This is a genomic window from Dactylosporangium sp. NPDC051484, assembly GCF_040689395.1.
In the GTDB taxonomy this organism is placed as follows: Bacteria; Actinomycetota; Actinomycetes; order Mycobacteriales; family Micromonosporaceae; genus Dactylosporangium.
In genome coordinates, this window is record NZ_JBFAZX010000013.1 from 115344 (window position 1) to 167749 (window position 52406).

Sequence of the window (52406 nt, forward strand, 5' to 3'; positions counted from 1 at the left end):
AGGCGCCGGTGTGCTCGGGGATCTGGCAGTACACCGTGCTCACCGTGACCGGCAGCGAGCCCCTGCGGGTCATCACGAAGGGTGACCCGGCCGCGCTCACGGTCGTCACGATGGGCAGCGATCCGTGCACCGTCGAGGTGCGCGACACGGCACCCCCCGCCCTGTTGGCCACCGTCGACTGCTGACTACGCTGGGTGGCATGCCTGGTGTGCCGCCGATGCGATTCGTGTACCTGGGTCCGGAAGGAACATTCTCCGAACAGGCACTCAAGACGATTCCGGACGCCGAGCACGGGGTGCTGATTCCAGCACGCAGCGTGCCGGAGGCTCTCGACGCGCTGCGCGGCGGAGATGCCGACGCCGCGCTGGTCCCGCTGGAGAACTCGATCGGCGGCCAGGTCGGCGTGACCCTCGACGAGCTGGCGACCGGCGAGCCGCTGGTGATCACCCGCGAGGTGGTCCTCCCGGTGCAGTTCGTGCTCGCCGCCCGGGAGGACCGGCCATTGGATTCGGTACGGTCCGTCGCCGCACACCCGCAGGCCGGAGCGCAGTGCCGCAAGTGGCTGCGCACGCATGTGCCGGGCGGGACTGTGACCGACGTGCTGTCGAACGCGACGGCCGCGGTCGGCGCCGCGGAGGGCGAGTTCGACGCGGCCGTGTGCGCGGAGATCAGCGCCGCACGCTACCGCCTCAGCGTCCTGGCGAAGGACATCGCCGACAACCCGGGCGCGATGACACGCTTCGCGCTGGTGTCGCGCCTGGGCCCGCCGCCGGCGCCGACCGGCGCCGACCTCACCACGCTCGCCGTCTACATCGCCCACGACCGGGTCGGGGCGCTGCTGTCGGTGCTCACCGAGCTGTCGGTCCGGGGCGTCAACCTGACCCGGATCGAGTCCCGCCCGACCGGCGAGCGCCTGGGCCGGTATGTCTTCTTCCTGGACTGCGGCGGTCACGTCGCCGACCGGCAGATGGGCGAGGCACTGCAGGGCCTGCGCCGGATCTGCGCGGACGTGCGGTTCCTGGGTTCGTACCCGCGCGCCACCAACGGCGACGCGTCGCCCCGCCCCGCCCCGGGCCTGTCCGACGTGGACTTCGCCGACGCCGCCTCCTGGCTGGAACGACTCCGCGCCGGCGAAACGAACTGACACCCCGTCCCTCACCGTCCCCCATCACCCCCCATCAGCGCCCGCGCGAAGCGCGCGCCAATGGGGGGGGTCGCAGGGGCGAAGCCCCCGATAGGGCGAGCGAAGCAATGCAGTGCCCGCGAAGCGGGCATGGGGGGTGTGGGGTGGGAACCCCCCACTGATGCTCGAGCGAAGCAAGAGCCAGGCTAGAAACAGTCAGCCGCCCAGCCCCAGGAGGCCGGAGCCGCTGCTCTGCTGTGCCGGCGAGGGCCTGCCCTCACTCGGCTGCACGATCACGAAGCCCTGACCGCTCAGCGCCAGCTGGAACAGTTCGCCCGAGCCGCCGCGCAGCATCGACTTGAGGCTCTGGTTCTTCTGGATGGTGGTCTGCAGGCTGCTCGACCAACCCACGACCGCGTCCGTGTCCACGCACACCGGGGCCTGCGGGCTCACCGGGATCACGATCGGCGAGCCCTCGGAGACGATGGCGAGCCGGCCCTGACCCGTGAAGACGCAGTTGAAGAGGCCGCCGCCGAACATGCCGGCGCCGCGGACCATCTGGATGTCGTACTGCAGCGAAGGATCGAAGCAGAGCACGTTGCGCCCGTTAATGGACAGCGCGTCGTTCGGCTCCATCTCCAGGATGAAGCAGTTGGCCGCGCCGGAGGCGAACCACACCTCGCCCTGGCCCCGGACGGTCATGAGCGACACACCCTCGCCGGTGACCGCGCGCTTGAGGAAGTTGCCGATGCCCTGGCTCTTCACCTCGAAGCCGAGGTTGCCGCGGAACGCGACCATGGCACCCTGGCGGGCTAGGACCTCGCCGTTGACGGTGTACTTGACGCACCTGGAGTGTTGCAGGCTCATGCCTGCCTGGGTCGGGGGCTGGGCCATATTCTCGGCCTTGAAGATGTCACCTCGCACGACCCGCAGCGTAGCGAACGGCAAAGGGCCCGCCACCAGCGCGTGGAGGGCCCGTTACCAAGCTGGCATCGCACCGCCCGGAAGATCAGCCCCAGCCAAGTTCGTGCAGGCGCTCATCGGAGATGCCGAAGTGGTGCGCGATCTCATGCACCACGGTGATCGCCACCTCCTCGACGACGTCATCCTCATTGTCACAGATGGTGAGGATTGGCTTACGGTAAATCGAGATCCGATCGGGCAGGACGCCCGAGTAGTCCCAGCCGCGCTCGGTCAGCGCGTGCCCCTCGTACAGGCCCAGAAGTTCCGGGTCCTCCGGCGGGGCGTCGTCCACGACCAGGATGACCACGTTGTCCATGAGGTCGAGCAGCTCCTCGGGCACCTCGTCGAGGGCCTCGCCCACCAGTTCCTCGAACCGCTCCTTGCTCATGCGTACCGGCATGCGAAAGAGGGTCCCCGAAAACGGGGACCCTCTCAACAACGATTGGCCGAACGTCAGACGAGCTGGGCGTCGAGCGTGATCTCGACGGCGGCAAGCGCCTTGGAGATCGGGCAGCCCGCCTTGGCGTCCTGCGCCTGCTTCTCGAACTCGGCGGCGTCGATGCTCGGAACGGCGCCGCGAGTGGTCAGGTCGATACGGGTGATGGCGAAGCCGCCGTCCACCGGGCCGAAGTGGACGGTCGCGGAGGTCTCGACCGAGGTCGGCGTGAAGCCGGCCTTGGCCAGGCCGTTGGAGAGCGCCATCGAGTAGCAGGCGGCGTGCGCAGCGGCCACCAGCTCCTCGGGGTTGGTGCCCTCGCCGCTCTCGAAGCGGGACGGGAACGAGTAGTTGCCCTGGAAAGTGCCCGAGCCGGTGGAGACCGTGCCGGAACCGGACTTGAGGTCGCCCTCCCAGCGGGCGGATGAAACGCGAGTTGGCATGAACCAGACGCTAGCCCATCGGCAGGCAGAGTGGCATCGCTGCCACTGCTCACCTTCGCCTGATCGCCGTCGGGCGGGCGCGCCGCACGGCACCCGGCTGACGCGTCCGGCCTTTACCATGCGGCCTATGTCTGAGCAGCCCGCGCACATGCCGGAACTTCTCGCCCCCGCCCCGTTGGAAGAGCCAAGGGCGAAAGCACCGGATTCGGTACCGCAGGAGCCGCGCCGCCCGAACGTGTTCGCGCTCGGGCTCGCGGCCGTCGGGCTCGGCCTGAGCCTCGCCACGCAGTACCTGCCATGGGGCGTCTACCACGTGCCGGGCTCGGCGAGCCGGGTGTTCCGGGAGGGGCCGGTGGTGGGCATGACCGAGCCCGTAGGTGACATCCAGACCCTGGAGCTGCCGCTGGCCTCGCTCAGCGTCGCGCACGTGGCGATCTACCTGGTCACGCTCAGCTTCGCGCTCGTGGGGCTCGCCGTCGTGCTGTCCGCGACCGGCCCGGTGCGCCGCGTCGCCGCGGGCGCCACCGCCGGCCTGCTCGCCGCCAACGTGATGGTGCTGGTCGGGCTGCAGAGCGCGCTGAACATCCTGTCCGACTCCGAGCGCCGGCTCATGTTGTACGCCATGAACAGCGGCCGCAGCGAGGTGACCACCGGCTCGGGGTACCTGCTGGCCTATGCCGCCGTGCTGGTGCTCGCCGCCGCTCTGGTCGTGGCGGTGCGGCTCCCGATGTCGGCGGGCTCGCCGTTGCGGGCGAGGCGCAAGGCCGACGAGCCCGACGGCGGCGAGCCGCTGGAGCTCACCGTGACTCCCGTACCGCCGGCGTTCCAGTAAACGTTCGGTCGAGTTTTACTCGCAGCCTGTCACCAGTATGGATCCGAGAGGTACGGTTGCTGCCCCGCATTCGCGGAAGGAGCAGCATATGCGCGGTTCAGGGCTACCGAAGTTGATCGCCACGGACCTCGACGGCACCCTCGTGCGCAGCGACGAGTCCGTGAGCGAGCGCACGCGTGAGGTGCTCGATCGGGTCAGGGCGGCCGGCATCCACGTGGTCGGCGCGACCGGCCGGGGCCCCCGCCTGACCGAGCTCGTCCGCCGGGACATCCCGGCCGCGGACTTCCTCGTCATGGGCGGCGGCAGCCGGGTCCTCGACGTGCGCGACCCGGAGCACCCGCTCGTCCTGCGCGACGAGCGGCTCGACGGTGGCGTGCTCGCCGACGTGCTGGCCCGGCTGGAGCGCGAGCTGGGCACCCTGTCGGTGCTCATCGAGGCCGGCGACCACCACGACGCCCCGCTGTGGGGCGACGCCGACCCGCACTGGCGCTACGACGCCGTCGAGGCCCGCGTGCGCGCCGAATGCCTGACCGGCCCGGTGATCAAGGGCTTCGCCCGGCACCCCGAGTGCGAGGTGGACGACCTGCTCGCCACCGCGCAGCGGCTGATCCCGCCGGACCTGGCCGCCGTCACCCAGGCCGGCCTCGGCTACATCGAGATCTGCCCGCCCGGCGTGGACAAGGCGACCGGCCTGATGGTCGTCGCGACGGCACTGGGCGTCGACCCCGGCGACGTGCTGGTCTTCGGCGACATGCCCAACGACATCCCGATGTTCCGCTGGGCCGGGTTCTCCCGCGTCGCCGTGGCCAACGCCCACCCCTGGCTGCGCGCCCTGGCCGACGAGACGACTCTCACCAACGACGAGGACGGCGTCGCCGCATACTTGGAAGCTATGTTGAAGCTGTGAAACTGGTCGCTACGGATCTGGACGGCACGCTGGTTCGCACCGATCGGACGGTCAGCCCCCGCACCGTCGCGGTGTTGCGCCGCCTGAGCCGTGCCGGCGTGGTGATCGTGCTGGTCACGGGCCGCCCGATCCGCTGGATCTCCCCCGTGTATGACCAGCTCGGCATCAGCGCTCTGACGATCTGCGTCAACGGCGCCGCGACGTATGACCCGGGCACCGACACCATCGTGCACAGCGCCCCGCTGGAGGCCGACGTCCTGGCCGAGGCGTGCGCCCGCCTGCGCGCCACGGTTCCGGGCGTGGTGTTCGCCGTGGAGCGCGACGGCGGCCGTCAGATGCGCCACGAGCCAGGCTTCCCGGTGGGCCCGTGGGAGGCCAACCACGGCTCGGTCGGTCCGGCGCCGCTGGACGAGCTGCTCAGCCGCCCGGCCGCCAAGCTGCTCGTCCGCGCCGGCGTCCAGCCGGCCGACGAGTTCACCGCGCGGGTGGGCGCGTGTTTGCACGGCCTGGCGGAGGCGACCAACTCCTCGCCGAACGGCATGGTCGAGGTCTCGGCCGCGGGCGTGACCAAGGCGTCGGCGCTGGCCCGGGTGGCCCGGACGCACTCCCTGGAGGCCGCGGACGTGATCGCCTTCGGCGACATGCCCAACGACCTGCCGATGCTGGCGTGGGCCGGCCGCGGCGTGGCGATGGCGAACGCCCACCCGGCCGTGCGCGCCGCCGCCCACGATGTCACGGAAACGACCAACGAGGACGACGGCGTCGCCGCCTATCTGGAACGCGTCTACGCCCACTGATGGTGCCGGGGCGCTCGCAACGCGTCGGTTGGGGCCTGTTTCATGACTGGGGTGGGAGCGAGGCGGAGTCCAGATTTCGTCTGGTGGTGGCCCGCGGAAGCCAGGCTACCGGTGTTGTAACCGGGCTTCCGCGGGACGCCGCCAGGCGGAATCTGGGCCCGCCGCAGCCCCGCCTCAGTCATGAAACAGGCCCTCTAGAGGTATTGACCCGTCCCTGAAGGGGAGTGGCCCGGCTGGCCGGGCACGCCACCCGGGCCGCCGGTCAGGGCCGGGCGGCCGCGCATCTGCTCGAGCTGCACCCGCGCCGCCATCTGCTGCGCGACCAGCGCCGCCTGGATGCCGTGGAACAGGCCCTCCAGCCAGCCGACCAGCTGAGCCTGCGCGATGCGCAGCTCGGCCTCGCTCGGGGTCGTGTCGTCGGCGAACGGCAGGGACAGCCGCTCCAGCTCCTCCCGCAGCTCGGTGGCGAGGCCGTCCTCCAGCTCGGTGATCGAGCGGCGGTGGATCTCCCTGAGCCGCTGCCGGCCGGCCTCGTCGAGCGGGGCGGCGCGGACCTCCTCGAGGAGCTGCTTGATCATGCTGCCGATCCGCATGACCTTGGCCGGCTGCTCGATCAGCTTGCTCGGGTCTTCCGCGTTGTCGTCCTCGCCCGTGGACATCGTGCCCAGCGGCCGCCCGTCCGGCCCGACGACCAGCACGGTGCGCGACTCGTCCTGCGCCTCTTCTGCCATGGTTCCTAGTCTGGCGTACCGCGCTCGAGCCCGGCCACCAAGGGTACCGGAGCGACCCCTGTTGCTACGCTTCGTAACGCGATAACGTCTCCCGGTGACGAGCGATCCGCGAGATGTGCTGAGCCGTCCGGCGCCGCCGCCGGACTTCACGCTGCGCTACGGCGAGCACCCGGATCACGTCGCCGACGTGCGACTGGCCGACGCGCCGAATGCGCCGCTCGTCCTGTTCGCGCACGGCGGGTTCTGGCGCCAGGAGTGGGACCGGGCGCACGTCGGCCCGCTCGCCGCCGACCTCGCGGCCCGCGGCTACACCGTCGCGACGATCGAGTTCCGCCGCACCGGGCAGTCCGGCGGCGGCTGGCCCGGCACGTTCTCCGACGTGGCCGCAGCGGCCGTGGCCGTGCCGGATCTGCTGGCGAAGGAGATCGCGCACCGCGGGCTCCTGCCGGTTTCGGTGGACCGGCCCATCCTGGCCGGTCATTCGGCGGGCGGGCATCTCGCGCTCTGGTATGCCACGGTCGCACCCGACGCCATCGGCGGGGTCGTCGCGCTCGCACCCGTCGCCGACCTGGCCCGGGCATACGGGCTCAACCTCGACGACGGCGCGGTGGCGGACCTGCTCGGCGGGGCGCCCGGTGCGGTGCCCGAGGCGTACGCCTCGGCCGACCCGATGGTCAACCTGCCGTCGGGCGTGCGCACCGTCGTGGTGCACGGCGCCGAGGACGACATCGTGCCCGTTGAGTTGTCGCGCGGCTACTGTCTGTCGGCCCGTCGGGCCGGTGACGACACCACGCTCGTCGAGCTGGCCGGCGTGGAGCATTTCGCCGTGATCGATCCGCAGTCGGCCGCCTGGCCCGCCGTGCTGGCTGCATTCGGCACGGTGACCAGGGGCGAGACCACCGGTGGCAATTGACTGCCTGCCGCGATGGCGGTAGAACGCAGCGCGGGCTGTAGGCTCGTGGCTCGCGAGAGCCAAGCAACGACGTCGAGCCGAGAACTGCGCTGTGTGTCGACTCCCGCGCTGTTCGGGGTCCCGGGGAGGAAAGCACGTGTCCCACCTCAACCGCCGCCAGGCGCTCCGGCTGTTCGCGGCCGCGGGTGCGGCGGGCCTGACCGCGCCGATCCTGTCCGCCTGCGGTAGCAGTTCCGACAACGACTCCGGCTCGAGCGCCGTGCCCAGCGGTCCGCCGATCAAGATCGGCATGATCGTGCCGCAGGCCGGCGTGTACAAGGACCTGGGCAGCGAGCTCGACAACGGCTTCGGCCTCTACCTGCGCCTGCACGACAACAAGCTCGGCGGACGCCAGGTCAACCTGGTCAAGGTCGACGAGGGTGAGAGCGCGGACAGCGGCAAGGCCGCGGCGGAGAAGCTCCTCAAGGAGGAGAAGGTCCTCGCGCTGACCGGCGTGGTCAACCCGCAGTCCATGCTCGCGATGAAGGACGCCGTCGAGGCCGCGCAGATCCCGCTCGTCGGCTCCAACGCCTCGCCGGCCTCGCTCCAGGGCGCCAAGTACATCTGGCGCACGTCGTTCGTCGCGACCGAGCCGGGCCAGGCGATCGCGCGCTGGGCCGCGGACAACGCGGGCGGCACCATCGCCGTCGTCGGGCAGGCCGGCCCGGGCGGCGAGGACGAGGAGGTCCGCTCGTTCGTCGAGTTCCTCAAGGGAGCCGGCGGCGACATCGCCGGGCAGCCGAAGACGACCCCGTTCGGCAGCAAGGACTTCAACGCGGTGCTCACCCAGGTCAAGCAGTCGGGCGCGACGGCGATGTATGCCAGCTACGGCGGCGCGGCGGCGGTCGAGTTCGTCAAGCAGTTCCACAACGCGCGGTTCCCCGGCGGCTTCAAGCTTCTCGCGCCGGGCAGCCTCACCGAGGGGTATGTGCTCAAGCAGCAGGGCGACGCCGCCAAGGACGTCTACACCGCGCTGAACTACTCCCCCGACCTCGACAACGCCGCCAACCGCCGCTTCATCGCCGACTACCAGAAGGCGTTCGGCACGATCCCCTCGACGTATGCGATGGCCTCCTACGACGCCGCCGCCGTGCTGGACAAGGCGATCACCGACGCGACGAAGAACCTGGACTCGTTCTCGCTGAACGCCGCCATCGGGCGCCTCGGCCAGATCGACAGCCCGCGCGGCGGGTGGCAGTTCACGCAGAACCGCACGCCGCTGCAGCGGTGGTATCTCCGGCAGGTTCGCCCCGACGGCGCGCTGCTGTCCAACGTGCTGACCGCCGAGCTGGCCACACAGGGCTGACCCGGCGGGCGGGGCCCTACGCCGCGCCGCGCCGCTTCAGCGTCGCGACCGTCGAGCCGGCCAGCGTCAGCAGGCACTCCGGCAGCTTGCCGTCGACCAGCGCCACGGTGAACAGCGCCGTGGCGCTCGGCTCGTCCTCGTTGACGTATGCACTCACGAACCGCGCCACCCAGCGCATGTCGTAGTTGGCATCGTCGATGTCCGGGAAGTCCAGCCGCCACGGCCCGCGCGCCGGATTGTCGCCCACCATCTCGCCGGCCAGGCGCCACGCGACGTCATACGCGGCGCTCATGCCGCGCCGGTCCACCACCGAGTCGAAGGTGTGGGTCACCGCGTCCTCGTCGCCCGCGAGCGCCCACTCCAGGACCTGAGCGGCGTCCTGATATGTCTCGTCTCCCGGGTCATCCACGCCGCAACCGTATGCCGCGCGGTCAAGGCCCCGCCCGTGACTTCCGGCATTTCTGCGGTACCGCGAAATCGCCCGGATCCGCGCCGTGACCTCCTCAGGAACGGCGCAGCGCGCAGGTGAGACGAGCGGTGCAGATGCGCTCGCCGTCCTCGTCCGTGATGACGATCTCGTACGAGGCGATCATCCCGCCCAGTCGCAGCGGCGTCGCCACGCCCGTCACCAGACCGGCGCGCGCCGACTTGTGATGCGTCGCGTTCACCTCGATGCCGACCGCGCTCCCGTTGAACAGCCGCGCCGAGTGCAGGGCCGCGCCGATCGAGCCGAGCGTCTCGGCGAGCACGACCGAGGCGCCGCCGTGGAGCAGCCCATACGGCTGGGTGTTGCCGGCCACGGGCATCGTCGCGACGACCCGCTCGGGCGACGCCTCCAGCAGCACGATGCCCATCCGCTCCGGCAGCGTGTCCTGCAACGACATGCCCCCTGGCAGCTCGTCGCCGACGGTGATTCCGGGCCCGGTTCCTGCGTCCGCCATGCCGGGAAGCGTACTCGCGCCCCCGCTCAGGTCCGGGAGGTGTCCGCGCTAAGGTGCGCACGGCACAAATGGGAGGAGAAGGCCCATGCGCGCATGGAGGGCCACCGCCATCATGGGGGCGATCACCGCGATTGGAGTGCTGTTAGCGGTATCCGGCTGCGGAGCCGACCCGGACAGTGACGGGGACGCCGCCAACACCCAGAACATCCGCCTCTACGGCACGGATGGCAACATGGCCAACTCGTTCGGTGAGGCGTTCAACGACTCCCCGACGGCGCTGGCCGGCATGAAGGGCACGACACCACTGACCCCGCTCAGCGGAGATTTCAAGCGGCGCGTGAAGGCCGTGGACCCATCGCTGACCGGCTTCAACTACGCCGGGGAGTCCTACGACGCGGTCGTGATCGCGGCCCTGGCCGCCGAGGCCGGCAAGTCGACCGACCCCGCCTCGATCGCCAAGCACATCATCGGCGTGACGACCGGCGACAACGTCTGCGACAGCGTCGCCGCGTGCCTCACCGCCGCCAAGTCGGGCAAGGACTTCAAGTACCGCGGCGTCTCGCTGCGCGGCAGCGGCTTCACGAGCGCCGGCGAGCCCTCCTCGGCGATGTACGGCGTGCTCAACTTCGGCACGGGCAACACCATCGACGACGCCAAGACCGAGTTCGTGCGCGCCGGCGACGCCAAGACCGAGGACAAGACGCCCCCGTCGGCCGCCAACCCCGGGAAGGCACAGAAGGCTCCGCTGAAGTACGGCCTGCTGCTGCCGAAGACCGGCGCGCTCGGCTTCCAGGGCCCGCCGATGTTCGCCGCCGCCAAGCTCGCGATCAAGGAGATCAACGAGGCGGGCGGCGTGCTCGGCCAGCCGGTGCAGGTCGAGGAGGGCGACGACGGCACCAACCCGAACGTGGCCAAGGCGACCGCCGCGCAGTTCATCTCCCACGGCGTCGCCGTGATCATCGGCGCGGGCGCATCCGGGGTGAGCAAGGCCGTCATCCCGCAGATCGCGCAGGCCGGTCGCGTGATGATCTCGCCGTCGGCGACCTCCGACGAGCTCACCAAGTTCAACGACAAGGGCTTCTTCTTCCGCACCTCGCCGCCGGACGTGCTGCAGGCCAAGGCTGTCGCCGACATCATCATGCGCGACGGGCACACCAAGGTCGCGATCATCGCCCGTGACGACAGCTACGGCAACGGCCTGGCCGAGGGCGTGCGCGCCGACCTGACCGCCGCGGGCATCAAGCCGGACAACATCCTGATCAAGACGTACGAGGCCAAGGACAAGTACGAGAAGGACGACGGCCCCCGCCTGTTCAGCGGGATCAGCATGGACGTCAGGGCCTTCGGGCCGACGGGCATCCTGGTCGTCGGCTTCGGCGAGTCCGCCCTGGCCATCAGGGCACTCGTCGTGGATGGCGCCAAGCCCTGATCCGCCCGACCCGCCCGCCGGCCTGACGTCGGGTTTCGGACCGTCCTGGGCTCGCGCGCCGGGGGCCCAGGGCCTACGGTGAACGCGATTGCCCCCGAGTGAGGTGAGAGGACCACCGGATGAGCGAGAACGAGACCGTCGAGACCCGCGGCGATGAGCGCGTGGAGCTTCTCGTCGGCGACACCAACAACGACGGCAAGCCCGACCTCTGGGCCGTCGACACCGACGGGGACGGCAAGGCTGACCTGTTCCAGTTCGACACCGACGGCGACGGCAAGGTCGACATCACGATGAGCGACCTCGACCAGGACGGCACCCCCGACGAGGTCGTCGACGGCGACGGCGGCCAGCCCCCGGCCTGATCCCCCCGACGCCGGAAACACCCTTCGAAGCAGCGTAGATGCCCCTGTCTGCGCTGCTTCGCCACGAAGCCTATGCGCGTTGCTTCGCCACGTAGTCGCGCCACTGCTGCTCGAGCTGGTCCCGCCCCACCCCGAGTACCTCCCGCGACACCGACTCGATCTCCGACATCCGCATGAAGCCCTCGTAGAACGCGATGAGCTTCGCCTGCCCGTACTTCTCGGCGATCATCCGGCACGCGAGCCACCCGCCGATGTAGTTGCGCGGCTCTTCGTAGAACTGTTTGTCGGCCGGGAACGTGTCGATGCTCAGATCGCCGAGCACGGCCCGGATGCCGCCCGCGTCGTACTTGCCGTCCTTGTACGCGACGTACTCGGCGAACCCCTCCACCACCCACCGCGGCGTGTACGGCCCGGTCACCGGACCCATCGCCGCGTGCGTCAACTCGTGGGTCAGGTCATGTTGGAGCTCGGCCTTGGGCGCGGTCAGCTCCGCGGGGTTGAACACCACGCGCGTGGTCGCATACGCGGGCCGCGCCGACCACTCCGCGACCGAGCCGTAGTACGGCACCGCGATCGCCGCGACCTGCGCCACCCGGTCCTGCGACTCGGCGAAGTACGTGTCGAAGATCTGCTTGTCGGTGACCGCCGTGAGCAGCACCTTGCCGTCCCACCCGCTCGGCCGCACCTCCGCCACCTGCCGCAGGCCGGTCTCGGCGAGCTTCAGCAGCGCCTTGCCGTCGTCCGCCGCATCGGCCGACAGCACCGCCACCACGCGGTCGTCCCGCACGACGCTGATCGGCCCGCCGGCGTCCCACGGCTGTCCCTCGGCCCCGGTGGGCATGGCCTTGCCCGCCCCGTCCCCGGCGATGACCCACCGCCCGCCGGCATACCCGAACACGGCCAGCCATGGCGTAGCCACGGGCACGCTGTCCACTCCTTCGATCCGGTGCCGCACCGTGACCGCGATGACCCGCACGGCTGCGTGGTACCTATCGAAGAGCTGTGAGGGCAGATATGCCGCCATCTTGGGTGCGGACTGGACCGTGCGCTCGAAGCTGAGCTCCGCGAACGGCAGCTTCGTGAGATTCTCGAACTCCTGCCGCTGCCGCTTCACGAACGCCGGGTCACTGTGGTCGACGTCGGCCAGCCACGCGTCGAGGCTCTTGCTCCTGACCGCCGCCGCGTGCCGGGCCAGCACGTCGTCGATGGCCTTGCCCCCGACCTCGGGCCGCACGTCGACCCACGTGGAGGCGGTGGGCGCACCGTCCCTGCCCCGCAGCACCCAGGCCGCCGCCCCCACCGCGCCGACCGCCAAGAGCATGCTCACCGCCAGCAGCGCGGTGAGCACAGGCCAGAGATAGCTCCGCCGAGGCTGCGCCACCCATCCCTGGGCTCCCCATGCCAGCGGCGCGGGCGGCCGACCCTGCGGAGGCCATGCCCCCGCCCCCGGTGGCGAATACCCGCCCGGCGACCAAGCCCCAGGAGGATGGCCACCGCCCGGGTAACCGGGAACGCCTTGCCCCGCAACGGCCTAAACCGGACCCAGGGCGGGCGCGGCCGACGAGACCGGGCCCTGGGTAGGCCCGGCGGGCGGGATCGCGGCCGTGGCCCGAGTAGGCGCGCCGAGCCGGGTCGTGGCCGGCGCGGTCCCCGGCCCGGCCAGCACCTCAGCTCCCGCTTCCAGCGCGGCCGCCGTGCCCGGCGTGGCTGCCCCCGCCTCTGGTGTGGCCGGCGCCGCCAGCGTGGCAGCCGTAGCCGCCGTAGCCCGCGTGGCTGCCGCGTCCAGCACGGCTGCCGTGCCGGGCGTGGCTGCCTCCGTATCAGGTGTGGCCGGCGCCGCCAGTTCCAGCCCCGCCGGAGGCAGGGGCACTACTGGGCCGGGTGGAGCCGGTTGAGAAGGCGGGTCCGGCTCGGCGTTCGGAGGCGGCTGGGGCGGATCGTCCGGCTTCCGCTGCTGCGGGACCTGCCCGGGGAACTGCTGGGCGGCGCCTGGAGCAGCGGTCGGTTCGGGGATGATCACACTGCCTGCCGACGTCGGGAAACGAAACCACATCCTCCGCCAGGGTGCGCGGCGTTGTCGACCCCGCCAGCCAGGCCCTTCGGCGCGTCCTCCCGGAGTCAGTTGATCTTCATTTGTCGGGTGCGGCTCGCTTCAGGATTCACCCGTTCGGGTGGGCAGGGTGACATTTGGGTGAGTAGGGGCCATATGTCATTGCATTGTGCATGTGCATGTCTGAGGATCTGTGTGTTCGCAGTTACCGAGCGTTGCGGCACCCGAACCCCCGATCGTGTGCAGACAGAGGGGTCCGCGCGGTCGGGTGAATGGGCGGGCGCCCACATGCGCCAATTGGCTTTGGTGGCTTGGGCGCCCGCCCCCATTTCCCGCAGCCTGCACGAGAGGCGATGAGTCGATGCACTATTCACAGTTTGCCGGTGACCGCGTCGCAGCGGCGCAGAACGTCATCTCGCTGCACCTTCCCTCGCTGGCCGGCGAGCGCTGCTCCGCCTGTGGTCACGCGTTTCCGTGCGCGTTTCGCCGGGCCGCCGACGGAACGCTGGACGCCTACGGCCGGCTGCCCCGCCGCGTCCCAGGCGCCACGCTCCACGCCGCCGGGGTCCGCCTCGGCGCCCGGGGCCGACCGGCAACCGTCGGCCGCCGGTCCTTCGGGGAGGGCGGGTTCGCCGAGACGATGTTCTCCGCGAACGGCGGCGCTCGGTGGCCCGCAAACCCGGCGAGCACGGCAGGCCGAAGCGCGGACCGGAGCGAAGACTCGTGGCAGAACCGGCCGGGAGCACAGCGGCGGCGCGGCTGGTTCGAGGTGGTCGTCAACCCGGCGGTAGGGGTGGCCCGAGTCCCGGCCGTGTCACCCGTGCCACCCGCGACATCTGCGGACGGCCCCGGACGGCGGCCCTGGTTTGTCCCGGGTCAGCGGTCGGGGTCCTGACGCCGGCGCCCTCCTCGAGCCGCGTCCCCACCGCACCGTCGAGAACCGCGACGGCACCCGAGCCGGTCTCCGGGGAAAGATCCTGCTCCGGGGCGGGGTCGCGGAATCCACTCAGCACGGCCGCGAGCAGGCCACCCACGTCGAGGGCATCGGCGGCCGGAATCTCGCCGACCAACTCGGTCACCACGCGACCGCGGTCCCAGCCGGTCAGGCGCAGCCCGACCATCCCAACCATCTCGTCCGTCGTCGCGTCGGTGACGCGGTGCGCGACCGCCTCGTAGCTGCGCCGGCCATCAAGCAGATCAAGGGTGAGCGTCCTGTTCATGTCTGCACCGTACGGGCGACCACCGACAGTTTTTCGGGATCGTCACCGAGCGTCGAGAGCCAGCGGCGGAGGGTATCGACGTCGCGCTGATGGCGGCAGCTTCCACGGCTCGTGCACCGCCTTGCCGGGGATGTCGGCGAGCTCCGGCACGTAACGCCGCACGTACTCGCCCTCCGGATCGAAGCGCTCGGCCTGCCGGAGCGGATTGAACCGGCGGTACGGCCTCGCGTCGTTGCCCGTTCCGGCGACCCACTGCCAGTTGCCGTAATTGTTGGCCACGTCGCCGTCGAGTAGCAGGTCGAAGAAGTGGTCGCCGCCGGCCCGCCAGTCCACGCCGAGGTGCTTGGTCAGGTACGAGGCGGTGATCAGCCGGGCCCGGTTGTGCATCCAGCCCTCGGCGAGCAGCTGTCGCATGCCGGCGTCGACGATCGGCACACCGGTGTGGCCGGACCGCCACGCCTCCAGCGCGTCCCGCTCGTCGCGCCACGAGTCGTCGGCGCCCGGCCGGTACGCGCGGCGGCGCAGCTGCGGGAACGCGAACAGCACCTGGTGGTAGAAGTCGCGCCAGCACAGCTGCCGCAGGAACGGCTCGGCGCCCGGGCGGCCGTCCACGCGCGCCGCCAGTTCGCGCGGCGACAGGCAACCGAAGTGCAGATACGGGCTCAACCGTGACGTGCGGTCCGCGGCCAGGTCGTCGTGCATCTGGGGGTACACCTGGAGATGCGAAAGCCAGGCCGAGAGCTGCTCGCGCGCTGCGGACTCCCCGGCCGCCCCGTCGCCGGAGCGGGACCGGAACCAGGACTTGGGCAGGTCGGCGGGCAGGGAGACGTGCCGCGGCGCCTCGCACAGGTCGCGCCATGACGCGGCCTGCCAGGCGCGGTGGTATGGCGTGAACACCTTGTAATGCGAGCCCCCGCCGCCCGGGCGCAGCGACCCGGGCGGCACGATGGTCACCCCGGGAAAGGCGCGGTAGGCGATGCGCTCCGCCGAGCACGCCGCGGCGAGCCGCCGATCGCGCGACCGCGCGTAGCCGCTCACGTCCGCGGTGACGGCGATCCCGGAGGCGCCGACCGCCTTCGCGACGCGTATCGCCTCGTGGACCGGGTCGCCGTGCAGCTCGACCAGGTCGCCGCCGCGCCGCTGGAGCGCGGACGCGAGGTCGGCGAGGCACCCGGCGAGGAAGCGCCGCCGAGCCTCGCCGGTGGGCAGCGAGGGGTCGTGGACGAACATCGGCACCACGTGCTCGGCGGCGCGCACCGAGGCCGACAGCGCCGGGTTGTCGTGCACCCGCAGATCGCGCGTGAAGAGCACGACCGCCACGTTCATGCGACGGTACCGCGCAGATCCAGCAACCCCGCCTCTGGGATGTCTCTGACGACCGGCGCCGGCAGCGGCGCGCCCGGGCGCGACAGGACGCACGACAGCGCGACGCCGAGCCGCCGCCACTTCGGCACCGTCGCGCGGCGCGCGAACACGTCGTGGTCCTGCGCCTCGACCTCGTCGAGGATCCCGCTGTAGAGGCGGTAGGCGGCGCGCATGCATGCCTGCGAGGCGGGCGCCAGCATCGGGATGCCCGGCGCGGCGAGGGCATAGTGTCGCCGGGCGCGGCTCACCTCGTACCGAATCAGGCTCTTGATGCTCTTGGAACTGATCCGATCCGCGAGCGCTCGCCGCAGGTCCTCGCGTGTGACGCCGAACTCGGCGAGGTCCCGCTGCGGCAGGTAGATCCGGCCGCGCTCGAGGTCCTCGGCGACGTCCCGGATGAAGTTGGTGAGCTGGAAGGCGAGGCCCAGCTGGCGGGCGGGCTCGCGGGCGGCGGCCCGGTCGGACGACTCGAGGATCGGCAGCATCATGGTGCCGATGACCGCCGCCGAGCCCTCCATGTATCCGAGCAGGTCGTCGTAGGACTCGTACTGCGTGACGGTCAGGTCCATCGCCATGCTGTCGAGGAACTTGCGGAAGTCGTCGAGGTCGATGTCGAAGACCTGGATCGTGTGCAGTACCGCCGGCAGCAGCGGGTCGTCGGTGTGCCCGCCGCGCAGCCCGCGCAGGAACTCGGCCGACCACGCGGCGAGCTCTTCGGCCCGCTCCCGCGGCGTGTGGCCGCCCATGCGGTCGACGATCTCGTCGGCGTAGCGGGTGAAGCCGTACAGCGCGTGCACGTGGCGGCGCTTCCAGGCCGGCAGCAGTCGCGTCGCGAGGTAGTAGGTGCGCCCGTGGTAGCGGTGCAGCGCACGGCACCGCTCGTATGCGGCGGCTAGTGGCGCATCCATCCGACCTCCCGGTTCACGTCGAATCGACGCAGCAATCGACGCAATCGGGAGCCTACGCTACCCTTGCGCCCTGAGCTAAGCGAAACGGGGAGAGGACGGCCATGCGAACCGTTACGGGACCGACGGATCGGGTCGTCGTCGTGGGCGCCGGCCTCGGCGGCCTGGCCGCGTCGATCCGGCTCGCCGCCGCCGGGCGCCGCGTCACCCTGCTCGAACGCCTCGACCAGCCGGGCGGCCGCGCCGGGCGGATCACCGTGGACGGGTATGAGTTCGACACCGGCCCGACCGTGCTCACCATGCCGTCGCTGCTGGCCGACCTGCTCGGCACCGTCGGCGAGGAACTGGCCACCTGGCTGCCGATGACCAAGCTGGACCCGGCGTACCGCGCGCACTTCCCGGACGGCTCGACGCTCGACGTCATCGCCGACACCGCCCGGATGGCCGGCGAGGTCGCGCGCGTCTGCGGGTCCCGCGAGGCCGACGGCTACCTCCGCTTCGTCGACCACGCCCGCGAGCTGTGGACGCTGGAGCGCGACGACTTCATCGACCGCAACCTCGACCGCCCGCGCGACCTGGTCACGGCCAACCTGTGGCGGCTGGTCCGGCGCGGCGGCTTCGGCCGGCTGCAGTCCAAAGTGGACTCATACTTCAAGGATCCGCGCACCCGCCGGATCTTCTCGTTCCAGGCGATGTATGCCGGGGTCGCCCCGCACCAGGCCCTCGCGCTCTACGCGGTCATCGCCTACCTCGACTCCGTCGCCGGCGTGTACTTCCCGCAGGGTGGCATCCACGCTGTCTCCCGGGCCCTGGCCGGCGTCGCCGAGAAGCACGGCGTCGAGATCGTCTACGGCGCCGACGTCACGCGCGTCGAGACGGCGAACGGCCGTGCCACCGGCGTGCTGACCGCGGACGGCCGCCGGTTCCCCGCCGACGTCGTCGTGCTCAACCCCGACCTGCCCGTCGCGTACCGGGACCTGCTGCCGCCGGAGCGCTGGCGCAGCCCGCTGCTCGGCCCGCTGCGGTACTCGCCGTCGTGCGTGGTGCTGCACGTGGGCTCGCGGCAGTCCTACGGCGCCATCGCGCACCACAACTTCCACTTCGGACGGTCGTGGCGCGCGACCTTCGACGAGGTCATCGACCAGGGCCGGCTGATGAGCGACCCGTCGCTGCTGGTGACCAACCCGACGCGCACCGACCCGTCGCTCGCGCCCGAGGGCCGGCAGGCCTACTACGTGCTCGCCCCGACGCCCAACCTGACCGCGAAGCTCGACTGGCGTGGCCCGCTGGCCGGCGCCTACCGCGACGAGCTCATCGCGACGCTGGAGCAGCGGGGGTACGTCGGATTCGGCGACGGCATCGAGGTGTCCCGGTTCGTCACCCCGGCCGACTGGGCCGATCAGGGCATGGCCGCCGGCACCCCGTTCGCCGCCGCGCACACCCTGCGCCAGACCGGCCCTTTCCGGCCGGGCAACCTCCACCCCACACTGTCCAACGTCGTCTTCGTAGGGTCGGGCACCCAGCCCGGCGTCGGCGTGCCCATGGTGCTCATCTCCGGTCGCCTCGCGGCGTCCCGCGTCACGGGGGAGTCCTGATCTTGTTCTCCGTCCTGCTCGACGCCTGGCGGTCGTCCGAACGATGAGTCCCGCCGCCGCGTACTCGGCCGGTGCGGTGGCACGCCGCCTCGGGGTCGCCGTCACGACCCTGCGCACGTGGCACCAGCGGTACGGGATGGGCCCGTCGCTGCACGAGCCGGGGCATCATCGGCGGTACACCGAGCAGGACATCCAACGGCTCGAGCTCATGCAGCGGCTCATCGTCGAGGGTCTGGCCCCCGGCGACGCCGCGCGCTGGGCGCGCAAGCGCACCCTGGCCGGCGGCGCCGCGACCGCGGGCGGGGAGGCCACCGGGGACACGACGGCGGCCGTGCGCGGCCTGAGCCGGGCGGCGCTGCGGCTCGACGCGCCCGCCGTACGGCAGCGCATCGCCGATGCGGTCCGGGAGCTCGGTGTGGTCGCGGCCTGGGACGGCGTGCTGCGGCCGGTCCTCGTCGCCATCGGCGAGCGGTACGCCGCGACCGGCGCCCTCGTCGAGGTCGAGCACCTCGTCTCCGGCTGCGTCTCCGCCGTCTTCGGCGCCGTGCCGCGCCCGCCCGCCGGCACGCCGGTCCGGATCCTGCTCGCCTGCGCCGACGAGGAGCAGCACAGCCTGCCGATCGAGGCACTGGCGGCCGCGCTCGCGGCGGCCGGGGTGCCGGCGCGCTCGCTCGGCGCCAGGGTCCCGTCCGAGGCGTTGCTGGCCACCGTGCGGCGCACCGGGCCGGCCGGGGTCCTCGTGTGGTCGCACCACCGGTCGACCGCCGCCCCGGCGCAGCTGGAGGCCGTGCTCGCCGAGCGTGCGCGGCCCGTCGTGCTCGCCGCGGGCGGGCCGGGCTGGGATCGGCCGTCCGTACCATCGGGGGTCATCTTTCCGGAGAATCTCGCAGAGGCGATGGTGATTCTCACATCGGCACTCACCTAGTTACCTGTGTAGAGATCCTCGCCGCGGTACTCCCGTGTTCGTGCCATGGGCTGAACGCGGGAGGTTGAGTGGGCCCCGGAATCGCTAACGTGTTGTTTTGTCGGAGATCCCTCAAAACCCCCTCGGAGCCCTTCATGTCACGCACCCGACTCGCGGTAGGAGCAGTGATCACCGCCGCAGTCCTGGCCCTCGCCGGCTGTGCCTCGACCACTCCCTCCGCCTCCCCGTGGCACGCGTCCGGCTCCGGGTCGGCCCCGGGTGCCCAGCAGAGCGGCGAGCCGATCAGCCACCCGATCGCCGGCCCCGGCGGCTTGTCCGGCAACTCGGACTCGGCGAAGCCCGCGGCGTCCACGTCGCTCTCCGCCTCCGCCTCTGTCTCTGCTTCCACCTCCACCTCCACCTCCGCCTCCGCCTCCGCCTCCGCCTCCGCCTCCGCCTCCGCCTCCGCTCCAGCCTCGGCGCCGCCCTCCGCCTCGACCTCCTCGGCCCCGCCCGGGGACGGCATCGTGCGCACCACCGGATCGGCGGCGGTCGCGCTGACCTTCGACGACGGTCCCGGCCCCCAGACCCCGAAGCTCCTCGAGATGCTGCGGGCGCAGGGCATCAAGGCCACGTTCTGCGTCATCGGCGTCAACGTGCAGGAGTACCCGCAGTACGTGCAGCAGATCGTCCGAGACGGCCACACGCTGTGCAACCACACCTGGAAGCACGACGAAGGCCTCGGCAAGAAGTCCGCCGACACGATCCGAGCCGACCTGCAGAGGACCAACGACGAGATCCACAAGGCCGTCCCGAACGCGCCGATCAAGTACTTCCGCCACCCGGCCGGCAACTTCACCCCGCTCGCCGTGCAGATAGCCACCGAGCTGGGCATGGAGTCCCTCGGCTGGAGCGTCGACCCGTCGGACTGGAACATCAAGAAGTGGTCCGGCCAGCAGATGACCAACCACATCATCGCCAACGTGAGGAACAACACGAAGCCCGGCGCGATCGTCCTCTCCCACGACGGCGGCGGTGACCGAAGCAGCACGATCGCCGCCTACAAGACCCTCCTGCCGGAGCTGAAGGCCAAGTTCACGCTTGTCGCGATGCCGCTCTGACCAGCCAGGACTCTCCAGCCAAGCCACTGACGGATACTCATTTGGAGAACGCGCGTGGGGTCACGTATGCTCTGAAAGCCTCCGGCGGGGCCGGATGGGAGCAACAACCGTAAGACTCGCAGAGTATGCGATGATTGCGGGGCCGCCCTCATCGTCTAGCGGCCCAGGACGCCGCCCTTTCAAGGCGGTAGCACGGGTTCGAATCCCGTTGGGGGCACGGTAACACGGCAAGTAGCTAGGTCCTGTGGAGCAGTTGGAGTGCTCGCCGCCCTGTCAAGGCGGAGGTCGCGGGTTCAAGTCCCGTCAGGACCGCAAGGCCCACTCGTGGGTCACTCTGGGCAGGTAGCTCAGTCGGTACGAGCGTCCGCCTGAAAAGCGGAAGGTCGGCGGTTCGACCCCGCCCCTGCCCACAAAGCTCTTCGCCGGGCTTTACAGACCCCGACCAGCGGAAACGCGGTCGGGGTCTTTGTTTGTCCGGCCGACTTGCGAAGATCAAGATGCAGCAGCGACAGGCCGTCAGGCAGCGGACGGTCGACGGGTACTGCTGCAACCGCCCTAGACGGCAGCGGCGATACGGATCGCTTTGAGCGCTGGATGGAAGACTGGGCCGATGCAGGCGACGACCAGGCTCTTCGACGAGATCTACGCGCTCATCGACACGTTGCAGCCGTTCGACGACCTTGAGGCTCGCCACCGTTCGGAGTGCCTTGCGTGGCTGCGCGAGACCGACGACGTGTTCCGCCGCGCGAAGCCGCGGACCCCCTCGCCACACCTGGTCGCTTACTTTCTCCTGCGCGACGGCCAGGATGGAAGCGTCCTCCTGGTCGACCACATCAAAGCCGGCCTGTGGCTACCCACACCGGCGGTCATGTCGAGCCCGGCGAGCACCCGGTACAGACCGTGCGGCGCGAAGTAATGGAGGAGCTTGGCGTCCCGGCCGTGTTCCTCCCCGAACTTGGTGAACGTCCCCTGTTCCTCACTGTCACGGAGACTGTCGGCACGTTGGAGCAACGGCACACCGATGTGAGCCTGTGGTTCGCTCTGACCAGCAGCCGCGATCAGGTGTTCACTCCCGATCCGGACGAGTTCCGTGGGATCCGATGGTGGACTCCCCAGGAAGTCAGCGACGCTGATCCGAAGACGCTTGATCCTCACATGGGGCGCATGATCGCCAAGCTCGCCACACTTTGATCGAAGGTACGCGAGGCAGAGTCCATGCTGTCATGGGCAGTCCCGAGTTACGGCCGTCCGGCCTGGCTGTCAACGATCATCATGCCCTGAGGGGGACCACAAAGGCGCTGGCAGCAGGGAGCCCACGGAACCGACCAAACTAGTGCGTTTGCCAAAAGTCGACCGTGCCGCGGAGAACTTCGCACCTGTAGCAACGCGTGTAGCAATGGCCCGTACGACGGCAGCCGATCATGGTCGGCTGAGCACGGCCAGCAGCGCAACGTAGGCCCAGCACCGGGGCTCCGCTACACCTGAAAAGCGGAAGGTCGGCGGTTCGACCCCGCCCCTGCCCACAAGCCCTTCGCCGGGCTTACGAGACCCCGACCAGCGGAAACGTGGTCGGGGTTTCTTGCTTTGCCAGGAATCTTGGTCTCTAGTTCTGTAGCCACAGATGATCCATCTGACGGCGGACGGTCGGGCGGGTCGACTTGGAAGTATAGGAATTGCTAGGAAGCCATCCCGCTTGCCGAGCAACGCTACGAGATCTACTTGAAAGAACGAGCGCAGGAGGAAGGTGACAAGCGATGAGCAGTTACGTGCGCTGGAGTGACATTCGGGCCGAACATGTTGAACGGGCCGGCGGCGAGGAAGCGGTCGCGGCCGGCAAGCAGGAACTCCTCGCGGCCGTCCTCGGCCATCGGCTGGCCGAGGTGCGCAAACAGCGTGGCCTGACCCAACAGGAGGTCGCCGACCGCATGGGCGTCACCAAGGGTCGTGTGTCCCAGATCGAACAGGGCCAAGTGTCGGGCCAGGACGTGGTCGCCCGTTTCGCGGCGGCGCTCGGTGGGCGCCTCCATCAGGCGATCTACTTCGACGATGGTGATATCGCAGCTATCGCCTGACGACATCCGGATGTAGCAACGCGTGTAGCAACGGCCGCGTACAACCGCAGCCACCGCCGACCCATGCCGGACCAGACCGCAGCGCCGCACACCGCTGAACGCCGACAACCGGACCCGGATGCAGGTACGTTGCTGCACGGCTCTGAGTGGCACGCTGCGCCCCTTCCAGCCCTCCGTATACCCATCCCACCCGCTGGGGAAGGGGCCGGCGGTGGGGCTTCCTTCGTGAGTACGGACCGCGACGGCGGCCGGTGCTTGCCGTGACGCTGAGCGAGCGCAGCACGCCGAACAGCAGCGCCACCTTACGCGCAGGCCTCGCCATTCCGTCCGGATCGCGTCGAGTTCCGCTGCCGCACACGAGTTGCACCGCGTAGCCGCGCGAGACCCCTGGCCGGACGCGCCGTCCGCATCCGGATCGACGCGCGCGACCTGATGCGTCGCTGCGCCGTTGGGCTACCGCTGTTGCACGTGAAACGACGCGGATCGTGAGCGGACCCTTGAACTGCTGGAGTTGCTATCTGACCAGCGCTAATGCCGGTCGCAGGGTCTTTCCTTCCGGATCGTAGATCGTCAGGGTGACGCCGATGTCCGCGTGACCCACGATGTGCTGCGGTGTGACGTCCTAGTCGTCGGCGTCACGGCGTGCCCTCGACCGGCTGTACCGTGCGGCGGACCGTGGTCGTCTCGGCGTCGGGGCCGACGTCGGACCGTTGGAGCCGGGCCGAGGTGGAGTGCCAGCACGTGCAGTGCCCGGATCTGGTCCTTCTGGTCGGCGTTGTAGAAGTTGCCGTACAAGTGCCCTGCAATTGGTAACAACGGAGGCTCACCATGAACGCTCGAACACCCCGCGCAGCGAAGACTGAACGTATCGAACTTCGCGCCGATCCTGCGAGTGCAGCGAACATCGCCCTGGCTGCCGACATCCAGCATCTGTCCGTCTCCGCCTTCATCCTGCAGGCGGCACCGGCAGAAGCGGATCGCGTGCGTACTCAAACGGAGCACACGGTCATGCCGGCAGAACTGTTTGACGATCTGATCAACTCGCTGGATCGCCCGGACGAGGCGCTTAACCTTGCTCGTGCGGCGGCGCGGTGGAGGAGGGCCTGAACGCGCGCATACTGGCGGCATGATCGCCGTTACGGGAGCGTCCGGCCAGGTTGGTGGGCGTGTTGCTCGGTTGCTCAGCGTCCCGCACACGCTGGTGGTCCGCGATCCGGCGAAGGTCCCAGTATCAGACAAATCAGTGAGAGTCGCGGAATATCGCGACACAGCCGCGATGACCGAGGCGTTGCGCGGGGTCGAGACCGTCTTTCTCGTGTCGGCGCGGGAGTCTGCCGAGCGGCTGGCCGAGCATCGCAGCGCGGTCGACGCGGCCGTCGCCGCGGGCGTTGAGCGGATCGTGTACCTCTCGTTCTTCGGTGCCGCACCCGACTGCACCTTCACCTTCGGGCGCGACCACTGGCACACCGAGCAGTTCATCCGCGCCACCGGGCGGCGCTTCACGTTTCTGCGCGACAACATGTACCTCGAAATGATCCCGCGCCTGGCCGGAGCCGACGGCGTGATCCGCGGGCCGGCCGGCGACGGGCGGGTCGCGGCCGTGAGCTACGGCGACATCGCCGCCGCGGCGGTGGCCGTGCTGACCGGCGGGGCGGAGCACGACGGCCGCACGTACGACCTGACCGGGCCAGAGGCGTTCACCCTGTACGAGGCGGCGGCGGAGCTGGGCCTGCGGTACGCGCCGGAGACCGTCAAGGAGGCGTACGCCTCCCGCGCGAAGTACGGCGCGTCCGCGTTCGAGGTGGCCGGCTGGGTCACGTCGTACGAGGCGATCGCCGCCGGTGAGCTCGCCGGGGTCACGGGCGACGTGGAGCGGCTGACCGGACGTAAGCCCCGGTCGCTGCGGGACATGATCGCCGATGGGAATTGAGAGGTGACCGCGGCGCGCCGGTCATAGCATGAGGCGCATGCCTGAAGCCGACCGCATTCCGCAGCGCCCCAGTCTCGACGGACTCGAGGAGAAGTGGGCGCGCGTATGGGAGGTAGACGGCACGTATCGTTTCGACCGTGACGCCGCCCGTGCGGACGTGTTCGCGATCGACACGCCGCCGCCGACGGTGAGCGGCGCTTTGCACATCGGCCACGTGTTCTCCTACACGCAGACCGACATCGTCGCGCGGTACCAGCGGATGCGTGGCAAAACCGTGTTCTATCCGATGGGCTGGGACGACAACGGCCTGCCGACCGAGCGCCGCGTGCAGCTGACGTTCGGCGTGCAGTGCGACCCGACCTTGCCGTACGACCCGGAATTCACGCCACCGGAGCGCCCTGGGAAGGATCGGGTGCTCGTCAGCCGGCGCAACTTCGTGGAGCTCTGCCAGCGCCAGACCGAGATCGACGAGCAGGCGTACGAGCGGCTCTGGCGCCACGTCGGGCTGAGCGTGGACTGGTCGCTGTTGTACACCACCATCGGTGACCGCGCCCGGGCCACCGCGCAGCGCGGGTTTCTCAACAGCCTGGCGCGCGGCGAGGCGTATCCGCTCGACGGCCCGACGCTGTGGGACGTGTCGTTCGGCACGGCGGTCGCGCAGGCCGAGCTCGAGGACCGCGAGCGCCCCGGCGCCTACCACCGGGTCAAGTTCGGCGAGTTCTTCGTGGAGACGACCCGGCCCGAGCTGCTGCCGGCCTGCGTGGCGCTGGTCGCGCACCCCGACGACGAGCGGTTCCGGCCGCACTTCGGCACCTCCGTCCGGACGCCATTGTTCAATGTGGAGGTTCCGGTGCTGGCCCATCACCTGGCCGACCCGGAGAAGGGCAGCGGGCTGGTGATGGTGTGCACGTTCGGCGACCTCACCGACGTGACCTGGTGGCGGGAGCTGGGCCTGCCGACCCGCACCGTGATGCAGCGCAACGGGCGGCTCGGGCCGCAGGCGCCGGAGGGCGTGGACGAGGACGACTACGCACCGGTGGCGGGGCTGAGCGTCAACCAGGCGCGGGAGAAGATCGTGGCGCTGCTGCGGGCCTCCGGCGAGCTCGACGGCGAGCCCCGGCCGATCACGCACGCGGTGAAGTTCTACGAGAAGGGCGACCGGCCGGTCGAGATCGTGGCGACCCGCCAGTGGTACATCCGTAATGGCGCCCGCACGCCGCAGCTGCGCGAGGCACTGCTGGCGCGCGGTCGCGAGCTGGAGTGGACGCCGCCGCACATGCGCGCCCGCTACGAGCACTGGGTCGAGGGGCTCACCGGCGACTGGGTGATCAGCCGCCAGCGGTTCTTCGGCGTGCCGATCCCGCTGTGGTACCGCCTGGACGCCGACGCCAACCCGATCTATGACGACCCGATCGTGCCGGAGTCGCTGCCGATGGACCCGAGCAGCGACACGCCGCCCGGGTTCGAGGAGATCGACCGCGGGCGGCCGGGCGGCTTCGTCGGCGACCCGGATGTGATGGACACCTGGGCGACGTCCTCGCTGACGCCACAGATCGCCGGCAACTGGCTCGACGACCCAGCGCTGTTCGACCTGGTGTTCCCCATGGACATGCGGCCGCAGGCGCACGAGATCATCCGCACTTGGCTGTTCACCACCGTGCTGCGCGCGCACCTCGAGCACGGGGTGCTGCCGTGGCGGCACGCGGCGATCGCCGGGTGGATCCTCGACCCCGACCGCAAGAAGCTGTCGAAGTCCAAGGACAACGCGAAGGACTCGCCGGAGGAGTTGCTGGAGCGTTTCGGCGCCGACGCGATCCGCTACTGGTCCGGCAGCGCCCGCCGCGGCGTGGACACGGCGCTGGACCCCAACCAGATGAAGGTCGGCCGGCGCCTGGCGGTGAAGCTGCTCAACGCGAGCCGGTTCGTGCTCGGCTTCGGCGGCGCGCCCGACCCGGCCGAGGTGAGCGAGCCGGTCGACCTGGCCCTGCTGGCCGCGCTGTCCGGGGTGGTCGCCGAGGCCACGGCGGCGTTCGAGGAGTTCGACTACGCCCGCGCGCTGGAGGTCACCGAGCAGTTCTTCTGGACCTTCTGCGACGACTACGTGGAGCTGGTGAAGGCGCGCGCCTACGGCGAGGCCGCGCCGTCCGCAGTGGACTCCGCCCGCGCGGCGCTGGCCGTGGCGCTGTCGACGGTGCAGCGGCTGTTCGCGCCGTTCCTGCCGTACGTCGCCGAGGAGGTCTGGTCCTGGTGGCAGGACGGCTCAGTGCACCGCGCGCCATGGCCGCAGGCCCTGCCTGAGCCGCTGCCCGCCGCCGAGGTGGCGCCGCTGCGGCTGGCCACGGAGGTGCTCGGCGCGATCCGGCGGGCCAAGTCGGCGGCGCAGCAGTCGATGCGCGCCGAGGTGGCTCGGCTGGAGGTGGCCGGGCCGGTCACGGTCCTGGAGGGGTTGCGCGCCGACCTCACCGCCGCCGGAAACGTGCGCGCCTGGGCCATCGTCGAGGCGCGGGAGCTGTCGGCTACCGTCACCTTGTGATCGAACCGCAGGCCATCCCGGCGATCGGGGTGCAGCACCCCGCGGTGCGGCAGGTGCAGCACATCCAGAACAACACCGCACCCAACCGCTACAAGCTCTTCGTCGCCGAGGGGCTGTGGGCGCACAACATGCTGCTGGAGTCCGGCGCGCCGATCGACACGTTCTTCTGGTGCCCGGAGGCGATCTACGCCGACGAGGCGCACAAGCGGGCCGAGGAGATCGCGGAGCGGGCCGAGCGCACGTTCCGCATCTCCCTGCGCACGCTGGAGAAGATCTCCGAGCGGGACAAGCCCGACGGCCTGCTGTCGCTGGCCGCGCTGCCCCGGTGGGAGCCGCAGGACCTGCGCTTCGGGCGCACGGCGCTGGTGCTGGTCGCCGACGGCCTGGAGATCCCCGGGAACCTCGGCACGCTGATCCGCTCGCTGGACGCCTGCGGCGCGGACTGCCTGGTGCTGACCAACCGCAAGACCCGGCTCACCCACCCGAAGGTGATCCGGGCGAGCCAGGGCACGATCCTCACGGTACCGACGCTGGAGTTCGAAACGGTCGGCGAGGCCGTGGCGTGGCTGGAGTCCCAGCGCTTTACCGTCCTGCTCGCGGACACCGACGAGGCGATCAACTACCGCCAGGCCGACTACGCCGGGCGCACGGCGCTCGTCGTGGGCAGCGAGCGGTACGGCATCGCCAAGGACTGGTACGGCCACGGATACCAGCGGGTCGCCGTCCCCATGCTCGGGTCCGGCGACTCGCTCAACGTGTCGGTCTCCGCGTCGGTCCTGCTCTACGAGGCCCGGGCGCGGAAGTCGCGCTGGTAGCCACGCGCCACGCCACCACGTGGCCGGGCACGCTACTTCGGCTGGGTGCCCTGCGAACGCAGCGCGATGGCCTGCAGGAAGATGTCGCCGATCTTCGCCGGGTCGGGCGCGACGAAGGTGCCGCCGCCGACCGCGTCGGTGATCTGGCGCATCTGTGCCTCGCCGACCTTGTCACCGATGCCGATCAGGATCACCTGGATCGGCTTGGCCGGGTCGGCGGTCTTCTTGAGCTCGGCGATGAGCTGCTCCAGCGACAGGCCGCCGGCGGGGTCGTCGTTCTCGCCGTCGGTCATGACGATGATCGAGTTGACCCGGCCGCTCTCGTATCCCTCCTGCACCGCCTTGTAAGCGGCCAGGATGGTGTCGTAGAGCGCGGTGTCGCCGTTGCGCTTCGGCTGGATCGTGGCCAGGGCCTGCAGGCACTGGGTGCGCTGGCCGGCCAGCGGGCCGATCGGCACGACCTGCTTGTAGTCCTTGTTGCCGTCCAGGAGCGTGGAGAACACCCACAAGCCCAGCGCCCACGAGTCGTCGAAGAGGCTCATGCCCTTGCGCGCGGCCTCCAGCGTCACCTGCATGCGGGTGGCGCCACCGGCGGTGGGCACCGGCTCCAGCATCGAGCCGGAGACGTCGATCACGGCGAGCATGCGGGCCGGCAGCGTGATCGCCTGCCACTTCGTCAGCAGGCCCTCGACCGCGGCGGCGTCGGGCAACTGGGTCGTGGCTGGCGTGGCCAGCGCGGCGGGCGCGTTGGCCGGGGTCTGGAAGCCCTTGCCGGCCGAGCCGTCCGCACCGCGCAGTCCGACCGCGCCGAGCTTGTCCCGGAAGCCCTGCGAGTCGAGGGACTTGAGCAGCTCGTTGGCGATGCTGGCCTTGTCGTTGCTGAGCACCGCGTATGGATAGTCCAGTGCCGGCGCCGCGGGCTCGGCGTAGAGCGCGGCGAGCCGGACCGGTGGCTGCTGGCCGTTGTACTGGATGACCGCCTGCTCCGACAGCGGCGCCACGCTCAGGCCGCTGCTCAGCGTCGTCGCGTCGCTGCCGCGCGGGAACTTCTGCATCAGGTCGGCGCGCAGCGAGGAGCGCCCGGCGGCCAAGGCCCGCAGGGCGGCGGTGGCGACCTGGGTGGCCTGGGTGGCGTCACCACCGCCGGCGGCCTGCGCGGCGGCGGCGAGCGTGAGCAGGCCCCCGAGGCCGGTGGCGTCGCGGCTCGGCTCGACGATGCCGACCCTGACCTTCTGGTCGGCGGCGACCTTGCCGATCAGGTCGGGGTACGTGATCTGCTTCTGCGGCCAGCCGAACGTGGTCGCGATCGGCTCGGGCATGGCCAGCACGAGGGGGCTTCGGGCGATCGACTTGGCGTCGGCCGGCACGCTCTGCGCGCCGGCCGCGTGCAGGCGCTGCAGCCACAGCGAGGAGTCGGCGACCCAGACGTCGGGGACGCGGGTCTTGCCGTTGGCCTGCCCGACGCCGGTGAGGGTCTTGTTGGTCTTGCCGGCCAGGGCCGCGGCGACGTCGGCCGGGTCCTCGTCGAAGACCTCGATGTCGACGCAGTTGTGGTCGCGCCTGGCCTGCCTCGACCACTCGGTCGCCTGATCCTTCAGCGCGGGCACGATGTCGGCCGGTGCGCCGATGCTCAGCTTGGCGGCGTTGCCGCACGACGGCTGGGAGTACTTACGAAACGCGTACCAGCTACCGGCGAGGACGACGAGCACGGCGACGGTGGCGGCGCCCAGCTTCAAGGCTCCGCCGGATGACCCCGCTGCGCGGTGGCGACCCTTCACGGCTCATATCCTCCGGACCGGCGGCCTCTGTGGCCTTGCGCCTTCGGTTGAAAAATCACTGACGGTACGCATCCCAACAAACGAACGCTCAATCTACAAGGCGGCGAAGGATCGTAGCCAAGCGAGTACGGTTCGCAATCGGCACCGGACAAACGGCTGTAACCCGGCATTCCACGCCGTCTTAAATCTGCCCTAATCGATCAGGGGGGCGCGGGGTGGATCGCGCAACCGTCACCACGAGTGGTCGATGGTCGGAGAACGGCAACTCGGGGCTGGCCACGTCGACGACCCGCGGCAGGCGCTCGAAGCCACGCCGGTCGGCTAGGACGTGGTCGAACTGCACCCGCGGCGCGTGGGCGGGGTAGGTCGGTACGCCGGCCAGCCGATGCCAGCCGGAGAACAGCCGCGGCAGCCCGCCGGGCAGGTTGAGGTCGGCGAGCAGGACGCGCGGGGCGGGCATGGCGCGCAGCGCCCGGAGGACCAGCCGCAACTGCCGCACGTTCCAGCCGGGCACGAACGACAGGTGGGTAGTGGCGATCGTCATGCGCCCGATCGGCGTCTCGACCACGGCGGCGACGAGCACCCGGGGCTCGTCGTCGAGCAGCCGCAACCTCCCCCGCCGCGGCCCCTGAATCATGATCGGAGCGCGCAGCGGCGCCGCGGGCAGGCGGGTGACCCGCCACTGCGTCACCGGGTATCGGCTGACCAGCGCGACGCCGTAGTGCGGATCGAGGCCCTCGCCGTCGGCGTCGGTCGCGACGCGGAAACCTTCGCCGGGCGTGCCGACGACCGCTGGCACGAACAGCATCTCCGCGGCGCCGAGCGCGTCGGCGGCGATGCGGGCCAGGTCGGCGTGGCCACTGCGCGGCTGGCCGCGGTCGACCTCCTGCAGGCCGAGCACGTCGGCGTCCAGACCGGCGACCGCCGCCCCGACCCGCTCGGAGTCGACCAGGCCGTCGGTGAGCGAGCGTCCGTGCATCAGGTTGAACGTGCCCAGCCGCATAGGCTCATTCTCGTCGCTTGATCTTGGTTACCGCGGTCTGCGCGGCGATCTCGGCCTCGTCCACGGGCCGTTCGCCATCGTGCAAAACAGAATAAAACGGATATTGGTCAGAATATGGCGACATGAACAAGGTGCACTCGTGGTGCATGCTTTCCGGAACCGTGTCTCACGCGCGAGGATCGGAGCCGTGACGAATACTGACTTGAACCGCGTGGCCATTGTGACCGGCGCGGCTCGCGGCATCGGGGCCGCGACCGCCATCCGCCTCGCCGCCGACGGGCACGCCGTCGCCGTGCTCGACCTCGACGAGAGCGCCTGCGCGGACACCGTCGAGCGGATCACCGCCGACGGCGGCCGGGCGCTCGCCGTGGGCGCCGACGTCGCCGACGGCGAGCAGGTGACCGCCGCCGTCGAGCGGGTCGCCGCCGAGCTCGGGCCGCCGGTCGTGCTGGTCAACAACGCCGGGGTGATCCGGGACAACCTGCTGTTCAAGATGACCGACGCCGACTGGGACACGGTCATCGGCGTGCACCTGCGCGGGGCGTTCCTGATGAGCCGGGCCGCCCAGGTGCACATGACCGCCGCGAAGTTCGGGCGGATCGTGAACCTGTCCTCGTCCTCGGCGCTGGGCAACCGCGGCCAGGCGAACTACTCGGCGGCCAAGGCCGGCCTGCAGGGCTTCACCAAGACGCTCGCGATCGAGCTCGGGCCCTTCGGCGTGACGGCCAACGCGGTCGCGCCCGGGTTGATCGCCACGGACATGACCGCGGCGACTGCGGCACGCCTGAAGCTCGACTTCGAGACGTTCCAGAAGAACGCCGCGGAGCAGATCCCGGTGCGCCGCGTGGGCCGGCCCGACGACGTCGCGCACACGATCTCGTTCCTGGTCAGCGACGGCGCCGGCTTCGTGTCCGGCCAGGTCATATACGTGGCCGGCGGGCCGCTCGATTAGCAGCCGACGAGGAGGGAAGCTCAGATCAGCAGGCGGGTGAGCGGCTCGGCGACGCAGACCGGCTTGTCGTGGCCCTCGCGCTCGATGGTGGCGCGGTTCTTCAGCTGCACCCAGCCCTCACCCAGGTCGTCGGCGGCGAGGACCTCGACGCCCACGCGCACCTTCGAGCCGGTCGGCAGAGGCGCGGGAAAGCGGACCTTTTCCAGGCCGTAGTTGATGCCCATCCGGACGCCTTCCACGCGGTACACCTGCGAAACCAGCGTGGGCAGGAGCGACAGCGTCAGGTAGCCGTGCGCGATCGTCGTGCCGAACGGCCCGGTCTTGGCTCGCTCGGGGTCCACGTGGATCCACTGGTGGTCGCCGGTCGCCTCGGCGAAGAGGTCGACGCGCTCCTGCGTGACCTCCCGCCAGTCGCTGTAGCCGAGGTGCTCACCGACCGCGGCCAGCAGTTCTGCGGCGCTGCCAAACGTCCTCATGATTCGATCCTCGGGGCGGCCGGCCCCCGGTGCAAGGGGCCGGCCGCGTTTGCGAGGAACGCGAGGGTGAAGCGCCCGATCAGGTGCCGGTGCGGTTGATCCGCCCGGTCACGGTGACCGTGCTCTTCACGACCGTCGTGCCCGGAACCGCCGGGGTGACGACGGAGGTGGTGACCTCGCCGGGGCCCGGGACCAGGCCCCGGAGGGTGAACGTGTAGGACGTCGACGCGCCGGGCACCGGATCGGTGCTGACGACGCGCAGGTCCTCGGTCGGCAGCGTGTTCACCGGCAGACCCTGCCCGCCGGTGCCGTTGATGTTCTCGGCGCCGACCACCAGGTCCTGCCCGGCGGGCAGGGTGGTGATGGTGTCCGGGTCGTAGGCGAACACGATGTCCTGCACCCCGTTGACGCCGAGCCAGACTTGGAACGACCGCTTCGTCGACGTGCCGAAGTCGTTGACCCGCCACTCGACGACGACCCAGGTGTCGACCCCGTCGGTCAGGGTCGCGACGAAGAGGCCGGGCATGCCGGTGCCGTTCAGGTCGGTCCAGAACGGTGCCAGCACGTTGTTCGGCTTCGCCGGGTCGGGGATCGGGGTGATGTTGCAGCAGTTGTTGTTCTCGTTGCTGTGGTCACTGCCGGGATAGAGGTACCCGTTCGAGTCGACCGTCAGCGAGTTGTACGTGATGCCGTTGTAGACGAACCCTGGCACGTTGAAACTCGTCAGGTCCTCGTCGCCGATGGCGACCGGGGTGATGCCGAACAGGTCGAGCGGGATGTACCCGGCGATCGTGCCCGGCGTCAGCGACGGTGTGCCGGGGACCGCCCCGGCCAGCGCCGCACCCTTCTTCTCCGCCTTGAACGGGTTGACGACCGTGGCCCCGTTCGCCCCGACGATCATCGCGTTGAGCGGCGCCGTCGTGGTGAAGTCGGCCTTGGTGTCGTTGAAGGTCTCGTTCGTCGCGGTGACCGTGCAGGTGCCGGTCGCGAGCTGCGCGATCGACGGCGTGCAGTCCTGGGTGACCGTCACGTCGCCCTGCTTCGGCACGAACGCCACCGGCAGGTGCAGCGTCGGGACGCCACCGGCCACGGGGACCAGCCGGACCTCGCCGAAGTACTGGCCCGTGGGCGCGGTCGACTTGATCGTGATGCCGAACTGCTCCGTCTTGCCGGGCTTGACGGTGAGGATCGCCGGCGACGCCGTGATGGAGGCGCCGGCGGGCGACGTCGTCTCGACGCGGTAGACCAGCGTCTTGTTCGTGACGTTCTTCGCCGTCCGCACCGCGGTGAGCTTGCCCGGCATGACGGGCGCGTTCACCGAGGGCAGGTTGATCTGTACCGCGTTGACCGGGTCGTTGCCGAGGGCGTACATCCGGTCGGCCGACTCGTCGAACGTGAGGCCCGGGTTCGCGGCCAGGTTGACCTGGACGCGGCCGGAGCCGAGGTCGAACGGGTCGGCGGGGGTGACCCCGTCGTCCTTGACCACCTTGGTGGTCGCGGTCGTCATCAGCGCCGACTTGATCTGACCCGGAGTGAAGTCCGGGTGCAGCGCCTTCTCCAGCAGCGCGGAGCCGGCGATGTGCGGCGAGGACATCGACGTGCCGGCGATGGCCTGGAAGTACTGGCCGGCCGGGCCGCTGCTCGGCTCGTCCGGCGTCGGGGTCTGCCCGGCGAGGATCTGCGCGCCGGGCGCGGTGATGTCGGGCTTGATGAAGTTGCCGCCCGGCCCGCGCGACGAGAAGTTCGTCATCACGTCGCCAGTGCCCAGGACCTTCTCGCCCTGCGTGAACTTCGCGGTCACGTTGGGGTGGGCCGCGACGTACGCCAGGAACGACGCCCCGTCGGCCAGGTGCACCGCCGGCAGCCAGTGGTTGTCGCTGAGCGCGTCGGCCTTGGGGTTGTTGTAGAGGATCATGCCGGCCGCGCCGCCCTGCAGGACGTTGAAGCCCTTGACGACCCGGCCCGGGCTGCGCTGGCACGCCACGATCTTGCCGGCGAACGTGCCCGGCACGGCCGGGTGCGTGCAGGTGGCATCGCTGTACGGCGCCGCCGAGGCCAGGACGACCGGCAGCGGGCTGCTGATGCCCTGCGTGATCGAGACGCCCGTGAGGGTCGCCGCCGTGCCGTCGGACGAGCCGAGGGTCAGCGTGGACTGGAACGAGCGCTTCTGAGTGGACGCCGCGACGGTGGTGACCCACGGCGAGAGGTGGTCGGACGTGCCGGCCCCCGGGCCCGAGTTGCCGGCCGAGGCGGCGACGAAGACGCCGGCCTTGTAGGCGTCGAAGAACGCCAGCTCAACGATGTCGGTGTACGGGCTCGACCCGCCCGAAATCGAGAAGTTGATGACGTTCACGCCGTCCTTGACCGCCTGGGCGATCGCGGCGGCGGAGTCGGTGCCGTAGCAGCCGGTGGCGCCACAGACCTTGTACACCGAGACCCACGCGCCGGGCGCGATGCCGTTGACCGGCCCACGCTCGATGTTGAAGATCTTCGCCGAGGAGACCAGGTCACCGGCCGCCGTCGACGCGGTGTGGGTGCCGTGGCCGTCGGAGTCCCGGGCGGTGTACCCGTAGCGCTCGATCGGCTGGAGTGCGTTGTACGTGTCCAGGAAGCCCTTGCCGCCGATGACCTTGCGGTTGCAGACGAACGGGTCGTTCGCCGGGGTCAGCGGGTTGTCGCCGAAGTCGCAGGCACGGGGGGTGCCGTCGGCCTTGGCGGGCGGTGCGCCCAGGTTGCCGTTGTCGGCGAAGGACGGGTGCTCGGGCCAGACGCCGCTGTCCAGCGTCCCGAAGATCACGCCCTTGCCGGCGTTGGGTGCGCCGCCGAGCTTCGGGTAGACCTGGTCGGCGCCGATGAACGCCGGCGTCGAGTCGGTCTGCAGTGCGCGCAGCGTGTCGGACTGGACCGCCACGACATTGTTGAGCGCCAGGATCGTGCTGACCTTGTTGGCCGGCACCGTCAGCGCGATACCGCCATAGACGGTGCGCAGCCGCTGGCCGACCCGGGCGTCCGGAACCTGCTTCTTGAGTTCCGCGAGGAACTTGTCCTCGATTCCGGTGATCCGGTTTTCGTAGCGCTTTTCGTCGGCGCTTCCCGAAAGCGCCTTCCCCGTTACGGATGGACTGGTCGCCGCATATCCGGCGATTTCACCGGAATAAGTGGCGGTCGAGTCGTAGTCGAGCTTGACCGCGATCGCCACCCTGGTGGTGTCGCTGCGGTTGAGCAGGGACGGGTCGGTCTTTGCCATGCGGCTCGTGGGCGATTTCGCCGCCGAGGTCTGCTTGGCCGCCTTGAGGCCTTGTACCAGAGACAAGTTGCCTGCCGGGATCGGTGCTGCCGCGCTCGGGCCTCCCGAGGCGATCACGAGCAATGGCGGAACGAGTGCGGTCGCCACTGCGGCGTTCACCCATCTCCGTCGGCTCATCGTGCCCCCTCTCGCTGGACATGTGCAAATGCCGCGCATATGGGACAACCTCAATGCGCGCCGCCTCAACATGCCAGCTTTTCCACGCCATGGATAGGGGGCGTCCGGCTGGGGTGACATTCTCGTCACGAAGGGTAGGGCAATGACGAGGGTGGGGTCCGGTTACTCCGCAAAACACCCCCACGTCGACGTGGGGGTGTTTTGTCGGCATTCATGAACGACGCTGTTGCCCGGATGACCGCCTACTCGTTCACGGCGGCCTACTCATCCATGCCCGCCAGTCCGTGCGGGCTCTCCGGCTCGGGTGCGTGCTCCGGGCCGCCCACGCGAGCCGCTCGACCACGGCGCCGCCGCCGTCTACGAGGACCCGCAGGGCCTGCTGGACCACCTCGACGCGAGGCACTGACGACCGCGCTCCGTGTGGCGCTCGTCTGAGCGCCCTGCCGCGTCACGACGCCATGGGCCACGGATGCGAAGAACAGGCAGGTTTGCGGGCCACTGTGCTGGGCACACCGGAAGCCAATCATTTCCGCTACCGGGGGGCCGACCATGCTTGTCTACCAACAGACTCGTACCCAGGACATCCGCAAGGCGCTGGACACGCAGCGCGCGGAGCTTGCGGAGGAGCATGCCGCCGCGGTCGCGGAGATGACCCTCGCCGGCACGGCCGACTCCGGCGACGACGTCGCCGACCTCGGCACCAAGGCGTTCAACCGGGAGCAGGAGTTCGCGCTCGCCGTCTCCATCCGCAACCGGATGGAGCAGGTCGAGCGGGCGCTGGAGCGCCTCGACGCCGGCCACTACGGCACGTGCGAGACCTGCCGCGAGGAGATCCCGGTGGCCCGCCTGGCCGCCTTCCCGTCAGTCACCCTCTGCGTCGGCTGCAAGAGCCGCAGCGAGCACCGCCACTAGTCAACAACGATGGGTTTGATCCCGACCCGTGCAAAGGGGGGAGGGACGGGTGCAGACTCTCGCCTCAGGCCTGCGCCTGCAGATGGCCGCGATCGACTACGTCCTGCTGGCGCTCTACTTCACCACCGTGCTGGGGGTGGGTCTCGCCGCCCGCCGCTCGATCCGCAACAGCGTGGACTTCTTCCTCTCCGGGCGCTCGTTGCCGGCATGGGTGACCGGCCTCGCGTTCATCTCCGCCAACCTCGGCGCCCTGGAGATCCTGGGCATGGCGGCCAACGGCGCCAAGTACGGCCTCATGACGGTCCACTACTACTGGATCGGCGCCGTGCCGGCGATGGTGTTCCTGGGCATCGTGATGATGCCGTTCTACTACGGCTCGAAGGTGCGTAGCGTCCCCGAGTACATGCGCCGGCGCTTCAACCGGCCCGCGCATGTGCTCAACGCGCTGTCGTTCGCGCTGGCCCAGGTGCTGATCGCGGGCGTCAACCTCTACGCGCTCGCGCTGATCATGCGGGCGCTGCTCGGCTGGCCGCTGTGGACGGCGATCGTCGCCGGCGCCCTCATCGTCCTCGCCTACATCACGCTCGGCGGCCTCTCCAGCGCGATCTACAACGAGGTGCTGCAGTTCTTCGTGATCATCGCCGGCCTGCTGCCGGTCGCGATCATCGGTCTGGTGAAGGTCGGGGGGTTGCACGGGCTGTTCGACGCGGTACGCCAGAGCAAGCTCGGCGATCCCGGCCTGCACACCTGGGCCGGCACCGCCGGCAGCGACAACCCGCTGGGTGCGCCGTGGTGGGGCATCGTCTTCGGACTCGGGTTCGTGCTGTCCTTCGGCTACTGGACGACGAACTTCGCCGAGGTCCAGCGCGGCCTGTCGGCCCGCAACATGAGCGCGGCCCGGCGCACGCCGATCATCGCGGCCTACCCGAAGCTCGTCATCCCCTTCGTCACCGTGATCCCCGGCCTGGTCGCCCTGGTCACCGTGCAGGGGCTCGGTGCCGGCACCGGCGACCTGCAGTACAACAACGCCATCCCGCTGCTGATGCGCGACTTCCTGCCCAGCGGCGTGCTCGGCATCGCCGTGACCGGCCTGCTGGCGTCGTTCATGGCGGGCATGGCGGCCAACGTATCCGGGTTCAACACGGTGTTCACGTACGACCTCTGGCAGGAGTACGTGGCCAAGGACCGGCCGGATGCCTACTACCTGAAGGTCGGGCGGCTCATCACCGTCGTCGGCGTGCTCATCGGCATCGGCACGGCGTTCATCGCGGCCGGGTACAGCAACATCATGGACTACATCCAGGCGTTGTTCTCGCTGTTCAACGCCCCGCTGTTCGCCGCGTTCATCATCGGCATGTTCTGGCGGCGGATGACGGCGTGGGCGGGCTTCTGGGGGCTGCTGGCCGGCACGCTCGCCGCGTTCGTCACGTACGCCGGGTACAAGTGGTTCGGCTGGTTCTCCTTCGGCTCCGACCTGGACGAGTCGTTCTGGGGTGCCGGCATCGCGTTCGTCGTGGTGGCGATCGTCGCGCTGATCGTCACGCCGCTTACCAGGAGCAAGCCGGAGTCCGAGCTCCAGGGCCTGGTGTACGGCATCGGCCGCCACGACCTGCGCGCCGACGCGATCGCCGGGGACACCGCCTGGTACCGCTCGCCGGTGCTGCTTGGCTCGGGTGCTCTCGTCCTCGCCGCCCTCTTCTACCTGCCGTTCCTGTAAATCTGGGGCTTCGGGAGTGCATCGCCATGAGTGATCAGAAGATCGACACCGCCCGGGCCGCGCGGCTCTTCGACGTCCGCCGGGTCATCGGAGGCCTCTTCACGGTATACGGGGTGATCGTCACGATCCTGGGCATCTTCGACACGCAGGCCGAGATCGACAAGGCCGCAGGCGTGCGGATCAACCTCTGGATCGGGCTGGGGATGCTCGCGCTGGGCATGCTGTTCCTGCTGTGGCAGCGGCTGCGCCCGGCCGAGCCCCCGGCGACTTCGGACATCCCGCCGGCGAGTCAGGCCGGCGATCAAGTCCGCGATTAGGTCAGGGAGTGGATATCCAACGGCGCCCGGGCACCGCACACTCTCGGGCATGGAAATCGTGCTGGCGGACGCGGCGCCCACGCCGTCGTTCATGGCGGGCCCTGTCGTCGTCGTGGCCCTGGGCTGCCTGGTCTTCGTGGCCGCGCTCGTCGTGTTGATCGTGTGGCTGGTCCGCCGGAGCAAGAACAGCCGCTACTGAAGCGCCAGCAGTCCGATGAGCAGTGAGCTCGCGTTCGCGCCGACCGCGGTGACCGCCAGAAGTGCTTTATCCCGATTTATAGCCTTTATGAGGATTAGCGCCTCTACGGCGGTGGCCAGCGCCTCGGCCGACCAGAGTCTCGCCGCGCCCGGGTGCGGGGCGAGAAAGAGCCACAGCGCCGGGTGGGTCACCAGGTTGACCAGCACGCCGAGCAGGGCGGCCCGCCGGATGCCCGCCAGCCGCAGCGCGACCAGCGCCGTCGTGTACAGCGGCACCTCGACCACCAGGGTCAGCAGCAGGGCGGGGAGCACGTGATGAAGATAAGCCTGCTCTTCGGCCTCGCCGCCGGCGCCGCGCTCGCGGTGGCGCTGCGCGCGCCGCTGGCCACCACCGTGCTCGGGCTGATCGCGTTCGGCGTGCTGCACAACGTGCTCGAGCTGCGGTACGTCGCCGGGCGGTTCGCCCCGGTGCTTCGCGGGCGCTTCCTCGTCGTCCTGCTCGGCCTGATCAGCGCGATCGTCGGGTGCCGCCTCGCCGCCATGTTCGTCGGCGAGCCGGCCCGCTACGCCGAGATCCTGGTCGGCTACGCGGTCCTCGCCGCCGGCTGTGCCCACGCGCTGCGCGGCTGGCGGCTCGGCGCGGCCGCGGTTGTGCTGACCGTGGCGGCGACGGCGTCGCTGGGCTTCCCGGCGTACCACTTCGTGATCTTGGCGCACCTGCACAACGTCGTGCCATTGTTCTTCCTGTGGGAGTGGGGCGGCCGGCTTCGCCATGCGGCCGTGTTCCGCTGGACGCAGGTCGCGTGGGTGCTCGGCGTGCCCGCGCTGATCCTGGCCGGCGCGCTCGACTTCGCGCTCGGCGGCGTCGCACCGTCCACGGTCGCCGCGTTCGCCGGAGACCCCGCCCGGATCATCGCCGCCAGCGCGCCACCTGGCTCCGCCGCGATCGTCGGTGCCCGGTTCTTGGTAGTATTCGCGTTTCTACAGACTATGCACTATTTCGTGTGGGTGTACTTCCTGCCCCGCCACGCGCCCGACGCCGCGCGGGCCTTCGAGGCGCGACTGGGCATACTGCGAGGCTGGCGTGCCTGGGCGCTGGGCGGCGGGCTGGGCGCCGCGCTCGCCGTGCTGTTCGTGATCGACTACGCCTCCGGCCGGGCGCTGTACGGCGCGTTCGCCTCCTACCACGCGTATCTCGAGTTCCCCGTCCTGCTCGCGCTGCTGTCAGCGGCCGGCACAGCCGGTTCACAGCTGGTTTTCAGGGAAACCGCATCCGGGCGTCAGGAACCGGCGGCAGTCTCTATGTGACAAGGGAAATCTGCGGGTATTTGGAGCGAATCATGACGCGGCTGCTTGTGGTCGACGACGAGCCGGACATCGTCGAACTACTCTCCGCGAGCCTGAAGTACCACGGCTACGACGTCGCGAGCGCCACCAGCGGGCGGCAGGCGATGGAGGAGGCGCGGCGCTTCCGGCCGGACATGATCCTGCTCGACGTCATGATGCCCGAGCTCGACGGCTTCGAGGTGCTGCGCAAGCTGCGCGGCGAGGGCACCCGCGTGCCGGTGCTGTTCCTCACCGCCCGCGACGCGACCGAGGACAAGATCAAGGGCCTCACGCTCGGCGGCGACGACTACGTCACCAAGCCCTTCTCCCTGTCCGAGATCCTCGCCCGCATCCAGGCCGTCCTGCGCCGCGTCGCCGATCCCGCGGGGGGCGCGGCCGCCCAGACCTCCCGGCTGACCTTCGCCGACATCGAGCTGGACGAGGACACCCACGAGGTGTTCAAGGCGGGCCGGGAGGTCCAGCTCTCGCCGACGGAGTTCAAGCTGCTGCGGTACTTCATGACCAACCCCGGCCGCGTGCTGTCGAAGGCGCAGATCCTCGACCACGTTTGGCAGTACGACTTCGGCGGCGACGCCGGCGTCGTGGAGTCATACGTCTCCTACCTGCGCAAGAAGATCGACACCTCTGAACCGCGCCTGCTGCAGACCCTGCGAGGCGTGGGCTACTCACTGCGACTGCCCCGCACATGAAGTCCTGGCCGCTGCGCGTCAAGCTCGTCGTGCTGATGCTCGTCCTGCTCGCGGCGGCCCTCGTGACGACCGGCACCGCCGGCGTGTACAGCACGCGCGACTACCTGCTCACCCGGGTCGACGCCCAGCTCCTTGGCAGCGTGCACCAGGTCGCGGTGGCCTGCGACAACCCCAGAACGCAGTTCGGCGGTCCGGGCATCGCCCCGATGCAGCGCAACGGCTACTACGTGGCCTGCATCGACCGGGACGGCTCCATCGACGAGCGCTTCTTCAACCCGATCGGCACGAGCCAGAGCCGCCCCGCGCTGCCTGCGACCGCCGAGGGCATCGGCCCCATCACGCGGCTCGACACGGACACCATCGGTGCGTACACCACCGTGTCTCCCGTGGGTGGCGACGGCCACCAGTGGCGCGTGCTCTTCGCCCGTCAGACGAACATGGGCCGCCAGCCCGGCGGTCCCGGCTTCGCCCGCGCCCCGGTCGTCATCGCCATCAGCCTCGACGACGTGGACGCGACCGTCACGCGCCAGCTCTGGACGAGCGTGACGATCGGCGCCTTCGTCCTCGTGGTGCTGGCGGTCGTCGCCTATCTCCTGGTCCGCTCCAGCCTGCGCCCCCTGGTCGAGGTCGAGCAGACCGCCGAGGCGATCGCGGCCGGCGACCTGAGCCGCCGCGTCCCCGAAGCCGACCCGCGCACCGAGATCGGCGGCCTCTCGCAGGCCCTCAACACGATGCTCGGCCAGATCGAGACCGCCTTCGACGAGCGCCGGGCATCCGAAGAGCAGGCCCGCGCCTCCGAGGAACGCATGCGCCGCTTCATCGCCGACGCCTCGCACGAACTTCGTACCCCGTTGACCTCGATCCGCGGCTTCGCCGAACTCCACCGCCAGTCGGGCAAGGGCGACGAGACGATCGCCCGCATCGAACACCACGCGACCCGCATGGGCCTGCTGGTCGACGACCTGCTGCTCCTGGCCCGCATGGACCAGCAGCGCGCGTTGGAGAAGAAGCCCGTGGACCTCCTGTCCCTGGCGACGGACGCCCTCATCGACGCCCGTGTGACCGCGACGGGCCACCGCCTGCGCCTGCGCACCGCCAGCAGCGACGACGAGGCCGACGTGGAACCCCCCATCGTCCTGGGCGACGGGGCCCGCCTGCGCCAGGTCGTGCAGAACCTCCTGTCCAACGCCCTGACCCACACCCCGGCCGGCACAGAGGTCACCGTCTTCGTCGGAACCGACGCCGAGCACGCCATCCTCGAGGTCTCCGACAACGGCCCGGGCATGTCCGCGGAAGACGCGTCGAGAGTCTTCGAACGCTTCTACCGCACCGACCCGAGCCGCACCCGCGCCCTGGGCGGCTCCGGCCTGGGCCTGTCGATCGTGGCCGCCCTGGTGGCGGCCCACGGCGGCGTGGTGACCCTGCGAACGGCCCCAGGTCAGGGCGCCGCCTTCCGCGTCTCGATCCAACTGCTCAAGGCCACGCCGCAGTAGCACGCACGCAGAGGCCGGGCCCGACGACGGGCCGACCCTCGATTTGACCCTGCGACCATGTGCATTCCTCGGTGTCGATCTTTCAGTGGCGCCGGCAGCCCCTAGTCTCTCGCGACAGGTGCATCGAGGCATCGACACGGTGCCGCGGTGCTGACACGCCCCACCAGGGAGGTACCTGTGCGTAAGTTGACCGTGGGACTGCTGAGTCTCACGCTCGCGTCGGGAATGGGGGTGCTTGTCGGCGGGGGCACGGCCCACGCCGTACCGGCCCAGCAACCACCATCCATCGATGCCGCGTCACCCTCCGACGAGCTACCCAATCCGTTGGAGGACAAGCGGCGCGATTCTCGTGAGGTCGCCCTCTCCCAGGTCCTGGCGGGCCAGGCCGCACCGGAGAAGCGCGGAGCGAGCACGGTCGTCAAGATCGGTAACGGCAACAACGGCAAGAAGGTCGACAAGTACGTCGAGCTCAGCCGGGAGAAGACCGACAAGATCTTCGTCGTGCTCGCCGACTTCGGCGACCAGCGCCACCCGAACTACCCTGACCAGGACACGGCCCCGGCCATCCCCGGCCCGGCGCGCTTCGACGGCCCGCTGCACAACCAGATCCCGCAGCCCGACCGCGCGGTCGACAACTCGACGATCTGGAAGCAGGACTTCAGCAAGCAGTACTTCGAGAACATGTACTTCGCGACCGGCAACGGCGCGGAGTCGCTCAAGACGTACTACGAGAAGCAGTCCTCCGGCCGGTACAGCGTCGACGGCATGGTCACGGACTGGGTGAAGGTGCCGTACAACGAGGCCCGCTACGGGCGCAGCAACGGCTACCCGTGCGCCAGCAACGTCTGCAGCAACACCTGGAACCTCCTGCAGGACGCGATCAACGCGTGGGTCGACGGGCAGCACGCCCAGGGCAAGACCGACGCGCAGATCAAGGAAACGCTCGCCTCGTACGACCAGTGGGACCGCTACGACTACGACGGCGACGGCAACTTCAACGAGCCAGACGGCTACATCGACCACTTCCAGATCGTCCACGCCGGCGGCGACCAGGCAGACGGCGACCTGCAGCAGGGCGAGGACGCGATCTGGAGCCACCGCTGGGCGGCGTTCCAGAACTTCACCAGCGGGCCGGACTTCAACAAGCTCGGCGGTACCCAGATCGGGACCACGGGCCTGTGGGTGCGCGACTACACGATCCAGCCCGAGAACGGCGGCCTGAGCGTGTTCGCCCACGAGTACGGCCACGACCTCGGCCTGCCGGATCACTACGACACCACGGGCGCCGGCGGCAACGCCGAGAACCCGGTGAACTGGTGGACCATCATGGCGCAGAGCCGGGTCAGCCTGCCCGGCGACAACGGCATCGCGGCCCGCGCCGCCGACCTCGGCGCGTGGGACAAGCTGCAGCTGGGCTGGCTAGACTACACGACGGTCACCGCCGGGCAGAGGAAGCTCGTCGAGCTCGGTCCGCACGAGTACAACAGCAAGAAGGACCAGGCGGTCATCGTCGTCCTGCCGAAGAAGAAGGTCAGCACCCCGCTGCCGGCCCCGCCGGAGGGCAGCAGGTCGTGGTGGAGCGGCGCCGGCGACAACCTCGACAACTCGCTCAGCCGGTCGGTCTCGATCCCGGCGGGCACCACGACGCTGTCGTTCAAGGCGAACTGGGACATCGAGGACTGCGGCCTCGACGCGTGTGACTACGCGTATGTCGAGGTCGACGACGGCACCGGCTTCAAGGCGATCCCCGGCTCGATCACCAAGGCGGCCGAGGGCAACGGCATCGACGGCACGAGCGGCGGGTGGGTCCCGGCCACGTTCGACCTGTCCGCCTACGCGGGCAAGACCGTCGGGCTGCGATTGCGCTACTTCACCGACACGGCGGCCGGCGGCCAAGGCTTCTTCGCCGACGACATCGCCATCACCAACGGCGGCACCACGGTGTTCGCCGACGGTGCCGAGTCGGGCGCCAACGGCTGGACCGCGGTGGGCTTCACCGCCGTGGGCGACACGCTGGTGACGGAGTACGACAACTACTACATCGCCTCGCACCGCACCTATGAGTCGTACGACAAGTACCTGAAGACCGGGCCGTACAACTTCGGGTTCGCGGACCGGCCGAAGTACGTCGAGCACTTCCCGTACCAGACCGGCCTGCTGGTCACGTACTGGGACACCTCGTACCGCGACAACAACACCAGCCAGCACCACGGCGCGGGCCTGATCCTGCCGATCGACTCGCACCCGGACCTGATCCTCAAGGGCGACGGGACCCCGTGGCGGCCGCGCATCCAGGGCTTCGACGCGCCGTTCTCGGTGCAGCGGACGGACTCGTTCACCCTGCACTACGGTGCGGCCAACACACCCAGCAGGCTCGGCGGCCAGTCGGGCAACCCGCTGTTCGACGACGGCAAGAGCTACTACCGCGAGGACCCGGCGACCAGCACCTACTACGGCGTCAAGGTTCCGAACAACGGCGTCAAGATCTTCGCCCTGGCCGAGAACGGCACGTCGATGACGGTGCTCGTCACCGGCTGAGCGGGAACCGATTGAGGCGGGAGGAGGTCCAAGTGGGTATGAAAGCGCCCCTGGGCCTCCTCCTTGCCGTCGCGCTGCTGGCCGGCTGCGCCGCGAAGACCGGCGACTCGGCTCGGCCGGTGACGGGTCCGCGGTCATCCGGGCCGAGCGCCGCCGCGTCCGAGTCGGCGGCGACCGGCCCGGCCCGCAGCGCCGAACCGGCCATCAGCATCCCGCCCAAGGCGCCGAAGACGACCAAGGCCGAGCCGCCGATCGACGACTTTCAGCAGGTGACCGCCCAGGGCCGGGTGCGCGTCACCGGCCAGTGCGTCGAGCTCGTCACCGACGGGCTCACCTGGACCCTCATCGGCCCGCAGGCCGCCCGGGTGCGCGACGGCCAGCAGGCCAGGGCCACCGGCGTGCCCGACCCGAACCGCGAGACGGCCTGCACCGGCGCCCCTCTGCTGGTGTCGCGGGTCACACTCATGTGAAAAGGGCGCCCCGCCCGGGTGACGTGGCCGGGCGGTGTCCGGCGAACCGTTGAAGGATGACCACGCCCTTCCAGGTCACGGTTCCCCGGCTGGCGGTGCCGGTGGGTCCCGACGACCACACCCTCGGCCCGCAGACCGCCCCAGTCTCGCTGGTCGAGTACGGCGACTTCCAGTGCCCGTACTGCGCGATGGCGCATTCGATCATGCAGGACCTGCTGCGACTGCGGCGCGAGACGGTGCGATTCACATTCCGTCACTTCCCGCTGACGAATGTGCATCCGTACGCCGACCTCGCCGCCGAGGTCAGCGAGGCGGCCGGAGGTCGAAATGCCTTCTGGCCGATGCATGACTGGCTTTTCGACAATCAGCGCAGCATCAACCCCCGCCAGCTCATGGTCGGCGTCGAGCGGCTCGGCCTGCCCTCGGCCGAGATCGGCGACGAGGTCGGCGCGCACCTCTACCTCGACCGCGTGCGTCGCGACCTGGTCGGGGGCGTGCGCAGCGGCGTCGCCGGCACGCCGACCTTCTTCATCAACGGCATCCGGCACGACGGTGGGTACGGCCTCGACGAGCTCCTCGAGGTCGTCGACGAGGCGGCCGAGGCGGTCCAGGTCGGGGAGCGGCCGGACGGCTACTGACCGTGAATATGACGCGGGGAACCTGGGATCGCCGGGCGTTACTGCAGGTCATGTGCACGTGAATGTTTCACGTTGAATTCAGCGGGCGGTGAAATAATCCGCCCGCTGATTGTCGTCGCGCATCGGCACTATTCGCCCTGGAACGGTGGGAAAACGCTCTCCGATCCGTTCGCGTCGAAGGCCGGACGTCACCGGCGTGATCGACACTCGGCTGTTACCGACCGTGCGCTGGCGTGGAAATTCCGGGCGTCACGTTCCGTAGTTTTTAACCTGTGCGACTACCGTCTATTCGATATTGGCTGACCTGCGTTAACACGATTTATCATTTGGAGAGTTGCGTACCGACCAACACGCAGTGCATGCTTTCGCGTTGGGTCGCACGGTCTTTCGGGCCCTAACTGTTGTCGGTCTCCGGGTTGGGGAACCCGGGGAGCGTCCGGTCTGTGGGGGGCCGGTCGCCCGGACGAAAGAGCGGTGACGTGCGCGGTCGATGGAAGACCGGTCGATTAGGGGCTCAGGCCGATGCTGCTGGCCGATGACTTCTTCCTGATCGCGCACGACGATCGGGACGGCAAATCCCGGTTGTCGGCGCGCGCTGTGGAGCTCGGGCTCGCCGGCGCGATGCTCGGCGAACTGGTCCTCGAGCAGCGGATTCTGGTCGAGGGTCCACGGCTGCGAGTGATCAACCGGGATCCCCCTTCCGACCCTCTGGCACACACCAACCTGGCCACCATGGTCGCCGAGCTGCAGCACCGCGAGGTGCGCACGTGGCTGCTGTTCCTTGGCCGTACGGCGGTCGAGGCGGTGGGGCAGCGGCTGGCGCGCGTCGGCCTGGTCGAGCAGGTCCAGGTGCGGCGGCTACTGCGCACCGAGACCCGCTGGCTACCCGCCGACGTCAACCTGCCGGCCGGGCGCGTGGTCCGGCTGCGCCGCCTGCTCACGGGCGTCGAGCCGATGCGGGTGGCGGACACGACCCTCGCCGGCCTGGCCGAGGCGACCGGGCTGACCGGTCACGTCCTGTGGGACCGCGACCCAGCCGGCATCAGAAGACTTCAACAAGCGATCACCACCCTGCCGCCGCCGCTACGCGACCTGATCCTGCAGGTCGAGCAAGCGGTCGGCGACTCGGTGCTGTCGCAGCGCGGGTGACGACGCGGTCGGACTTTCCTCACCCCTTCCCCTCAAAACCATGGAGGACCGATGTCCGCAACGTCGCCCCCGCGACCGAGCGTGGTATCCCAGGCACTGGCCCGTGATCGGCTGGGTGTGCCTTCTGTCATCATGTTCGCCCTGACGGCGGCCGCGCCACTCATGGTCGTCGGCGCGCTGGTCTCGACCGGCTGGGGCGTTGTCGGTACGACCGGCTTCCCCCTCGCCTTCCTGATCATCGCGGCCATCCTGGCGGTGTTCAGCTTCGGCTACGTGGCGATGTCCCGCCACATCACCAACGCCGGCGCGTTCTACTCCTACATCGCCCAGGGCCTCGGCCGGCCGTTCGGCGTCGGCGGCGCCATGGTCGCCCTGGTGGCCTACAACCTGCTGCAGGTCGGCCTGTACGGCGCGTTCGGCGCGTTCCTGTCGCAGTTCCTGGCCGACAAGGCCGGCGTGAACATCGACTGGTGGGTCCTGTGCCTGGTGCTGTGGCTGTTCGTCGCGGTGCTCGGCCTGCTGCGCGTCGACGTCAACAGCAAGGTCCTCATGGTGCTGCTCGGCGCGGAGCTCATCGTGGTGACGATCTTCGACTTCATCTTCCTGAGTCACCCGGCCGGCGGCTCGGTCAGCTTCGAGCCGTGGACGTGGGGCGCGCTCAAGGACGCGGCCGGTCCAGCGTTCGCCGTCGCGGTCACCGCGTTCGTCGGCTTCGAGGCCGCACCGGTCTTCGCCGAGGAGGCCCGCAGCAAGAACCGCACGGTCGCCACGGCCACCTTCCTCGGCCTGGCGGTCATGGTGGTCTCCTACGCGATCACCAGCTGGGCGGCGTCGGTGAGCATCGGCGTGGACAGCACCGTGAAGGCGGCCCAGGACACCCTGGACAGCGGCGGCCCGTTCTTCCCGACCCTCGTGGCGCAGGGCGGCGCCTGGGCCGGTGACGTGGGCACCGTGCTGCTGATCACCAGCATCGCGGCCGCGGCGCTGAGCTACCACAACACGACCGCGCGCTACGCCTTCGCGCTCGGCCGCGAGCGGGTGCTCCCGGCGTTCTTCGGCCGCACCCGGGCCCGCTCGGGCGCCCCGGCGGCGGGCTCGCTGTTCCAGACGGTCATCGCGCTCGTGGTCATCGTGGTGTTCGCGATCCAGGGCTGGGACCCGCTGGTGAACCTGTTCTTCTGGCTGGGCACCTCGGGCGGCATCGGCGTTCTGCTGCTCGTCACGGCGACCTCGCTGTCGGTGATCTTCTACTTCGGCCGGGACGCCCGCGGCGAGGGTGCCTGGGCACGGCTCATCGCGCCGATCCTGTCCACGATCGCCCTCGGCTACGTCATGTGGCAGGTCTTCAACAACTTCGGCCTGCTGCTGGGCATCGCCCCGGACGAGAGCAGCGCCGCGACGTGGGCGTTCCCGGCCGTGTACGGCGTGGTCGCGGTCATCGGCATCGCCTGGGCCCTCGTCCTGCGCAGCATCAACCGCCAGGACTACGACGCGATCGGCCTGGGCGCCCGGGCCAACACCGCCCGGATCGAGTCCGTCGAGGCGTACGAGGTTCGGTAGCGAGACCGAAGCGAGGGAGGCAGGCGGTGGCCTGCCTCCCTCGCTGTTTTTCTTGCACGCCTACCGCGGGGTGTTACCCGTAGGTGAGCGCCCGCCTGGGCTCGACTCGGTCGGCGGCCCGGCGAAGCGTGCGGGCGGTGAAGCCGCGCACCTTCTTCATCGTGGCCGATTCCGGCCGGTGGTCGTCGACGACCGGGGCGTTCGGCAGGGCCGAGTTCGCCTCGATGCGGAGTGAGTCCAGAGTGATGTGCAGTGGGAACGGTGTCATGACTTCTCCTTGAGCGGATTGGGGCCGGTGGTCGCCCTGACCACCAGCGAGACGGGCAGCGTCAGGCGCCGCCGCCGCGGGTCCTCGGGCGGGTCGAGCAGGATCTCGCCCGCGAGCCGCCCGCGCTCGACGCTGGGCTGGCGGATCGTGGTGAGCCCGGCCGGCTCAGCCTCCGGGATGTCGTCGAACCCGGTGACCGACACGTCCCGGCCGGGACGCAGGCCCCGCACCCGTAGCGCGTCGAGCACGCCGAGCGCGAGGACGTCGGAGGTGGTGAGGATCGCCGTGGCACGGTCGAGCCGGTCCAGGGCGTGCGCCGCCGCGGCCGCCGCCTCTTCGCGGCCGTTGCGCGCCGCGTTGATGAGCAGCACCCGCTCCCACGGCAGGCCGGCGGCCGCGAACGCGTCGCGGAACCCGCGCACCCGCTCGCCGGTGACGTAGTAGCGCAGCGCGTCCGGGTCGGCGTCGACCGGACCGGTGACGCCGCCGTGGACGATCCAGTGCGCGACGACCGCGATGTCACGGTGGCCGAGCCTGGCGATGTGCTCGCCGAGCCGCCGCGCCGCCGCGCGCTCGTCGATGCCGACATACCCGGCGTCAGGCCCGAACGCGGCCGGGTCCTCGCCGATCACGATCGGCACCCCGCGGGCGCGGATGAGCTCCAGCGCGCCGTGCCAGTCGGGCACGCAATACAGGCAGAACGCGTCGACCGCGGCGTTGCTGACCACCCGCCGGACGGCCTCTTCGTCCTCGGGCAGGTTGAGCAGCAGCAGCGAGGTCTCCCGCGCCGACGCCGCCTCGGCCAGCCCGCGCAGGTAGGCCACCGCGTAGGGGTCGGTGAAGGCCATCGACAGGTCGTCGGTGAGCAGCACCCCGATCGCGTTGACCTTGCCCCGGCGCAGCGACCGGGCCGTCGGGTTGGGGCCCGGATAGCCCAGCCGCTCGGCCGCCTCGAGGATCCTGGCGCGCAGCTCGGGGGAGAGCTGATCCGGTCGGCTGTACGCATTGGAGACGGTGCTCCGTGACACGCCCAGCTCGTCGGCGATGGTCTGCAGTGTCGCCGCCATGGCGCCGGATCCCCCCTTTCTTCTGCATCGATTCAGAACCCTTCTGTATCGATACAGTACGCCGGGGGGACTCCGGCCGCCAGTCGTTTGGCCAGTCCTGGCATGTGTGTCGCGACACGTGCCCTGACCAGGTTATTTAATGGTCACGCAATGGGGCGCCACCAGGGTTCAAGCGCCGGTAACGTATCGATGTCCACCCGGTCGCCCGGCCGTGGCACGACGAGCTCGATGTCGCGCGCCCGGGCCTCCTCCAGGAGCCGCTCGACGGGCTCGGACCACGCGTGCAGGGCCAGGTTGAACGTGCACCAGTGCAGCGGGATCAGCACCCGGGCCTGCACGTCGAGGTGCGCGCTCGCCCCGTCCTCGGGCTTCATGTGGATGTCCGGCCAAGCGTCGTTGTACGCGCCGACCTGGATCAGCGACGCGTCGAAGGGCCCGTGCCGCTCGCCGATCTCCTTGTATCCCTCGAAGTATCCGGAGTCGCCGGTGTAGAACAGGCTCCGGCTCGCGCCCTTGACCACCCATGACGCCCACAGGGTGCCGTCGCGACTGAAGCGGCGGCCGGAGAAGTGCCGGGCGGCGGTCGCGGTGAGCGTGACGCCGCGCACCGTCACCTGCTCGTCCCAGTCCAGCTCGATCAGCCGGTCCTGCGGTACGCCCCAGCGCTCCAGGTGCGCGCCCACGCCCAGGGGGACGAGGAACGGCGCCTGCTGGGTGCGCAGCAGCGCGCGGATCGAGGGCAGGTCGAGATGGTCGTAGTGGTCGTGGGAGATGACCACGGCATCGATGCGGGGCAGTTCGCCGATCGGCAGTGGCATCGGGTGCAGCCGCTTCGGCCCCACCAGCGACGTCGGCGAGCAGCGCTCGCTCCACACCGGGTCGAACAGCACGCGCACGCCCTCGATCTCCACCAGCGCCGTCGAGTGCCCCAGCCAGGTCACGTGCAGCCCGTCCGGCGCGAGCCGGCCGCCCAGCTCTGGGCGGGTCACCGGGATCTCGCCGAGCGGCCGGCGCCGCTGCTTGCCCACGAGCAGTTCCACGAACGCGCCCCGCATCGCGTGCGGCGGCAGCATGTCGGCCGGCACCGTGTTGCGGAACCGCCCGTCGGCGTATTGCGCGGACCGGCGCATCCGCTCGGCCCGCGCGCCCGCCGGTATCGCCCCGAGCTGTGCCGGAAGATCGCGTAACGCCCAAGCAACGCCACCGGCGGCGGCCGCCACCGCGGCCAGAGCGAGCACCCGAGTCGTCTTCCCCATTGCCCCGTCGCCTCCAGTTGTGGTGAGGTTCAGCACCCATCCGTTTCGATTTTCTCTCGGTACTCCGGCCAGCCAGACCCCGGTCGCCCCCCTTCGAACGCCTCCGATCTGCGGAAACGTCACCAGCGGCGTTTCGCGCACCTGACGGGCGCCGCTGGACGCGACCGGCGAGGCTCTGTTGCCGGACATCCAGGTGTGCAAGGCTGCCCGCGAACTCCCAAAGTCACGCGTTTCCTCGTCGCGTAGGTCAAATGCTCCGGAGGCCTATCGTGCTCTGGTACACCAACCAGTCACTCCTGTTGATCCTGCTCGCCTTCCTCCTCGGTCTGCTGGTCGGCTACCTCTGGTGGGGCCTGCGCCTGCGCCGGGTCCGCTCGTCCGAATCCGTCACCGAGTCCACCACACCCACCGCCCCGGCGCCCGTAGCCGCGGCCGTTTCCCCCGCCGAGCCGGTCGTCGAGGCTGAACCCGAGCCGATCGCGGTCGCTGAGTCCGAGCCGGTTGCCCTCGCCTTTGTCGAGCCGGAACTCGTCGCGGCCCCTGAACCCGAGCCGGTTGCCCTTGCCGTTGCCGAGCCGGTTGCGGTCGCTGAGTCCGAGCCGGTCGTTGAGGCTGAGCCGGAGCCGGTTGTCGAGCCGGTTGCGGTCGCTGAGTCCGAGCCGGATGTTGAGCCGGAACTCGTCGCGGTCTCTGAGCCCGAGCCGATCGTCGTCCCTGAGCCCGAGCCCGAGCCGATCGTCGAGGTCGAGCCCGAACCATCCACTGTGGACGCGGAGCTCGTCGCGGACGTGGAATCCGCATTCGAGGCGGATGAGACGCCGGAAGACGATCTCGAGCGCATCGAGGGGATCGGGCCGAAGATCGGCGCGGCGCTGCGGGCGGCGGGCATCACCACGTACGCGCAGCTTGCCGACGCCGAGCGCACCACTGTGGAGATCGCTCTGGAGAAGGCCAACCTGCGCTTCGCGCCGAGCATCGCGACCTGGTCGCGCCAGGCCCAGTTGCTCGCCGACGGGGACGAGGCCGGCTTCAAGGAGCTCACCGACCGTCTGATCGCCGGTCGCGAGGTCACGGCGAAGCCCGAACCCGAGCCGACCGCGGATGAGCCGGTCGTGGAAGAGCAGGTAGTGGGGGAGCCCGAGCCTGTCGCGGTCGAGCCGGAGCCTGTTGCGGTGGACTCGGAGGCGGTTGCTGCTGAGTCGGAGCCGGTTGGGGTCGAGCCCGACTCCGAGCCGGAGCCGGAGCCTGTTGCGGTCGAGCCGGAGACGGTTGTGGCTGAGCCCGAGCCGGAGCCGGTTGCTGCCGAACCCGAGTCTGAGCCGGAGCCCGTCGCGGTGGAGTCCGAGCCGGACGCGGAGCCGGTTGCGGTCGAGTCCGAGGCGGACGCGGAGCCGGTTGCGGTCGAGTCCGAGGCGGTTGCGG

The 52406-nt window shown here is 70.1% G+C and carries 51 protein-coding genes and 4 tRNA genes (1 of these 55 only partly in view); 37 read left to right on the forward strand and 18 right to left on the reverse strand.

What is annotated here, in order from left to right; all coding sequences use genetic code 11:
- Positions 1-185 carry the end of a hypothetical protein gene (locus AB0367_RS22290; protein ID WP_366228279.1) on the forward strand. The gene continues 322 nt to the left of window position 1, outside the view, so 185 of the gene's 507 nt are visible here — the last part of the coding sequence; its start codon lies beyond the left edge, outside the window; its stop codon occupies positions 183-185.
- A gap of 14 nt (positions 186-199) precedes the next feature.
- On the forward strand, positions 200-1144 hold the full coding sequence (gene pheA, locus AB0367_RS22295) for a prephenate dehydratase (RefSeq protein ID WP_366228280.1): 945 nt from the start codon (positions 200-202) through the stop codon (positions 1142-1144).
- A 195-nt stretch (positions 1145-1339) separates the two neighbouring features.
- On the opposite strand, the gene AB0367_RS22300 is transcribed toward pheA, so the two are convergent.
- From AB0367_RS22300 to AB0367_RS22310, 3 genes are all read right to left on the reverse strand, one after another.
- Positions 1340-2047: an AIM24 family protein gene (locus AB0367_RS22300; RefSeq protein ID WP_366228281.1), complete on the reverse strand. Its 708-nt coding sequence runs from the start codon at positions 2045-2047 to the stop codon at positions 1340-1342.
- Positions 2048-2132: 85 nt separating this feature from the next.
- Positions 2133-2486, reverse strand: a complete 354-nt coding sequence (locus tag AB0367_RS22305; RefSeq protein WP_366228282.1) for a metallopeptidase family protein — start codon at positions 2484-2486, stop codon at positions 2133-2135.
- A 53-nt stretch (positions 2487-2539) separates the two neighbouring features.
- Positions 2540-2965, reverse strand: coding sequence for an OsmC family protein (locus AB0367_RS22310; RefSeq protein ID WP_366228283.1), 426 nt, complete (start codon positions 2963-2965; stop codon positions 2540-2542).
- A gap of 127 nt (positions 2966-3092) precedes the next feature.
- Here AB0367_RS22310 and AB0367_RS22315 point away from each other — a divergent pair, with 127 nt between their 5' ends.
- From AB0367_RS22315 to AB0367_RS22325, 3 genes are all read left to right on the forward strand, one after another.
- Entirely contained in the window at positions 3093-3797 is a 705-nt protein-coding gene (locus tag AB0367_RS22315) for a hypothetical protein (RefSeq protein WP_366228284.1), read from the forward strand.
- Between the two features lie 88 nt (positions 3798-3885).
- Positions 3886-4704 (forward strand): HAD family hydrolase, encoded by an 819-nt coding sequence (locus tag AB0367_RS22320; RefSeq protein ID WP_366228285.1) that lies wholly within the window; start codon positions 3886-3888, stop codon positions 4702-4704.
- Positions 4701-5501, forward strand: a complete 801-nt coding sequence (locus tag AB0367_RS22325) for an HAD family hydrolase (RefSeq protein WP_366228286.1) — start codon at positions 4701-4703, stop codon at positions 5499-5501. Before AB0367_RS22320 ends, AB0367_RS22325 begins: the two co-directional genes overlap by 4 nt.
- Positions 5502-5695: 194 nt before the next feature.
- Here AB0367_RS22325 and AB0367_RS22330 read toward each other — a convergent pair whose 3' ends face one another.
- Entirely contained in the window at positions 5696-6232 is a 537-nt protein-coding gene (locus AB0367_RS22330) for a bacterial proteasome activator family protein (RefSeq protein ID WP_366228287.1), read from the reverse strand.
- Between the two features lie 94 nt (positions 6233-6326).
- On the opposite strand from AB0367_RS22330, the gene AB0367_RS22335 reads away from it, so the two are divergent.
- Entirely contained in the window at positions 6327-7145 is an 819-nt protein-coding gene (locus tag AB0367_RS22335) for an alpha/beta hydrolase (RefSeq protein WP_366228288.1), read from the forward strand.
- Positions 7146-7281: 136 nt separating this feature from the next.
- Positions 7282-8490, forward strand: coding sequence for an ABC transporter substrate-binding protein (locus tag AB0367_RS22340; protein WP_366228289.1), 1209 nt, complete (start codon positions 7282-7284; stop codon positions 8488-8490).
- A gap of 16 nt (positions 8491-8506) precedes the next feature.
- Here AB0367_RS22340 and AB0367_RS22345 read toward each other — a convergent pair whose 3' ends face one another.
- Positions 8507-8899 (reverse strand): hypothetical protein, encoded by a 393-nt coding sequence (locus AB0367_RS22345; RefSeq protein WP_366228290.1) that lies wholly within the window; start codon positions 8897-8899, stop codon positions 8507-8509.
- Positions 8900-8993: 94 nt separating this feature from the next.
- Positions 8994-9431, reverse strand: a complete 438-nt coding sequence (locus AB0367_RS22350) for a hotdog fold thioesterase (RefSeq protein WP_366228291.1) — start codon at positions 9429-9431, stop codon at positions 8994-8996.
- An 85-nt stretch (positions 9432-9516) separates the two neighbouring features.
- Between AB0367_RS22350 and AB0367_RS22355 the strand changes: the two genes are divergently transcribed.
- On the forward strand, positions 9517-10860 hold the full coding sequence (locus AB0367_RS22355) for an ABC transporter substrate-binding protein (protein WP_366228292.1): 1344 nt from the start codon (positions 9517-9519) through the stop codon (positions 10858-10860).
- Positions 10861-10979: 119 nt separating this feature from the next.
- Entirely contained in the window at positions 10980-11222 is a 243-nt protein-coding gene (locus AB0367_RS22360; protein ID WP_366228293.1) for a hypothetical protein, read from the forward strand.
- Between the two features lie 70 nt (positions 11223-11292).
- Here AB0367_RS22360 and AB0367_RS22365 read toward each other — a convergent pair whose 3' ends face one another.
- The 4 genes from AB0367_RS22365 to AB0367_RS22380 all read right to left on the reverse strand — a co-directional run bounded on the left by AB0367_RS22365 (position 11293) and on the right by AB0367_RS22380 (position 16765).
- Positions 11293-12570, reverse strand: a complete 1278-nt coding sequence (locus tag AB0367_RS22365; RefSeq protein ID WP_366228294.1) for a hypothetical protein — start codon at positions 12568-12570, stop codon at positions 11293-11295.
- Between the two features lie 1478 nt (positions 12571-14048).
- Complete coding sequence (locus tag AB0367_RS22370) at positions 14049-14492, reverse strand: hypothetical protein (RefSeq protein ID WP_366228295.1); 444 nt, start codon at positions 14490-14492, stop codon at positions 14049-14051.
- 42 nt (positions 14493-14534) lie between these two features.
- Positions 14535-15818, reverse strand: a complete 1284-nt coding sequence (locus AB0367_RS22375; protein ID WP_366228296.1) for a deoxyribodipyrimidine photo-lyase — start codon at positions 15816-15818, stop codon at positions 14535-14537.
- Positions 15815-16765, reverse strand: a complete 951-nt coding sequence (locus AB0367_RS22380; RefSeq protein ID WP_366228297.1) for a phytoene/squalene synthase family protein — start codon at positions 16763-16765, stop codon at positions 15815-15817. Before AB0367_RS22380 ends, AB0367_RS22375 begins: the two co-directional genes overlap by 4 nt.
- Before the next feature lie 101 nt (positions 16766-16866).
- On the opposite strand from AB0367_RS22380, the gene crtI reads away from it, so the two are divergent.
- The 14 genes from crtI (at position 16867) to AB0367_RS22450 (ending at position 27732) form a co-directional block, all read left to right on the forward strand.
- Positions 16867-18357 carry a phytoene desaturase family protein gene (gene crtI / locus AB0367_RS22385; RefSeq protein ID WP_366228298.1) on the forward strand — a complete coding sequence of 497 codons (1491 nt, stop codon included), beginning with the start codon at positions 16867-16869 and terminating at the stop codon, positions 18355-18357.
- Positions 18358-18400: 43 nt separating this feature from the next.
- On the forward strand, positions 18401-19282 hold the full coding sequence (locus AB0367_RS22390; protein WP_366228299.1) for a MerR family transcriptional regulator: 882 nt from the start codon (positions 18401-18403) through the stop codon (positions 19280-19282).
- Positions 19283-19416: 134 nt separating this feature from the next.
- Positions 19417-20382, forward strand: coding sequence for a polysaccharide deacetylase family protein (locus AB0367_RS22395; protein ID WP_366228300.1), 966 nt, complete (start codon positions 19417-19419; stop codon positions 20380-20382).
- Positions 20383-20526: 144 nt separating this feature from the next.
- Positions 20527-20599, forward strand: a tRNA-Glu gene (locus tag AB0367_RS22400).
- A gap of 21 nt (positions 20600-20620) precedes the next feature.
- A tRNA-Asp gene (locus tag AB0367_RS22405) sits at positions 20621-20694 on the forward strand.
- Between the two features lie 24 nt (positions 20695-20718).
- Positions 20719-20792: transfer RNA gene (locus AB0367_RS22410), tRNA-Phe, on the forward strand.
- 200 nt (positions 20793-20992) lie between these two features.
- A complete protein-coding gene (locus AB0367_RS22415; RefSeq protein ID WP_366228301.1) occupies positions 20993-21298 on the forward strand; it encodes a hypothetical protein in 306 nt (101 codons plus the stop codon).
- Positions 21229-21573 carry an NUDIX hydrolase gene (locus AB0367_RS22420; protein WP_366228302.1) on the forward strand — a complete coding sequence of 115 codons (345 nt, stop codon included), beginning with the start codon at positions 21229-21231 and terminating at the stop codon, positions 21571-21573. Before AB0367_RS22415 ends, AB0367_RS22420 begins: the two co-directional genes overlap by 70 nt.
- Before the next feature lie 264 nt (positions 21574-21837).
- A tRNA-OTHER gene (locus AB0367_RS22425) sits at positions 21838-21905 on the forward strand.
- A gap of 231 nt (positions 21906-22136) precedes the next feature.
- On the forward strand, positions 22137-22454 hold the full coding sequence (locus tag AB0367_RS22430) for a helix-turn-helix transcriptional regulator (protein ID WP_366228303.1): 318 nt from the start codon (positions 22137-22139) through the stop codon (positions 22452-22454).
- Between the two features lie 828 nt (positions 22455-23282).
- Complete coding sequence (locus AB0367_RS22435; protein ID WP_366228304.1) at positions 23283-23561, forward strand: DUF1778 domain-containing protein; 279 nt, start codon at positions 23283-23285, stop codon at positions 23559-23561.
- A gap of 19 nt (positions 23562-23580) precedes the next feature.
- Positions 23581-24384 carry an NAD(P)H-binding protein gene (locus AB0367_RS22440; RefSeq protein WP_366228305.1) on the forward strand — a complete coding sequence of 268 codons (804 nt, stop codon included), beginning with the start codon at positions 23581-23583 and terminating at the stop codon, positions 24382-24384.
- A 37-nt stretch (positions 24385-24421) separates the two neighbouring features.
- The gene (gene valS / locus AB0367_RS22445; RefSeq protein WP_366228306.1) at positions 24422-26917 is read left to right on the forward strand and encodes a valine--tRNA ligase; all 2496 of its coding nucleotides are present in this window, start codon (positions 24422-24424) and stop codon (positions 26915-26917) included.
- On the forward strand, positions 26914-27732 hold the full coding sequence (locus AB0367_RS22450) for a TrmH family RNA methyltransferase (RefSeq protein WP_366228307.1): 819 nt from the start codon (positions 26914-26916) through the stop codon (positions 27730-27732). Before valS ends, AB0367_RS22450 begins: the two co-directional genes overlap by 4 nt.
- 32 nt (positions 27733-27764) lie before the next feature.
- Here AB0367_RS22450 and AB0367_RS22455 read toward each other — a convergent pair whose 3' ends face one another.
- On the reverse strand, positions 27765-29468 hold the full coding sequence (locus AB0367_RS22455) for a VWA domain-containing protein (protein ID WP_366228308.1): 1704 nt from the start codon (positions 29466-29468) through the stop codon (positions 27765-27767).
- 223 nt (positions 29469-29691) lie between these two features.
- Positions 29692-30513 (reverse strand): endonuclease/exonuclease/phosphatase family protein, encoded by an 822-nt coding sequence (locus AB0367_RS22460; protein ID WP_366228309.1) that lies wholly within the window; start codon positions 30511-30513, stop codon positions 29692-29694.
- Between the two features lie 187 nt (positions 30514-30700).
- Between AB0367_RS22460 and fabG the strand changes: the two genes are divergently transcribed.
- A complete protein-coding gene (gene fabG, locus AB0367_RS22465; protein ID WP_366228310.1) occupies positions 30701-31465 on the forward strand; it encodes a 3-oxoacyl-ACP reductase FabG in 765 nt (254 codons plus the stop codon).
- A gap of 20 nt (positions 31466-31485) precedes the next feature.
- Here fabG and AB0367_RS22470 read toward each other — a convergent pair whose 3' ends face one another.
- Both AB0367_RS22470 and AB0367_RS22475 read right to left on the reverse strand, forming a co-directional pair.
- Positions 31486-31941: a MaoC family dehydratase gene (locus AB0367_RS22470; RefSeq protein WP_366228311.1), complete on the reverse strand. Its 456-nt coding sequence runs from the start codon at positions 31939-31941 to the stop codon at positions 31486-31488.
- A 79-nt stretch (positions 31942-32020) separates the two neighbouring features.
- Positions 32021-35188, reverse strand: coding sequence for a S8 family serine peptidase (locus AB0367_RS22475; RefSeq protein ID WP_366228312.1), 3168 nt, complete (start codon positions 35186-35188; stop codon positions 32021-32023).
- Positions 35189-35914: 726 nt separating this feature from the next.
- On the opposite strand from AB0367_RS22475, the gene AB0367_RS22480 reads away from it, so the two are divergent.
- The 4 genes from AB0367_RS22480 to AB0367_RS22495 all read left to right on the forward strand — a co-directional run bounded on the left by AB0367_RS22480 (position 35915) and on the right by AB0367_RS22495 (position 38510).
- Positions 35915-36277: a TraR/DksA family transcriptional regulator gene (locus tag AB0367_RS22480; RefSeq protein ID WP_366228313.1), complete on the forward strand. Its 363-nt coding sequence runs from the start codon at positions 35915-35917 to the stop codon at positions 36275-36277.
- Positions 36278-36359: 82 nt separating this feature from the next.
- The gene (locus AB0367_RS22485; RefSeq protein ID WP_366228382.1) at positions 36360-37994 is read left to right on the forward strand and encodes a sodium:solute symporter family protein; all 1635 of its coding nucleotides are present in this window, start codon (positions 36360-36362) and stop codon (positions 37992-37994) included.
- 26 nt (positions 37995-38020) lie between these two features.
- Positions 38021-38311 carry a hypothetical protein gene (locus tag AB0367_RS22490; RefSeq protein WP_366228314.1) on the forward strand — a complete coding sequence of 97 codons (291 nt, stop codon included), beginning with the start codon at positions 38021-38023 and terminating at the stop codon, positions 38309-38311.
- A 49-nt stretch (positions 38312-38360) separates the two neighbouring features.
- Positions 38361-38510 carry a hypothetical protein gene (locus AB0367_RS22495; protein ID WP_366228315.1) on the forward strand — a complete coding sequence of 50 codons (150 nt, stop codon included), beginning with the start codon at positions 38361-38363 and terminating at the stop codon, positions 38508-38510.
- Here the strand turns inward: AB0367_RS22495 and AB0367_RS22500 are convergent.
- Positions 38504-38821 carry a hypothetical protein gene (locus AB0367_RS22500; RefSeq protein ID WP_366228316.1) on the reverse strand — a complete coding sequence of 106 codons (318 nt, stop codon included), beginning with the start codon at positions 38819-38821 and terminating at the stop codon, positions 38504-38506. The genes AB0367_RS22495 and AB0367_RS22500 overlap by 7 nt on opposite strands.
- Before the next feature lie 3 nt (positions 38822-38824).
- On the opposite strand from AB0367_RS22500, the gene AB0367_RS22505 reads away from it, so the two are divergent.
- The 8 genes from AB0367_RS22505 to AB0367_RS22540 all read left to right on the forward strand — a co-directional run bounded on the left by AB0367_RS22505 (position 38825) and on the right by AB0367_RS22540 (position 48393).
- Positions 38825-39817 (forward strand): hypothetical protein, encoded by a 993-nt coding sequence (locus AB0367_RS22505; RefSeq protein WP_366228317.1) that lies wholly within the window; start codon positions 38825-38827, stop codon positions 39815-39817.
- A 32-nt stretch (positions 39818-39849) separates the two neighbouring features.
- Positions 39850-40545, forward strand: a complete 696-nt coding sequence (locus AB0367_RS22510) for a response regulator transcription factor (RefSeq protein WP_366228318.1) — start codon at positions 39850-39852, stop codon at positions 40543-40545.
- Positions 40542-42038, forward strand: a complete 1497-nt coding sequence (locus AB0367_RS22515; protein WP_366228319.1) for a HAMP domain-containing sensor histidine kinase — start codon at positions 40542-40544, stop codon at positions 42036-42038. The genes AB0367_RS22510 and AB0367_RS22515 overlap by 4 nt, the downstream gene beginning before the upstream one ends.
- A gap of 177 nt (positions 42039-42215) precedes the next feature.
- Positions 42216-44576 carry an immune inhibitor A domain-containing protein gene (locus AB0367_RS22520; protein WP_366228320.1) on the forward strand — a complete coding sequence of 787 codons (2361 nt, stop codon included), beginning with the start codon at positions 42216-42218 and terminating at the stop codon, positions 44574-44576.
- A 38-nt stretch (positions 44577-44614) separates the two neighbouring features.
- Positions 44615-45046, forward strand: coding sequence for a hypothetical protein (locus AB0367_RS22525; protein WP_366228321.1), 432 nt, complete (start codon positions 44615-44617; stop codon positions 45044-45046).
- A 56-nt stretch (positions 45047-45102) separates the two neighbouring features.
- Positions 45103-45684, forward strand: coding sequence for a DsbA family protein (locus AB0367_RS22530; protein ID WP_366228322.1), 582 nt, complete (start codon positions 45103-45105; stop codon positions 45682-45684).
- A 522-nt stretch (positions 45685-46206) separates the two neighbouring features.
- Positions 46207-46833, forward strand: a complete 627-nt coding sequence (locus tag AB0367_RS22535) for a GPP34 family phosphoprotein (protein WP_366228323.1) — start codon at positions 46207-46209, stop codon at positions 46831-46833.
- Between the two features lie 51 nt (positions 46834-46884).
- Positions 46885-48393, forward strand: a complete 1509-nt coding sequence (locus AB0367_RS22540) for an APC family permease (RefSeq protein ID WP_366228324.1) — start codon at positions 46885-46887, stop codon at positions 48391-48393.
- Positions 48394-48466: 73 nt separating this feature from the next.
- Here the strand turns inward: AB0367_RS22540 and AB0367_RS22545 are convergent, their stop codons facing one another.
- The 3 genes from AB0367_RS22545 to AB0367_RS22555 form a co-directional block, all read right to left on the reverse strand.
- The gene (locus AB0367_RS22545; RefSeq protein ID WP_366228325.1) at positions 48467-48661 is read right to left on the reverse strand and encodes a hypothetical protein; all 195 of its coding nucleotides are present in this window, start codon (positions 48659-48661) and stop codon (positions 48467-48469) included.
- On the reverse strand, positions 48658-49728 hold the full coding sequence (locus AB0367_RS22550) for a LacI family DNA-binding transcriptional regulator (protein ID WP_366228326.1): 1071 nt from the start codon (positions 49726-49728) through the stop codon (positions 48658-48660). Before AB0367_RS22550 ends, AB0367_RS22545 begins: the two co-directional genes overlap by 4 nt.
- A gap of 143 nt (positions 49729-49871) precedes the next feature.
- The gene (locus tag AB0367_RS22555; RefSeq protein WP_366228327.1) at positions 49872-50984 is read right to left on the reverse strand and encodes an MBL fold metallo-hydrolase; all 1113 of its coding nucleotides are present in this window, start codon (positions 50982-50984) and stop codon (positions 49872-49874) included.
- 299 nt (positions 50985-51283) lie between these two features.
- On the opposite strand from AB0367_RS22555, the gene AB0367_RS22560 reads away from it, so the two are divergent.
- Positions 51284-52406: helix-hairpin-helix domain-containing protein (locus tag AB0367_RS22560; RefSeq protein ID WP_366228328.1), on the forward strand; the 1123-nt coding region annotated here is incomplete at its 3' end.

Excerpts from the sequence above, each read along its gene's own strand:
- pheA (WP_366228280.1), top strand. The coding sequence starts at position 200 with ATGCCTGGTGTGCCGCCGATGCGATTCGTGTACCTGGGTCCGGAAGGA.
- AB0367_RS22305 (WP_366228282.1), bottom strand. The coding sequence starts at position 2,486 with ATGCCGGTACGCATGAGCAAGGAGCGGTTCGAGGAACTGGTGGGCGAG.
- AB0367_RS22310 (WP_366228283.1), bottom strand. The coding sequence starts at position 2,965 with ATGCCAACTCGCGTTTCATCCGCCCGCTGGGAGGGCGACCTCAAGTCC.
- AB0367_RS22315 (WP_366228284.1), top strand. The coding sequence starts at position 3,093 with ATGTCTGAGCAGCCCGCGCACATGCCGGAACTTCTCGCCCCCGCCCCG.
- AB0367_RS22320 (WP_366228285.1), top strand. The coding sequence starts at position 3,886 with ATGCGCGGTTCAGGGCTACCGAAGTTGATCGCCACGGACCTCGACGGC.
- AB0367_RS22330 (WP_366228287.1), bottom strand. The coding sequence starts at position 6,232 with ATGGCAGAAGAGGCGCAGGACGAGTCGCGCACCGTGCTGGTCGTCGGG.
- AB0367_RS22350 (WP_366228291.1), bottom strand. The coding sequence starts at position 9,431 with ATGGCGGACGCAGGAACCGGGCCCGGAATCACCGTCGGCGACGAGCTG.
- AB0367_RS22355 (WP_366228292.1), top strand. The coding sequence starts at position 9,517 with ATGCGCGCATGGAGGGCCACCGCCATCATGGGGGCGATCACCGCGATT.
- AB0367_RS22360 (WP_366228293.1), top strand. The coding sequence starts at position 10,980 with ATGAGCGAGAACGAGACCGTCGAGACCCGCGGCGATGAGCGCGTGGAG.
- AB0367_RS22370 (WP_366228295.1), bottom strand. The coding sequence starts at position 14,492 with ATGAACAGGACGCTCACCCTTGATCTGCTTGATGGCCGGCGCAGCTAC.
- AB0367_RS22375 (WP_366228296.1), bottom strand. The coding sequence starts at position 15,818 with ATGAACGTGGCGGTCGTGCTCTTCACGCGCGATCTGCGGGTGCACGAC.
- AB0367_RS22380 (WP_366228297.1), bottom strand. The coding sequence starts at position 16,765 with ATGGATGCGCCACTAGCCGCCGCATACGAGCGGTGCCGTGCGCTGCAC.
- crtI (WP_366228298.1), top strand. The coding sequence starts at position 16,867 with ATGCGAACCGTTACGGGACCGACGGATCGGGTCGTCGTCGTGGGCGCC.
- AB0367_RS22390 (WP_366228299.1), top strand. The coding sequence starts at position 18,401 with ATGAGTCCCGCCGCCGCGTACTCGGCCGGTGCGGTGGCACGCCGCCTC.
- AB0367_RS22395 (WP_366228300.1), top strand. The coding sequence starts at position 19,417 with ATGTCACGCACCCGACTCGCGGTAGGAGCAGTGATCACCGCCGCAGTC.
- AB0367_RS22415 (WP_366228301.1), top strand. The coding sequence starts at position 20,993 with ATGCAGGCGACGACCAGGCTCTTCGACGAGATCTACGCGCTCATCGAC.
- AB0367_RS22430 (WP_366228303.1), top strand. The coding sequence starts at position 22,137 with ATGAGCAGTTACGTGCGCTGGAGTGACATTCGGGCCGAACATGTTGAA.
- AB0367_RS22435 (WP_366228304.1), top strand. The coding sequence starts at position 23,283 with ATGAACGCTCGAACACCCCGCGCAGCGAAGACTGAACGTATCGAACTT.
- AB0367_RS22440 (WP_366228305.1), top strand. The coding sequence starts at position 23,581 with ATGATCGCCGTTACGGGAGCGTCCGGCCAGGTTGGTGGGCGTGTTGCT.
- valS (WP_366228306.1), top strand. The coding sequence starts at position 24,422 with ATGCCTGAAGCCGACCGCATTCCGCAGCGCCCCAGTCTCGACGGACTC.
- AB0367_RS22460 (WP_366228309.1), bottom strand. The coding sequence starts at position 30,513 with ATGCGGCTGGGCACGTTCAACCTGATGCACGGACGCTCGCTCACCGAC.
- AB0367_RS22470 (WP_366228311.1), bottom strand. The coding sequence starts at position 31,941 with ATGAGGACGTTTGGCAGCGCCGCAGAACTGCTGGCCGCGGTCGGTGAG.
- AB0367_RS22475 (WP_366228312.1), bottom strand. The coding sequence starts at position 35,188 with ATGGCAAAGACCGACCCGTCCCTGCTCAACCGCAGCGACACCACCAGG.
- AB0367_RS22480 (WP_366228313.1), top strand. The coding sequence starts at position 35,915 with ATGCTTGTCTACCAACAGACTCGTACCCAGGACATCCGCAAGGCGCTG.
- AB0367_RS22485 (WP_366228382.1), top strand. The coding sequence starts at position 36,360 with ATGGCCGCGATCGACTACGTCCTGCTGGCGCTCTACTTCACCACCGTG.
- AB0367_RS22490 (WP_366228314.1), top strand. The coding sequence starts at position 38,021 with ATGAGTGATCAGAAGATCGACACCGCCCGGGCCGCGCGGCTCTTCGAC.
- AB0367_RS22495 (WP_366228315.1), top strand. The coding sequence starts at position 38,361 with ATGGAAATCGTGCTGGCGGACGCGGCGCCCACGCCGTCGTTCATGGCG.
- AB0367_RS22505 (WP_366228317.1), top strand. The coding sequence starts at position 38,825 with ATGAAGATAAGCCTGCTCTTCGGCCTCGCCGCCGGCGCCGCGCTCGCG.
- AB0367_RS22510 (WP_366228318.1), top strand. The coding sequence starts at position 39,850 with ATGACGCGGCTGCTTGTGGTCGACGACGAGCCGGACATCGTCGAACTA.
- AB0367_RS22515 (WP_366228319.1), top strand. The coding sequence starts at position 40,542 with ATGAAGTCCTGGCCGCTGCGCGTCAAGCTCGTCGTGCTGATGCTCGTC.
- AB0367_RS22525 (WP_366228321.1), top strand. The coding sequence starts at position 44,615 with ATGAAAGCGCCCCTGGGCCTCCTCCTTGCCGTCGCGCTGCTGGCCGGC.
- AB0367_RS22530 (WP_366228322.1), top strand. The coding sequence starts at position 45,103 with ATGACCACGCCCTTCCAGGTCACGGTTCCCCGGCTGGCGGTGCCGGTG.
- AB0367_RS22535 (WP_366228323.1), top strand. The coding sequence starts at position 46,207 with ATGCTGCTGGCCGATGACTTCTTCCTGATCGCGCACGACGATCGGGAC.
- AB0367_RS22540 (WP_366228324.1), top strand. The coding sequence starts at position 46,885 with ATGTCCGCAACGTCGCCCCCGCGACCGAGCGTGGTATCCCAGGCACTG.
- AB0367_RS22545 (WP_366228325.1), bottom strand. The coding sequence starts at position 48,661 with ATGACACCGTTCCCACTGCACATCACTCTGGACTCACTCCGCATCGAG.
- AB0367_RS22550 (WP_366228326.1), bottom strand. The coding sequence starts at position 49,728 with ATGGCGGCGACACTGCAGACCATCGCCGACGAGCTGGGCGTGTCACGG.
- AB0367_RS22555 (WP_366228327.1), bottom strand. The coding sequence starts at position 50,984 with ATGGGGAAGACGACTCGGGTGCTCGCTCTGGCCGCGGTGGCGGCCGCC.